This window comes from Oceanithermus profundus DSM 14977 (genome assembly GCF_000183745.1).
Taxonomy (GTDB): domain Bacteria; phylum Deinococcota; class Deinococci; order Deinococcales; family Marinithermaceae; genus Oceanithermus; species Oceanithermus profundus.
Genome location: NC_014761.1, coordinates 1,336,954 through 1,392,661, shown reverse-complemented (window position 1 = coordinate 1,392,661; position 55,708 = coordinate 1,336,954). Strand labels below are relative to the sequence as shown.

Annotated in this window: 53 protein-coding genes and 2 tRNA genes (2 of these 55 running past the window's edge); 33 read left to right on the top strand and 22 right to left on the bottom strand. The window is 69.6% G+C overall.

Translation table 11 applies throughout. The features are described from left to right. The 10 genes from infB to OCEPR_RS06795 form a co-directional block, all read left to right on the top strand. Positions 1-977: the 3' portion of a translation initiation factor IF-2 gene (gene infB, locus OCEPR_RS06840; RefSeq protein WP_013457979.1), read on the top strand. Its footprint begins 751 nt before the window's first position; 977 of the gene's 1,728 nt are visible here — the last part of the coding sequence; its start codon lies beyond the left edge, outside the window; its stop codon occupies positions 975-977. Between the two features lie 13 nt (positions 978-990). Continuing rightward, positions 991-1,287: a hypothetical protein gene (locus OCEPR_RS06835; protein WP_013457978.1), complete on the top strand. Its 297-nt coding sequence runs from the start codon at positions 991-993 to the stop codon at positions 1,285-1,287. A 69-nt stretch (positions 1,288-1,356) separates the two neighbouring features. Continuing rightward, positions 1,357-3,516, top strand: coding sequence for a protein translocase subunit SecD (gene secD / locus OCEPR_RS06830; protein WP_013457977.1), 2,160 nt, complete (start codon positions 1,357-1,359; stop codon positions 3,514-3,516). A gap of 74 nt (positions 3,517-3,590) precedes the next feature. Further along, entirely contained in the window at positions 3,591-3,929 is a 339-nt protein-coding gene (locus tag OCEPR_RS06825; protein ID WP_013457976.1) for a LapA family protein, read from the top strand. Then, entirely contained in the window at positions 3,926-6,034 is a 2,109-nt protein-coding gene (gene recJ, locus OCEPR_RS06820; protein WP_013457975.1) for a single-stranded-DNA-specific exonuclease RecJ, read from the top strand. The genes OCEPR_RS06825 and recJ overlap by 4 nt, the downstream gene beginning before the upstream one ends. Before the next feature lie 110 nt (positions 6,035-6,144). After that, positions 6,145-7,089, top strand: a complete 945-nt coding sequence (locus OCEPR_RS06815) for a sugar ABC transporter substrate-binding protein (RefSeq protein WP_148229277.1) — start codon at positions 6,145-6,147, stop codon at positions 7,087-7,089. A gap of 76 nt (positions 7,090-7,165) precedes the next feature. Then, the gene (locus tag OCEPR_RS06810) at positions 7,166-8,683 is read left to right on the top strand and encodes a sugar ABC transporter ATP-binding protein (protein WP_013457973.1); all 1,518 of its coding nucleotides are present in this window, start codon (positions 7,166-7,168) and stop codon (positions 8,681-8,683) included. Beyond that, positions 8,680-9,627, top strand: a complete 948-nt coding sequence (locus OCEPR_RS06805) for an ABC transporter permease (RefSeq protein WP_013457972.1) — start codon at positions 8,680-8,682, stop codon at positions 9,625-9,627. Before OCEPR_RS06810 ends, OCEPR_RS06805 begins: the two co-directional genes overlap by 4 nt. Before the next feature lie 11 nt (positions 9,628-9,638). Continuing rightward, on the top strand, positions 9,639-10,070 hold the full coding sequence (locus tag OCEPR_RS06800) for an RbsD/FucU family protein (protein WP_013457971.1): 432 nt from the start codon (positions 9,639-9,641) through the stop codon (positions 10,068-10,070). Positions 10,071-10,099: 29 nt separating this feature from the next. After that, positions 10,100-10,669 (top strand): DUF6812 domain-containing protein, encoded by a 570-nt coding sequence (locus OCEPR_RS06795; RefSeq protein ID WP_013457970.1) that lies wholly within the window; start codon positions 10,100-10,102, stop codon positions 10,667-10,669. A gap of 40 nt (positions 10,670-10,709) precedes the next feature. Here OCEPR_RS06795 and OCEPR_RS06790 read toward each other — a convergent pair whose 3' ends face one another. Next, positions 10,710-13,310 carry a valine--tRNA ligase gene (locus tag OCEPR_RS06790; RefSeq protein WP_013457969.1) on the bottom strand — a complete coding sequence of 867 codons (2,601 nt, stop codon included), beginning with the start codon at positions 13,308-13,310 and terminating at the stop codon, positions 10,710-10,712. 427 nt (positions 13,311-13,737) lie between these two features. On the opposite strand from OCEPR_RS06790, the gene OCEPR_RS06785 reads away from it, so the two are divergent. Next, positions 13,738-15,399, top strand: a complete 1,662-nt coding sequence (locus OCEPR_RS06785; RefSeq protein ID WP_013457968.1) for an acyl-CoA carboxylase subunit beta — start codon at positions 13,738-13,740, stop codon at positions 15,397-15,399. 10 nt (positions 15,400-15,409) lie between these two features. Beyond that, the gene (locus tag OCEPR_RS06780) at positions 15,410-16,279 is read left to right on the top strand and encodes a hydroxymethylglutaryl-CoA lyase (protein WP_013457967.1); all 870 of its coding nucleotides are present in this window, start codon (positions 15,410-15,412) and stop codon (positions 16,277-16,279) included. Between the two features lies 1 nt (position 16,280). On the opposite strand, the gene OCEPR_RS06775 is transcribed toward OCEPR_RS06780, so the two are convergent. Together OCEPR_RS06775 and mgtE are read right to left on the bottom strand one after the other, a co-directional pair. Continuing rightward, positions 16,281-16,670, bottom strand: coding sequence for an inorganic diphosphatase (locus OCEPR_RS06775; RefSeq protein WP_013457966.1), 390 nt, complete (start codon positions 16,668-16,670; stop codon positions 16,281-16,283). Then, complete coding sequence (gene mgtE, locus OCEPR_RS06770) at positions 16,667-18,019, bottom strand: magnesium transporter (protein WP_425357643.1); 1,353 nt, start codon at positions 18,017-18,019, stop codon at positions 16,667-16,669. The genes OCEPR_RS06775 and mgtE overlap by 4 nt, the downstream gene beginning before the upstream one ends. A gap of 223 nt (positions 18,020-18,242) precedes the next feature. Here mgtE and ffh point away from each other — a divergent pair, with 223 nt between their 5' ends. The 7 genes from ffh to OCEPR_RS06735 all read left to right on the top strand — a co-directional run bounded on the left by ffh (position 18,243) and on the right by OCEPR_RS06735 (position 23,236). Beyond that, positions 18,243-19,547: a signal recognition particle protein gene (gene ffh, locus OCEPR_RS06765; RefSeq protein ID WP_013457964.1), complete on the top strand. Its 1,305-nt coding sequence runs from the start codon at positions 18,243-18,245 to the stop codon at positions 19,545-19,547. Positions 19,548-19,554: 7 nt separating this feature from the next. Next, positions 19,555-19,857, top strand: coding sequence for a 30S ribosomal protein S16 (rpsP, locus tag OCEPR_RS06760; RefSeq protein ID WP_013457963.1), 303 nt, complete (start codon positions 19,555-19,557; stop codon positions 19,855-19,857). Further along, positions 19,857-20,075 (top strand): KH domain-containing protein, encoded by a 219-nt coding sequence (locus OCEPR_RS06755; RefSeq protein WP_013457962.1) that lies wholly within the window; start codon positions 19,857-19,859, stop codon positions 20,073-20,075. Before rpsP ends, OCEPR_RS06755 begins: the two co-directional genes overlap by 1 nt. Beyond that, a complete protein-coding gene (gene rimM / locus OCEPR_RS06750) occupies positions 20,072-20,548 on the top strand; it encodes a ribosome maturation factor RimM (protein ID WP_013457961.1) in 477 nt (158 codons plus the stop codon). The genes OCEPR_RS06755 and rimM overlap by 4 nt, the downstream gene beginning before the upstream one ends. 2 nt (positions 20,549-20,550) lie before the next feature. Beyond that, complete coding sequence (gene trmD, locus OCEPR_RS06745) at positions 20,551-21,276, top strand: tRNA (guanosine(37)-N1)-methyltransferase TrmD (protein ID WP_013457960.1); 726 nt, start codon at positions 20,551-20,553, stop codon at positions 21,274-21,276. A gap of 1,021 nt (positions 21,277-22,297) precedes the next feature. Continuing rightward, positions 22,298-22,756 carry a 50S ribosomal protein L19 gene (gene rplS, locus OCEPR_RS06740; RefSeq protein ID WP_041554737.1) on the top strand — a complete coding sequence of 153 codons (459 nt, stop codon included), beginning with the start codon at positions 22,298-22,300 and terminating at the stop codon, positions 22,754-22,756. Between the two features lie 72 nt (positions 22,757-22,828). Next, a complete protein-coding gene (locus tag OCEPR_RS06735) occupies positions 22,829-23,236 on the top strand; it encodes a universal stress protein (RefSeq protein ID WP_013457958.1) in 408 nt (135 codons plus the stop codon). Between the two features lie 64 nt (positions 23,237-23,300). On the opposite strand, the gene carB is transcribed toward OCEPR_RS06735, so the two are convergent. Together carB and dnaJ are read right to left on the bottom strand one after the other, a co-directional pair. After that, positions 23,301-26,375: a carbamoyl-phosphate synthase large subunit gene (carB, locus tag OCEPR_RS06730; protein ID WP_013457957.1), complete on the bottom strand. Its 3,075-nt coding sequence runs from the start codon at positions 26,373-26,375 to the stop codon at positions 23,301-23,303. Between the two features lie 127 nt (positions 26,376-26,502). Further along, positions 26,503-27,582: a molecular chaperone DnaJ gene (dnaJ, locus tag OCEPR_RS06725; protein ID WP_013457956.1), complete on the bottom strand. Its 1,080-nt coding sequence runs from the start codon at positions 27,580-27,582 to the stop codon at positions 26,503-26,505. A gap of 1,140 nt (positions 27,583-28,722) precedes the next feature. On the opposite strand from dnaJ, the gene thrS reads away from it, so the two are divergent. The 3 genes from thrS to OCEPR_RS12305 are packed head-to-tail and all read left to right on the top strand — an operon-like array spanning position 28,723 to position 32,040. Beyond that, positions 28,723-30,672, top strand: a complete 1,950-nt coding sequence (gene thrS, locus OCEPR_RS06720) for a threonine--tRNA ligase (protein ID WP_013457955.1) — start codon at positions 28,723-28,725, stop codon at positions 30,670-30,672. Positions 30,673-30,682: 10 nt separating this feature from the next. Next, positions 30,683-31,465 carry a PaaX family transcriptional regulator gene (locus OCEPR_RS06715; protein ID WP_013457954.1) on the top strand — a complete coding sequence of 261 codons (783 nt, stop codon included), beginning with the start codon at positions 30,683-30,685 and terminating at the stop codon, positions 31,463-31,465. Between the two features lie 26 nt (positions 31,466-31,491). Continuing rightward, a complete protein-coding gene (locus OCEPR_RS12305) occupies positions 31,492-32,040 on the top strand; it encodes a hypothetical protein (protein ID WP_013457953.1) in 549 nt (182 codons plus the stop codon). Positions 32,041-32,044: 4 nt separating this feature from the next. On the opposite strand, the gene OCEPR_RS06705 is transcribed toward OCEPR_RS12305, so the two are convergent. Further along, on the bottom strand, positions 32,045-33,352 hold the full coding sequence (locus OCEPR_RS06705) for a replication-associated recombination protein A (protein ID WP_013457952.1): 1,308 nt from the start codon (positions 33,350-33,352) through the stop codon (positions 32,045-32,047). An 83-nt stretch (positions 33,353-33,435) separates the two neighbouring features. Between OCEPR_RS06705 and OCEPR_RS06700 the strand changes: the two genes are divergently transcribed. After that, on the top strand, positions 33,436-33,840 hold the full coding sequence (locus OCEPR_RS06700) for a hypothetical protein (RefSeq protein ID WP_013457951.1): 405 nt from the start codon (positions 33,436-33,438) through the stop codon (positions 33,838-33,840). Positions 33,841-33,874: 34 nt separating this feature from the next. Here OCEPR_RS06700 and OCEPR_RS06695 read toward each other — a convergent pair. Beyond that, positions 33,875-33,951: transfer RNA gene (locus OCEPR_RS06695), tRNA-Val, on the bottom strand. A 6-nt stretch (positions 33,952-33,957) separates the two neighbouring features. Beyond that, positions 33,958-34,032 (bottom strand) — tRNA-Cys (locus OCEPR_RS06690). Positions 34,033-34,131: 99 nt separating this feature from the next. Here OCEPR_RS06690 and OCEPR_RS06685 point away from each other — a divergent pair. Continuing rightward, positions 34,132-35,580 carry an ATP cone domain-containing protein gene (locus OCEPR_RS06685; RefSeq protein ID WP_013457950.1) on the top strand — a complete coding sequence of 483 codons (1,449 nt, stop codon included), beginning with the start codon at positions 34,132-34,134 and terminating at the stop codon, positions 35,578-35,580. Continuing rightward, positions 35,577-36,587 carry a S41 family peptidase gene (locus OCEPR_RS06680; protein ID WP_013457949.1) on the top strand — a complete coding sequence of 337 codons (1,011 nt, stop codon included), beginning with the start codon at positions 35,577-35,579 and terminating at the stop codon, positions 36,585-36,587. Before OCEPR_RS06685 ends, OCEPR_RS06680 begins: the two co-directional genes overlap by 4 nt. Here the strand turns inward: OCEPR_RS06680 and OCEPR_RS06675 are convergent. Genes OCEPR_RS06675 through OCEPR_RS06655 form a run of 5 tightly spaced genes read right to left on the bottom strand, consistent with a single transcriptional unit; the run spans position 36,584 to position 39,583 of the window. Then, complete coding sequence (locus OCEPR_RS06675; RefSeq protein ID WP_013457948.1) at positions 36,584-36,871, bottom strand: hypothetical protein; 288 nt, start codon at positions 36,869-36,871, stop codon at positions 36,584-36,586. The genes OCEPR_RS06680 and OCEPR_RS06675 overlap by 4 nt on opposite strands. Further along, the gene (locus OCEPR_RS06670; RefSeq protein ID WP_013457947.1) at positions 36,858-37,166 is read right to left on the bottom strand and encodes a hypothetical protein; all 309 of its coding nucleotides are present in this window, start codon (positions 37,164-37,166) and stop codon (positions 36,858-36,860) included. Before OCEPR_RS06670 ends, OCEPR_RS06675 begins: the two co-directional genes overlap by 14 nt. Beyond that, positions 37,163-37,468, bottom strand: a complete 306-nt coding sequence (locus OCEPR_RS06665) for a hypothetical protein (protein ID WP_013457946.1) — start codon at positions 37,466-37,468, stop codon at positions 37,163-37,165. The genes OCEPR_RS06670 and OCEPR_RS06665 overlap by 4 nt, the downstream gene beginning before the upstream one ends. Before the next feature lie 38 nt (positions 37,469-37,506). Then, the gene (gene thrC, locus OCEPR_RS06660; protein ID WP_013457945.1) at positions 37,507-38,559 is read right to left on the bottom strand and encodes a threonine synthase; all 1,053 of its coding nucleotides are present in this window, start codon (positions 38,557-38,559) and stop codon (positions 37,507-37,509) included. Position 38,560: 1 nt separating this feature from the next. Then, positions 38,561-39,583: a homoserine dehydrogenase gene (locus OCEPR_RS06655; RefSeq protein WP_013457944.1), complete on the bottom strand. Its 1,023-nt coding sequence runs from the start codon at positions 39,581-39,583 to the stop codon at positions 38,561-38,563. A gap of 51 nt (positions 39,584-39,634) precedes the next feature. Here OCEPR_RS06655 and OCEPR_RS06650 point away from each other — a divergent pair, with 51 nt between their 5' ends. From OCEPR_RS06650 to OCEPR_RS06640, 3 genes are read left to right on the top strand one after another with little or no spacing between them, the layout of a single operon-like run. Further along, complete coding sequence (locus OCEPR_RS06650) at positions 39,635-40,870, top strand: aspartate kinase (RefSeq protein WP_013457943.1); 1,236 nt, start codon at positions 39,635-39,637, stop codon at positions 40,868-40,870. After that, positions 40,867-41,343, top strand: coding sequence for a phosphoribosyltransferase (locus OCEPR_RS06645; RefSeq protein ID WP_013457942.1), 477 nt, complete (start codon positions 40,867-40,869; stop codon positions 41,341-41,343). The genes OCEPR_RS06650 and OCEPR_RS06645 overlap by 4 nt, the downstream gene beginning before the upstream one ends. A gap of 22 nt (positions 41,344-41,365) precedes the next feature. Beyond that, a complete protein-coding gene (locus OCEPR_RS06640; RefSeq protein ID WP_013457941.1) occupies positions 41,366-41,893 on the top strand; it encodes a 2'-5' RNA ligase family protein in 528 nt (175 codons plus the stop codon). A gap of 28 nt (positions 41,894-41,921) precedes the next feature. Here OCEPR_RS06640 and OCEPR_RS06635 read toward each other — a convergent pair whose 3' ends face one another. From OCEPR_RS06635 to OCEPR_RS06615, 5 genes are all read right to left on the bottom strand, one after another. After that, on the bottom strand, positions 41,922-42,611 hold the full coding sequence (locus OCEPR_RS06635; protein WP_013457940.1) for a c-type cytochrome: 690 nt from the start codon (positions 42,609-42,611) through the stop codon (positions 41,922-41,924). 103 nt (positions 42,612-42,714) lie between these two features. Further along, positions 42,715-43,998, bottom strand: coding sequence for a sulfite oxidase (locus OCEPR_RS06630; protein ID WP_013457939.1), 1,284 nt, complete (start codon positions 43,996-43,998; stop codon positions 42,715-42,717). Positions 43,999-44,132: 134 nt separating this feature from the next. Beyond that, positions 44,133-44,756 (bottom strand): c-type cytochrome, encoded by a 624-nt coding sequence (locus tag OCEPR_RS12300; protein WP_013457938.1) that lies wholly within the window; start codon positions 44,754-44,756, stop codon positions 44,133-44,135. Beyond that, on the bottom strand, positions 44,743-45,711 hold the full coding sequence (locus OCEPR_RS06620; protein WP_013457937.1) for a bifunctional enoyl-CoA hydratase/phosphate acetyltransferase: 969 nt from the start codon (positions 45,709-45,711) through the stop codon (positions 44,743-44,745). Before OCEPR_RS06620 ends, OCEPR_RS12300 begins: the two co-directional genes overlap by 14 nt. Next, a complete protein-coding gene (locus tag OCEPR_RS06615) occupies positions 45,692-46,750 on the bottom strand; it encodes a butyrate kinase (RefSeq protein WP_245544450.1) in 1,059 nt (352 codons plus the stop codon). Before OCEPR_RS06615 ends, OCEPR_RS06620 begins: the two co-directional genes overlap by 20 nt. A 92-nt stretch (positions 46,751-46,842) precedes the next feature. Between OCEPR_RS06615 and OCEPR_RS06610 the strand changes: the two genes are divergently transcribed. Further along, on the top strand, positions 46,843-48,057 hold the full coding sequence (locus OCEPR_RS06610) for a S1C family serine protease (protein ID WP_013457935.1): 1,215 nt from the start codon (positions 46,843-46,845) through the stop codon (positions 48,055-48,057). 42 nt (positions 48,058-48,099) lie between these two features. Here OCEPR_RS06610 and OCEPR_RS06605 read toward each other — a convergent pair whose 3' ends face one another. After that, complete coding sequence (locus OCEPR_RS06605) at positions 48,100-48,915, bottom strand: menaquinone biosynthetic enzyme MqnA/MqnD family protein (RefSeq protein ID WP_013457934.1); 816 nt, start codon at positions 48,913-48,915, stop codon at positions 48,100-48,102. 4 nt (positions 48,916-48,919) lie between these two features. Then, positions 48,920-50,044, bottom strand: coding sequence for an aminofutalosine synthase MqnE (gene mqnE, locus OCEPR_RS06600; RefSeq protein WP_013457933.1), 1,125 nt, complete (start codon positions 50,042-50,044; stop codon positions 48,920-48,922). A gap of 57 nt (positions 50,045-50,101) precedes the next feature. On the opposite strand from mqnE, the gene OCEPR_RS06595 reads away from it, so the two are divergent. From OCEPR_RS06595 to malQ, 4 genes are read left to right on the top strand one after another with little or no spacing between them, the layout of a single operon-like run. After that, on the top strand, positions 50,102-50,722 hold the full coding sequence (locus OCEPR_RS06595) for a MotA/TolQ/ExbB proton channel family protein (RefSeq protein ID WP_013457932.1): 621 nt from the start codon (positions 50,102-50,104) through the stop codon (positions 50,720-50,722). After that, a complete protein-coding gene (locus OCEPR_RS06590) occupies positions 50,703-51,098 on the top strand; it encodes an ExbD/TolR family protein (RefSeq protein ID WP_013457931.1) in 396 nt (131 codons plus the stop codon). The genes OCEPR_RS06595 and OCEPR_RS06590 overlap by 20 nt, the downstream gene beginning before the upstream one ends. 10 nt (positions 51,099-51,108) lie before the next feature. Further along, the gene (locus OCEPR_RS12295) at positions 51,109-52,881 is read left to right on the top strand and encodes a DUF3048 domain-containing protein (protein ID WP_013457930.1); all 1,773 of its coding nucleotides are present in this window, start codon (positions 51,109-51,111) and stop codon (positions 52,879-52,881) included. A 26-nt stretch (positions 52,882-52,907) separates the two neighbouring features. Further along, a complete protein-coding gene (gene malQ / locus OCEPR_RS06580; protein ID WP_013457929.1) occupies positions 52,908-54,419 on the top strand; it encodes a 4-alpha-glucanotransferase in 1,512 nt (503 codons plus the stop codon). On the opposite strand, the gene glpX is transcribed toward malQ, so the two are convergent. Both glpX and hisIE read right to left on the bottom strand, forming a co-directional pair. Further along, entirely contained in the window at positions 54,406-55,374 is a 969-nt protein-coding gene (gene glpX, locus OCEPR_RS06575) for a class II fructose-bisphosphatase (protein ID WP_013457928.1), read from the bottom strand. The two genes, malQ and glpX, sit on opposite strands and share 14 nt — an antisense overlap. 41 nt (positions 55,375-55,415) lie before the next feature. Continuing rightward, positions 55,416-55,708: the 3' portion of a bifunctional phosphoribosyl-AMP cyclohydrolase/phosphoribosyl-ATP diphosphatase HisIE gene (hisIE, locus tag OCEPR_RS06570; protein WP_013457927.1), read on the bottom strand. The gene runs 337 nt beyond the window's last position; 293 of the gene's 630 nt are visible here — the last part of the coding sequence; its start codon lies off the right edge, out of view; its stop codon occupies positions 55,416-55,418.

Below are 55,708 nucleotides of genomic sequence, written 5' to 3'. Positions count from 1 at the left end.
TCCTCGAGTCCAAGCGCGACAAGCAGGCGGGCGTGCTGGTGACGCTCCTGGTACAGGAGGGCACCTTCCGCGTCGGCGACTACCTGGTCGCGGGCGACGTCTGGGGCAAGATCCGCGCGATGATCGACCCCGACGGCAAGCAGGTGAAGGAGGCGCCTCCGGGCACCGCGGTGCAGGTGCTGGGCTTCCGCGACCTGCCGGAGGCGGGCACCGCCGTGGAGTGGGTGCCCGACGAGGTGGCCGCCAAGCACATCGCCGAGGAGCGCCAGGAAGAGCGCAAGGCGCGCGAGCAGGAGGAGGCCGAGCGCCGCAAGGTGAAGAGCATGGCCGACCTGCTGCGGCAGATGCAGGAGGGCCAGAAGGCCGAGATCAACCTGATCCTGCGCGCCGACACCCAGGGCTCGCTCGAGGCCATCAAGGGCATCCTCGCCAAGGAGGAGACCGAGGACGTCAAGATCAACGTCCTCCTCGAGGCCGTGGGCGCGCCCACCGAGGGCGACATCCTGCTGGCCAGCACCACCGAGAACGCCGCGATCCTCTCGTTCGGGGTCAACCCCCCGGGTTCGGTCAAGAAGAAGGCCGAGCAGAAGGGGGTGCTCCTCAAGAGCTTCCGCATCATCTACGACCTGATCGACGAGGTGCGCGAGATGGTGCGCGCCCAGACCGAACCCGAGATGAAGGAGGAGGTCGTGGGCCACGCCGAGGTGCGCGCCGTCTTCAAGCTGCCCAAGGGCGGCAAGGTGGCGGGCTGCATGGTGACCGACGGCAAGATCGTGCGCAACGCCGAGATCCGCGTGCTCAGGGGCGGCGAGGAGATCTGGAGCGGCCGCATCGACAGCCTCAAGCGCTTCAAGGACGACGTGCGCGAGGTCGCCGCCGGCTACGAGTGCGGCATCCGCCTGGCGGGCTTCGACGACTTCCAGGAGGGCGACGTGCTCGAGGCCGTCCGCCAGGTCGAGGTCAGCGAAGCCCAGTAGACTGCGGAGAGCCATGCGCCGCCTCGCCCTTGCCTTCCTCTTCGTCCTCGGCCTCTCCTGGGGGCTGGCGCCGCATTCCCCGGCGGCCCCCGGCCCGGGGTCGGGGCCGGGGTTGGGTTCGGAGCGGGCCTACCTGGACGCCGCCGGCGCCGGGCCGCTGCTCGCGGCCCAGGCGCTGCCCGTCGTGGGGCCGCTCCGGCAGCGGGCCTGGCGGCGTCCGACCTCCGAGCGCCTCTACGCGGCCGCGCCGGTGTGGCCGGTCCGACGCCGCTTCCTGCAGTTGATGCGCTTGCAGCTCGAGGGCGGCTAGCCGCGGCGGTTCGCGGAAAGGCCCCTCGACCCCAAGTCCGTTCGACCCTACGATTTCGCAGGAGTACCTATGAAGAAGATCGACACCACAGCCATCTTGTTGTTCGTCCTTTTCGTGGCCGCGATCGCGGCGATGTGGAAGCCCTGGGCGCCGAACGAGCCCATGATCAACCTGGGCCTCGACCTCAAGGGCGGCCTGCGCGTCGTGTTGCAGACCGACAACCCCAATCCCGACCCCGACGACCTGGAGAAGGCGCGCCTGGTCATCGAGAACCGCATCAACGGCCTGGGCGTGGCCGAGCCGCTGATTCAGATCGCCCAGCCCAACCGCATCGTCGTCGAGCTGCCCGGCCTCTCGCCCGAGGAGCAGGACAAGGCGCTCAAGCTGATCGGCCAGCAGGCGGTGCTGGAGTTCCGCATCGTCAAGCAGGACGCCCAGGGCAAGGCGACGTCCGAGCTGACCCTGGACGACCTGGGTCCGGTAGAGCTCAAGGGCTCCGACCTCGTCGACGCCCGGGTGCAGTTCGACCGCTTCAACCGGCCCGAGGTGGCGCTCGAGTTCACCCCCGAGGGCGCGAAGAAGTTCGCCGACCTGACCCGCAACAACATCGGCCGCCGCCTCGCCATCGTCCTCGACGGCACGATCTACTCGGCCCCCAACATCCAGACCGCGATCACCGACGGCCGCGCGGTCATCACCGGCATCAACGACCTCGACGAGGCCACCCAGATCGCCCTGGTGCTGCGCTCGGGCTCGCTGCCGGTGCCGCTGCACGTCGAGGAGGTGCGCGCGATCGGCCCCACCCTGGGTAAGGACGCGATCCGCGCCGGCATCGTCGCCTCCGTCGTGGGGGCGCTCTTGATCTTCGTGCTCCTCTACCTCTACTACGGGTTCTGGTTCGGCAGCGTGGCCGCCATCGGCCTGCTCTACATCGCCCTGCTGATCATGGGCGTGCTCTCGGGCCTCGGCGCGGTGCTCACCCTTCCCGGCATCGCCGGTTTCATCCTCACCCTGGGCGCGGCCGTGGACGGCAACGTCCTCTCCTTCGAGCGCATCAAGGAGGAGCTCAAGCTGGGCAAGAAGCTGCGCCAGGCCATCCCCGACGGCTTCGTGCACTCGACGGTCACGATCCTCGACGCCAACATCTCGACGCTGCTGGCCGCCGCGGCCCTCTACCAGTACTCCACCGGCCCGGTGCGCGGCTTCGCGGTGATGCTGGCCATCGGCATCGTTGTCGCGGTCTTCTCGAACCTGGTCTTCAGCCGCTGGATGCTCGAGCGGATCGCCGCGGCGCGCGAGGTCATTCCGCCCTACTGGATCTGGGGCACCAAGATTCCCTTCCTCAAGGAGGCGCGCATCTTCACCCCCGCGACCCTGACCTTCGCGGCGTTGATGGGCGCGGTCGTCTTCTTCAACGGCTTCAACTTCGGCATCGACTTCACCGGCGGCACCGCCTACCTGGTCCGGACCGGGCCCGAAGTGACCGTCGACCGCATCCGCAGCTTCCTCGACGAGGTACAGATCCAGGGCGTCAGCGCCAAGGAGGCGATCATCACCGAGGTGGAGAGCCCGCTCGCCGACTACAAGGAGTTCTCGGTGCGCGTGGGCCTGCTTTCCAATGACGGGGTGATCGCGCTGCGCAAGGCCTTCGAGGAGAAGCTGAACGCCGAGGTGCTGCAGTCGGAGGTGGTCGGCCCCGCCGTCGGCGCCGAGCTGCGGCGCAACACCGTCCTGGCCGTGCTCGTGGGTCTGGGCCTGATCCTGATCTACATGGCCTTCCGCTTCGACTGGATCTTCGGCGTGGCCTCGGTGATCGCCGTGGGGCACGACGTGGCCATCACCGCGGGCGCCTTCAGCCTCATGGGGCTCGAGTTCACCATCCCCATCGTGGCGGCGCTGCTCACCATCATCGGTTACTCGATCAACGACTCGATCATCGTCTCCGACCGCATCCGCGAGAACCAGAAGGTGGTGCGCGGCATCCCCTACAACGAGCTGGTCGACCTCTCCATCAACCAGACGCTCTCGCGCACGGTGATGACCTCGTTCACCACCATGCTGCCGCTCTTCGCCCTGCTCTTCATCGGCGGCCCGGTGCTGCGCGACTTCTCGATCGCACTGCTTATCGGCATCCTGGTGGGAACGTTCTCCTCGATCTACGTGGTGGGCTCGCTCGTCACCTGGTGGAAGATGCGCCAGCCGGCGCCGCGCAAGAAGGCGCGCACCTGAGCGCTTCTCCGCCGACGCCGCCCCCTCGGGGGCGGCGCCTTGCTGCCGTATACTCAGGGCAGCAAGGAGGGGGTATGCGACTCGTACACTGGCTTTCGTTCCTGCTGGCGCTGCTGGCCCTGATCACCGTCGTGACGGTGCAGGCGGTCCAGCCCGCGGCCCGGCTGGCCGTCCCCGGTCTGGGAACGGTGCCGCTCTTGTGGGTGCTGGGGCTCGTCTTCGCCCTGGGCTTCCTCGCTGGCTGGGTCTACCTGCCGGGTTACGCCTGGGCGCTCGCGCGCGAGCGGCGCGCCTGGAAACGCGAACGCGCCCGTTTGGAAGCGGAACTGGCCGAGCTGCGGCCCCGCCAGGTGGAGGAGGTGCCGCGCATCCCCGACCGGCCCGTGCCCGACCCCGACGAAGCCGGCGCGTGAGCGGCCCCGAACGCTGGACCCTGAGGCCCTGGCCCGCGGTGGGCGAGGTGGCGCGCCTGATGGCGCGCCTCGCGGTGCCGCCCGAGGTGGCGGCGGTGCTGCTCGACCGCGGCTTTCGCGATCTCGAAGACCTGGACCCGCCACTCGAGCCCCCGCCGCTCCCGGGCCTCCACGAGGCGGCGGCGCGCATCGTGCGCGCCATCGAACGCGGCGAGCGGATCCGCATCCACGGCGACTACGACGCCGACGGCGTGACCGCCGCGGCGATCCTGACGCTGGGTTTGGGGGAGCTGGGCGCCGACGTGCACGCCTTCATTCCCCACCGCCTGCATGACGGCTACGGCCTCAACATGGCCCGGGTGCCCGAGCACCGCGCCGCCGCCGACCTGCTCGTCACCGTCGACTGCGGCGTCAGCAACGCCGCCGAGCTGGCCGCGCTCACCGAGGGCGGCGTTTCGGTGATCGTCACCGACCACCACGCGGTCCCCGACGAGCCCCCGGAGGGTCTGATCGTCCACCCCGCCTACAGCCCCGCCCTCGAGGGCCGGCCCTGGCCCACGGGCGCGGGGGTGGCCTTCTTTGTGCTCTGGGCGGTGCGCGAGGCGCTGGGCAAGCCGCCGCCGCTCGAGTTCACCGACCTGGCCGCGATCGGCACCGTGGCCGACGTGGTGCCGCTTTTGGGCGTGAACCGCGCCCTGGTCAAGGAGGGGCTGCGGCGGCTGCGGGAAAGTCGCCACGTGGGCCTGCGCACGCTGGCCCAGCGCCACTGCACGAACTACGACGCCGTCGAGGTAGCCTTCCGCATCGCCCCGCGCATCAACGCCGCGGGGCGGCTGGGCGAGGCCGAGACGGCCTTTCGGGCGCTTACCACCGACGACCCCCTGGAGGCGGCCCGGCTCGCCGACCGGCTCGACGCGCTCAACCGCGAACGCCAGCAGGTGGAGGAGGAGATGCTCGAGCGCGTCCTCCCCACCGTGAACCCCGAAGATCCCGCGATCGTGATCCACGACCCCGAGGGCCACCCCGGCGTCATGGGCATCGTCGCCAGCCGGGTGCTCGAGCGCTTCTACAAGCCGGTCTTCATCGTCGCCCGGGGCAAGGGCTCGGTGCGCAGCACCCCCGGCATCAGCGCCGTGGGGGCCCTGGCCGCCGCCGCCGAGCACTTGAAGGGCTACGGCGGGCACGCCGGGGCGGCGGGGTTCTCGATCGACCCCGAGCGCGTGCCCGGCTTCGCGGCCGCCATCCACGCCTACGCCCGGCGCCACCCCGCGCCCCGGCCCGAGGTGCGCCTCGACGGCCCCCTCGACGCCGACGTAATGGACGAGGTCTACCGCAGCCTGCTCTTGCTCGAGCCCTTTGGCGAGGGCAACCCCGAGCCCGTCTTCTACACGAGCGGTCCCGTCACCCGGGTGCGGCCGCTCTCGGAGGGGCGACACATCTCCTTCAGCCTCGGGGGCGTGCGGGTGATCAAGTGGAAGGACGAGGGGAACGGGGTCGAGGAGGGGCGCGAGCTCGAGGTAGCCGCCCAGCTCGTCGAGAACGCCTGGCGGGGCGTGCGCAACCTGGAGCTCAGGGCCGTGGCCTACCGTGCGCCCGCAGGGTTTTCTTGCGAGGGCGGGGGCCTTGCCGTGGAGGCGCTCGATCCGCGGGCCGCGCTGGAGCGGGCCCGCCGCGAGGGTTGGGGCGTCTGGGGAGCGGGGGAGGGGCGGGCCTACCTGGAGGCCCAGGGCTACCGCCTGGTCGCCCCCGAGGCCGCCGACGTCTGGTTCGCGGTCCCGCCGGAGCCGGTGGCGCGCCCGCAGGCGCGGCTGGCGGTGAGCGAACGGGCGTTCGAGCGGCTGCTCGTTCCCGCGAGCCGCAGGGAGCTGCTCGAGGCCGTCCGCAAGGGTGCGGCCGCCGATTCGGCGCTCGCGCTCCTGCTCGCCGAGATCCAGGGCCACGAACCCCACCGCTGGCTCGAGGTCTCGCCCGCCTACCGCCGCTGGCGGCTGGCGCGGGCCGCACTCGAGCGGCTGCGCACGGCCTTCCATCGCGGCGATCCCCAATGCCTGGGCCGCGCCCTCGAAGACTGGTGGGCCGCCTGGGCCCAGCTCTCCCACGAATAATTATCACCACAGGTAAAGGTTTATTGACTTCTTTTTCGCGCTGCGCTACACTTCGGATGGCCCAATCATGTGGTAAAAAAACTATAAGGAGGTAGGAAATGAAAAAATACATGAGAGTCGTATTAGCCGCCCTTTTCGCTCTCGCCCTCGGGGCCTTCGCCCAGGGCGACAAGGTGGTGATCGGGTACTCGATCAGCACCCTGAACAACGCCTTCTTCGTCGGCATGACGAAGGGCGTCGAGAACGGCGCGAAGAAGTTCGGGGTCGAGCTGATCACCGTCAACGCCAACGGCGATTCGGCCAAGCAGGTGGCCGACGTGGAGGACCTGATCACCAAGGGCGTGGACGCGATCATCATCAACCCGCGCGACGCCGAAGCCATCGCCCCCGCGGTCAAGAAGGCCCTCGACGCCGGCATTCCCGTCTTCGCGCTCGACCGCGGCGTGACCGGCGTCGAGGTGACCTCGTTCCTCGAGACCGACAACGTCGCCATGGGTCGGCTCGCCGCCGACCTGATCGCCGAGGCCATGAAGGCCAAGTACGGCGAGGTGAAGGGCAACGTCATCGAGCTCGTCGGTCTGGTCGGCACCACCGCCGCCCGCGACCGCGGCAAGGGCTTCCACGAGCAGCTCAAGAAGTACCCGGGCCTCAAGCTGGTCGCCTCGCAGCCCGCCGACTTCAACCAGGAAAAGGCCTTCAACGTGACCAGCAACCTGGTGCTGGCCCACCCCGACGTGGACGCCATCTACGGCCACAACGACGACAACACCGTGGGCGCCGCCCGCGCGCTCAAGGCCATGGGCCGCCTCAAGAAGGTGGGCGATCCCGGCCACATCTACATCGTGGGCATCGACGGCATCAAGCAGGCGCTCGACCTGATCCGCCAGGGCTACATCGACTGCACGATCTCGCAGGAGCCGGTGCTCATGGGCGAGAAGGCCGTCGAGTTCGCGGTCAAGTACCTGAAGGGCGAAGAGGTGCCCAAGCACTTCTACACCCCCTTCACCCCGGTGACCAAGGACAACGTCGACAAGCGCCAGAACTGGGCCGAATAACCGAAAACCGGACCGGACCGGGCGCGCGCCCGGTCCGGTCCTCCCACCTCCGTTTCCAGAGGCACCGCACCCCACGATGAAACCCACCCCCGTACTGGAAACCCTCAACCTGACCAAGGTCTTTCCCGGCGTCGTCGCCCTCGACGACGTCTCGCTCACCCTCTACCCCGGCGAGGTCCTGGGGCTGGTGGGCGAGAACGGCGCGGGCAAGTCCACGCTGATGAAGCTGATCGGCGGGGTCTTTCCGCCGACGCGCGGCCGCATCCGTTACCGCGGGGAGGAGGTGCGGTTCCGCACCCCCAAGGACGCGCTCGACGCCGGCATCTCGATCGTCTATCAGGAACTCAACCTGATCCCGCACCTGAGCGTCGCCGAGAACATCTTCATCAACCGGCTGCCGCGCCGGCGCGGTTTCGTGGACTGGGGGCGGCTGTACCGCGACGCCGCCCGCATCCTCGAGGCGAGCGGCATGGGGGAGATCGATCCGCGCGCGGTCGTGGGCGGCCTGCCCATCGGCGTGAAGCAGTCGGTGGAGATCGCCAAGGCGCTTTCCTACGACGCCCGGGTGCTGCTCCTCGACGAGCCCACCTCCTCGCTCACCGGGCCCGAGATCGAGAACCTCTTCAGGGTGATCCGCCGGCTGCAGGAGCAGGGCATCGGCATCGTCTACGTCTCGCACCACCTCGACGAGATCTTCGAGATCACCGACCGGGTGCACGTGTTGCGCGACGGCCGCACGGTCGTCGAGACGCCCACGTCCGAGACGGACGAGGAGACGATCGTCGCCCGCATGGTGGGCCGCGACCTTCAGGACATCTACTACAAAGGGGACCACCGCCCCGGCGAGGTGGCGCTCGAGGCGCGCGGCCTCAGCGACGCGGTGCTCGACGGCGTCGACTTTCACGTGCGCCGTTCCGAGGTGGTGGGCATCTACGGCCTGCTCGGATCGGGCCGTACCGAGCTGCTCAAGGCGATCGTCGGGGCGCGGACGCTGCGCTCGGGCGAGGTGCATCTGCGCGGCCGGCCGGTGCGTTTCCGCCACCCCCAGGAGGCCGCCCGCGCCGGGGTGATCTACTCCTCGGAGGACCGCAAGGGCGAGAACCTCTTCTTCGGTCAGCCCATCTGGAAGAACGAGACCTACCTGGCGCTGCAGATTGGCCGCTTCGTGCGCATGGGCTTCGCCCAGGTGGCCGAGGAGCGCAGGGCCGCGGACGCCTACAGCCGCAAGCTGGGCGTCAAGGCGCCCTCGATCGACGTGGACGTCTACCACCTCTCGGGCGGGAACCAGCAGAAGGTCTGCCTGGCCAAGGCGCTGATCAACGATCCCGAGGTGGTGCTGCTCGACGAGCCGACGCGCGGCATCGACGTAGGGGCGAAGCTCGAGATCTACAAGCTCATCGCCGAACTGGCCGACCAGGGCAAGGCCGTGGTCTTCGTGAGCTCCGAGCTTCCGGAGGTCATCGGCTGCGCCGACCGCGTCTACACGATGGCCGGCGGGCGCATCACCGCCGAGCTGGTGGGCGACGCGATCACCGAAGAGAACGTGCTCCGGTACTGCCTGCAAACCGCTTCGCCGGGGGAGGCTGCGTCATGAAGTTGAACAAATCCCTTTTGTCCAGCAGCGAGTTCATCGTCTTCCTGGGGCTCCTGGCCGTGGGGGCCTTCTTCGCCTTCACCTCGCCCGTCTTCCTGACCAAGTTCAACCTGCTCAACATCCTGCTGCAGTCTTCGATCCAGGGCATCATCGCCATCGGCATGACCTTCGTCATCCTCACCGCCGGCATCGACCTCTCGGTGGGTTCGGTGGTCGCGCTCTCGGGGGTGCTCATGGCGCTGATGCTGCACGGCGGCGTGCCGGTCTGGGCGGTGATCCTCATCAACCTGGCCTTCGGCGTCGCGGTCGGGGCCTTCCACGGGTTTTCCATCACCAAGATCGGCATGGCCCCCTTCATCGTCACCCTGGCGACGATGGCCATGGCCCGCGGCCTCACCATGGTCTTCTCTGACGGCAAGACGATCTTCGACTTCCCGCCCGCCTTCGAGTTCTTCGGCGCCGGACAGATCGGTCCGATCTCGGTCGCCGTCGTGATCTTCCTGCTCTACGCGCTGGTGGCCGAGGTGGTGCTGCGCAGCACCGTGCTGGGGCGCAACATCTACGCCGTCGGCTCCAACATCAAGGCCGCCGCGCTCTCGGGGATCCGCACCCACGGGGTGCTCTACTTCGTCTACATCGTCTCGGGGGTCTCCTGCGCCATCGCCGGTCTGGTGCTCACGGGGCGCCTGGGCGCGGCGATGCCCACCGCGGCCATGGGCTACGAACTCGACGCCATCGCCGCGGTGATCATCGGCGGCGCTTCGCTGATGGGCGGCAAGGGGACGATCGTGGGCACGATCATCGGCGTGCTGCTGATCGGCGTGATCAACAACGGCATGAACCTGCTCAACGTGCCGCCCTTCTGGCAGAGCTTCCTCAAGGGCGCGGTCATCTTCCTGGCGGTGATGATCGACAGCCTCAAGAACCGCCCCAGCGAGGTCTAAGGAGGAGTGCCATGGCCATGCTCAAAGGAATCCCCCCACTGCTTTCGCCCGAGCTGCTCGCCGCGCTGGCCGAGATGGGCCATGGCGACGAGATCGCCATTGTGGACGGCAACTACCCGGCCCACTCCTCGGGCCCGCCGGTGATCCGCGCCGACGGGTTGGGCACGCCCGAGCTCGTGCAGGCGATTCTCGAGCTGATGCCGCTCGACACCTTCACGGACGCCAACGTCTGGTACATGGACAACGGCGAGGCGGCGAAGCCCGAGATCTGGAAGGCCTTCGACGCGGTGCTCGCCGACTCGGGCGAGGACGCCCGGGTGGCGGCCATCGACCGTTTCGCCTACTACGAACGCGCCCGCGAGGCCTACGCCATCGTGGCGACCAGCGAGACCCGGCTCTACGCCTGCATCATCCTCAAGAAAGGGGTCATCTTCCCGGTTTAACCCGGTACACTGACCCCAGAGGTGATGCCTTGTACGCCCGATCCACCGAGCCCTCCGAGGTCCGGGTCCACACCGCCGAGTTTCGCATCTACGGAACCATGCACCTGCCCAAGGGCGGGGGCACGGCCACCTTCCTGAACAAGGACAAGCGCCCGCTCGTTCCCATGACGGGCGTGCTCGTCTACGCCCCCGGGTACGACCACCCGCCGCGGGCCGAGGAGATGCGCGCCACCGCCGACTTCCTGGCGGTCCAGAAGCGCGAGATCCTCTGGGTCGTCGGCGGCCGCCCCGACCGGATGGAGCTCCCCGGCGTGCCGGTGAAGAAGCAGCGGATGGCGCTGCTCTTCGGCTGCTGCGTGCTCGTGGGCGTCCTCGTCACACCCGGAGGGGTGAGGCTGTCCGACTTCCTGGCGAGCGCCAAGCCCTTTCAGACGCTTTTCGACGTCAAGCTCTACGCCCTCGCCGGCGACACCCCGGCGCGCGAACTCGAGGTGCGGCAGGCCTTCGAGTTCGTGACCGTCAACGTGCAGCGAATCCTGGGCATCATGGAGGCCCCCAGGCTCGACGACGAGGACACCCGGCTCACGCTCTTCGGCTGAACGAAAGGGGCCCGGCCGGGCCCCTTTCGAAGCGCAGCCGCTAGAAGCGGGCCAGCACCGCGCGGATGCGCTCGAGCTGGCTCTTCGCCTCCTCCAGGTTGCGCCGTTCGCGCTCGACCACCTCGGCCGGGGCGCGCTCGGTGAAGCCGGGGTTGGCAAGTTTCTTCTCCAGCCCGGCGATGCGGCGCTCCAGTTCGGAGGCCTTCTTCTGCTGCTTCTGCTTCCAGGCCTCAACGTCCACCAGCCCCTCGAGCTCGAGCCAGACGGTGACCTGGGGCGTGACCGCGCTGACGGCCTTCTCCGGCCGGCCCTCCTGCACCTCGGCGCGGGCGAGGAAGCGGAAGAAGTCGGCGTTCTCGAGCAGCACCGCCGCCCCCGGCCCCTCGGCGTGGACGGTGAGCTCCTGCTGGGGCGGCAGGCCCAGCTCGGCCCGGAGGCTGCGGGTGGCGGTGACCGCGTCCTGGAGCACCTTGAAGGCGGCCAGGGCCTCCTCGTCGGCGGCGAAGGCCTCCGCCTCGGGCCACCCGGCCAGCGCCAGCTCGGCTTCGGGGTCCTGCTTGAGGGCGGTGTAGATCTCGCTGGTGACGAAGGGCATGAAGGGGTGGAGGAGCTTCAAAAGCGCTTCGAGCGCCGTCTCCAGCCCCCGCAGCGTCGCGGCGTTGCCCGCGCGCAGCGCTGGCTTGGCGGCCTCGATGTACCAGTCGCAGAACTCGCTCCAGACCAGCTGGTAGACCTCGCGGCTGGCGAGCGCGAGCTCGTAGGCGTCGTAGAGCTGGGTGATGTTGCGGATGCCCTCGCGCAGCCGCGCTGCCATCCAGCGGTCGGCCAGGGTGGGCTCGTCGGTCTTCGCCTCGAAGCCCTCACGGTTCATGAAGACGAAGCGGGCGGCGTTCCAGAGCTTGTTGGCGAAGTTGCGGCCCATCTCCACCCAGCGGCGGTCGAAGCGGATGTCCTGCCCGCCGGTGGCCAGGTGGATGAGGGCGAAGCGCAGCGCATCGGCGCCGTACTGTTCCACCAGCTCGAGCGGGTCCACCACGTTGCCCTTCGACTTGGACATCTTCTTGCCCTTCTCGTCGAGGACGAGGCCGTGGAGCATCACCGCTTCGAAGGGGCGGCGGCCGTCGAAGTGGTAGCCCGAGACCTCCATGCGGCTGACCCAGAGGAAGAGGATGTCGTAGCCGGTCACCAGCACGCTGGTGGGGTAGAAGGCGCGGTAGTCCTCGGTGTCCTCGGGCCAGCCCAGCGTCGAGAGCGGCCACAGCGCCGAGGAGAACCAGGTGTCGAGGACGTCGGGGTCGCGCTCGAGCTCGGTGCTGCCGCAGACGGCGCACTCCTTGGGATCCTCGTCGAAGCGCTCCGGTTCGGGCACGGTCACGTGCCCCTCGGGGCAGTACCAGGCGGGGATCTGGTGGCCCCACCAGAGTTGGCGGCTGATGTTCCAGTCGCGGATGTTCTCGAACCAGTCGATGTTGACCTTGCGCCAGCGCTCCGGGTAGAACTTGATGTCGCCTTCCTTCAGCTTGGGCAGCACCTCGTCTGCGAGCGGCTTCATCTTGAGCCACCACTGCGGGAAGAGGGCGTACTCGACCGCGGTGCCGCAGCGGTCGCAGGTGGCCAGCGCGATCTGGTAGGGCTCGGCCGCGCGCAGGTAGCCCTCTTCTTCCAGCGCCTTCGCCACGGCCTTCCTCGCCTCGAAGCGGTCCAGGCCGCGGAAGCGCTCGGGCACCCGCCCTGAAACCAGCTTTCCTTCCAGGTCGATCACGCTCGGCTCGGGCAGCCCGTGGCGCCGGCCCACCTCGTAGTCGGTCGGGTCGTGCGCCGGGGTGATCTTGAGCGCGCCGGTGCCGAACTCGCGCTCCACCGCCTCGTCGGCGATCACCGGAATCCAGATCTCGGTCAGCGGGATGCGCGCCTTCTTGCCGATCAGGTCCTTGTAGCGCTCGTCTTCCGGATGCACCGCGATGGCCACGTCGGCAAAGATCGTCTCCGGCCGCACCGTGGCGATCCGGATCTCGCCGCCGCCCTCGAGCGGGTAGGCGAGGGTGTAGAGCGTGCCCTGGGTGGGGGTGTTGGCCACCTCCAGGTCCGAAAGCGTCGTCTCGCAGCGGGGGCACCAGTTGAGCAGGCGCTCGCCGCGGTAGATCAGGCCCTCGTGGTGGTAGCGGACGAAGGCGTAGCGCACCGCCCGGCTGCGCGCCTCGTCCATGGTGAAGGCCAGGCGGCTCCAGTCGGCGCTGGCGCCGAGGCGCTTCAGCTGCTCCAGGATCTGGCCGCCCGACTCCTCGCGCCACTGCCAGACGCGCTCCAAAAACTTCTCGCGCCCCAGGTCGTGACGGGTCTTGCCTTCCTTCGCCAGCAGCCGCTCGACGACCACCTGGGTGGCGATGCCGGCGTGGTCGGTGCCGGGCAGCCACAGCGCCTCGTAGCCGCGCAGCCGCTTGTAACGCGTCAGCGCGTCCTGCAGGGCGTTGTCAAGGGCGTGGCCCATGTGCAGCACGCCGGTCACGTTGGGCGGCGGCATGACGATGACGAAGGGGGGCTTGCCGCTGTGCGGATCGGCGACGAAGGGCCGCTCGGCCCAGCGTTCGGCCCAGCGGGGCTCGACCTGGTGGGGATCGTAGGCTTTGGACAGTTCCTTCATGCGTACCTCCGGTGGGGGGCCAAGAAAAAGCCCCGCGTCCGTGCGCGGACGAGGAGGATTCCCCGCGGTACCACCGCGCTTCGTGGGGCTTCGCCGGATGCGGGAGGTGGGTCGTGGGAAGTGGGGAAGACCCTGCTTCCTACCTCCTACCTCCGGTCGGCGCAGCCGACCACGCACTCTTTCGCGCTGTCTCGGGCGCACCCGGCGGGGTCTACTGAGCCTTGCGGCCGTTCTTCCCGCGGCGCCTCGGGCGACGTTCGGCGGTGCGGCGGCGGGCCCCTTCCAGCCGTGGGGGCCCTCTCTGGAGCCGCGCGGGCCGCCTACTCCTCCCGAGCAGGCCTTGTTCCGAGTATAGCAGCGCTTCGCGGCGGGCCCCAACGTATAACGAAAAATCGACCGAGCGCTTCAAAACCGATATACTGAAGCCATGCTCCCGACCGCGCTCGACGACGAAGGCAGGGCTTCGGAGACCTTCCGCGCCAACGCCAGCGCCTGGGTGGACCGCATCACCGCCTACCGCGAGACCCTGGCCGAACTGCGCCAGGGCGGCGGGGAGCGCGCGATCCGGCGCCAGCACGAAAAGGGCCGCCTCACCGCCCGCGAACGCATCGCCCGGCTGGTGGACGAGGGCAGCTCCTTCGACGAGCTGATGACCTTCGCCGGCTGGGGCATGTACGAGGAGTGGGGCGGGGCCCCCGGCGGCGGCACCGTGACCGGCATCGGCCGCATCCACGGCCGCGAGTGGATGATCATCGCCAACGACGCCACCGTCAAGGCCGGGGCCTTCTTCCCGATTACCGCCAAGAAGGTCATCCGGGCGCAGACGATCGCCTTCGAGAACAAGATTCCCACCGTCTACCTGGTGGACTCGGCCGGCGTCTTCCTGCCGTTGCAGGACGAGGTCTTTCCCGACCAGGACGACTTCGGCCGCATCTTCTACCTCAACGCCCGCATGAGCGCCGCGGGCATTCCCCAGATCAGCGCCATCATGGGCAACTGCGTGGCCGGCGGGGCCTACCTGCCGGTGATGACCGACGCCCTGGTGATGACCGAGGGCTCGGGCCTCTACCTGGCGGGGCCGGCGCTCGTCAAGGCGGCCATCGGTCAGGAGGTGAGCTCCGAGGAGCTGGGCGGGGCGCGGATGCACGCCGAGGTCTCGGGCACGGTCGACTTCTACGAGCCAAACGACGAGGCGGCGCTCGAACGGGTGCGCACCCTCGCCGGCCTCTACGCCGAGCCGCGGCGCGCCCGCTGGGCGCAGGACCGCAAGGAGGCCGCGCCGCCGGCCTACGACGCCCGCGACCTCTACGGCCTGGTGCACCCGGAAGGGGAGAGCCCCTACGACGTGCGCGAGGTGATCGCGCGGCTGGTGGACGCCTCCGAGTTCCACGAATACAAGGCGCAGTGGGGCGAGACGCTGGTGACCGGATTCGCACGGCTGGGCGGGTTCCCGGTGGGCATCGTCGCCAATCAGCGGCTCGTCATCAAGAAGAAGGGCCGCATCGAGGTGGGCGGGGTCATCTACGCCGAGGCGGCCGACAAGGCGGCCCGCTTCATCCTCGACGTCAACCAGATGCGCATTCCGCTGTTGTTCCTGCAGGACGTCAGCGGCTTCATGGTGGGCAAGGCCTCGGAGGAGGCGGGGATCATCCGCCGCGGGGCCAAGCTGGTGAACGCGGTTTCCAACTCGGTGGTGCCCAAGATCACGGTCATCCTGGGCGGCTCGTTCGGCGCGGGCAACTACGCGCTGGCGGGCAAGGCCTACGCCCCGCGGCTGCTCTTCGCCTGGCCCAGCGCCAAGTATGCGGTGATGGGCGGCACCCAGGCGGCGAATACCCTCCTGCAGCTCGAGGTGGCGCAGCTGAAGCGCAAGGGGCAGGAGCCGAGCGCCGAGGAGCTGGAGCGGCTCTACGAGGAGATCAAGAGCCGCTACGACGCCACCCTCGACCCCCGCTACGCCGCGGCGCGGCTGTGGGTGGACGAGATTATCTTCCCCCACGAGACCCGCGAGCGCCTGATCCGGGCGCTCGAGGCGGTGAGCCTGGACGACTCGGAAGCGCCCTTCAAGACGGGCGTCTTCCAGGTGTAGGGGACGGGTTGTGGCCGAACGCGTGATCTACGTCGAGTGCCCCCGGGACGCCTGGCAGGGGTTCGCCCGCACCATCCCGACCGAAGAGAAAGCCGCCTTCCTGCGCCAGCTGCTGGACGCCGGCTTCGACCACCTGGACCTGGCCAGCTTCGTCTCGCCCAAATGGGTGCCGCAGATGGCCGACTCCGAAGCGGTGCTGAAGCTGCTGCCGCCGCCCGACGGGCGCGACTATCTGGCCATCGTCGCCAACGAGCGGGGAATGGAGCGGGCGCTGGCGGCGGAGAACCTGACCTCGGTGGGCTACCCCTTCTCGATCAGCGAGACCTTTCAGCAGAAGAACACCCGCCGTTCGGTCAAGGACTCGTGGCCGCTGGTGGAGCGGATGCTCGAGCGGGCGCGAAGCGGCGGGCTCGAGCTGGTGGTCTACGTCTCCATGGGCTTCGGCAACCCCTACGGCGACCCCTGGAGCCCCGAGGCGGTGGTGGACTTCGTCGGCCGTCTGCGTGCGCTGGGCGTCCGCCGCATCGCCGTCGCCGACACCTACGGGGTGGCCGGGCCCGAGCGCATCCACGAGGTGCTGGCGGCCGTCGCCGCCGCGTACGGTGCGGCCGACCTGGGGGCCCACCTGCACAGCCGCCCCGATCCGGACGAAGTGCGGGCCAAGGTGGACGCGGTGCTGGACGCGGGCGTGCGCTGGCTCGAGGGGGCGCTGGGCGGCGTGGGCGGCTGCCCCTTCGCCGGCGACGATCTGGTGGGCAACCTGCCGACCGAGGTCGTGGTGCCGCACCTGGAAGCGCGCGGTCTGCGAACCGCCGTCGAAATCGAGGCGCTGGCTATGTTGGTGGAGGCGGCGACCCTGCTGAAGGCCCGCTACGCTTGAGCTAGCTTTGGTAACCCAGTTTTTCCAGCCACTCCCGCGCTGCGGATTCACACTCCAGCCGGGCGCGGCGCTCGGGTTCGAACCAGGCCAGGAGGGCGGCCTCGTCTTCCAGGTACGGGCCGCCGCCCGGGGCGAGCACGAGCTTGTGGTCGCCGTCGGCGAGCCACAGAAGCCCCACCAACGGGGCGCGCGTTCGCGATTTCGGCGGGAGCGGCGGCCCCAGCACCACCGCGTCCACCTCCTCGCCGTCGGCGGGATTCAAGACATCGGGGAGAAAGCCGTAGTTGACCGGGGCGGCGACGCCTTCGCGCCTGTAGGTGAAGGCGCCGTCCCGCCACTCCCAGCGCTCCCGGCGGCCCTTGGACCACTCGACGACGACCTCCGGCTTCACCCCACCCCCAGGAGCACGCGCGCCACGCTCAGGTAGATGACGAGGCCGGAGACGTCGGAGATGGTGGCGATGAGCGGGTTCGAGATGAGGGCCGGGTCCAGCCCCAGCTTTTCCAGCACGATCGGCAGCAGCGCGCCCGCCAGGTTGGCGACGATGACGAGCAGGAAGAGCGCCAGCGCCACCACCGGCGTGACGCCCAGGTAGCCGTCGAGGGCCACCTTGAGGGCGATCAGCGCCGAGAGGGTGAGGCCCAGGAGGACGCCGACGCCCAGCTCCTTGAAGAGCACGCGCGGCCAGTCGCTCAGGTCGATGTCGCGGGTGGCCAGGGCGCGCACGATCAGCGTGGACGACTGGTTTCCGGTGTTGCCGCCGGTGCCGAGGAGCACCGGGATGTAGAAGGCCAGCGCCGTCGTGGCCTCGAGCACCGACGAGAAGCCCGCCAGGATCGTGGAGGTGAACATGCCGGTGACGATCAGGATGACCAGCCAGCGGGCGCGGGCGCTCCACAGTTCCCAGGCGTTCGAGCGGCTGTAGACGAGCTCGGGGGCGTCGACCGCGCCCAGGCGGTGGATGTCCTCGGTGGCCTCTTCCTCGAGCACGTCGATGACGTCGTCGATGGTCACGATGCCCACGAGCCGGCCTGCATCGTCGGTGACGGGAACGACGGTGAGGTCGTAGTCGGCCATCACCCGCGCCACCTCTTCCTGGTCGGTTCCCGTGGTCACGTGGATGACGTCGGGGTTCATGATCTCGGCCACCCGCATCGAAGGGTCGGCCACGATCAGGTCCCGCAGGCTGAGCACCCCGACGAGGTGCCCTTCGTCGTCGAGGACGTAGAGGTAGTAGACCGTCTCGGCGTCGGGGGCGGCGCGCCGGAGAAACTGCAGCACCTCGTCGACGGTCATCCCCGCACGCACGGCCACGTACTCCGGCGTCATCAGCCCGCCGGCGTCGTCCTCGTCGTAGGCGGAGAGCGCCTCGACCTCGGCCCGCGTCTTGGGGTCGAGCCACTCCTTCAGCTGGCGCGCCAGGGCCGGGTCTTCCTCCTCGACCGCCTGGAGGGCGTCGGTCAGGTCGTCGGGGTCGAGCTCTTCGAGGATCTGGCGCACCCGCCAGGGCGGCAGGGTTTCCAGGAACTCCGCCTGGTCCTCGGGGTCGAGCTCGCTGAAGACCTGGGCGGCGGCTTCGGCGTCCAGGTAGGTGAGGAGGACGTACTGGTGTTCGCCCGGAAGGTCGTCCCAGTGCTCCAGGATCTCCTGCGGGTGGATCTTGTCGCCCAGCGACTGCACGAGGGCCACGTCCCCCTTTTGCAGGGCGCGGGTCAGGGAGTCGAACAAGTTTTCGCGCACCTGGGTCCGCATGGAGCCTCCTGCAGCGGGGATTCGGCTTAGAGAAAGCCAAAGCTCAGTCTAACACGTGCCGCGAAATCCTCCGTTTGCACGACGCTGGATAACCGCGTGGGCAAGGGCGCATACCGCGTTGGGCGCATCGCTTAAAACCTCAGATAAATTGCGGTTGACACGCTCAAGGTCGTGGGGCTATGCTTAGCGCTGGCCTGGAGCCTGGAGGGTCATGTTCGAGAACCTGAGTCGCAGACTACAACAAACGCTCGACGGCCTGCGCGGCCGCGGGCGCATCGGCGAGGCCGACCTCAAGAAGGTCATGCGCGAGATCCGCATGAGCCTGCTCGAGGCCGACGTCAACTTCGAGGTGGCCAAGGCCTTCACCAAACGCGTTCAGGAAAAGGCCCTGGGGCAGAAGGTCTACGAGTCGCTGACCCCCGCGGAGCAGATCTACACCATCGTCTACGACGAGCTCAAGGAGCTTTTGGGCTCGGAGCCCAAGCAGCCCGAGCTTAAGCACGAGGGCAACGTATGGTTCCTGGTCGGCCTCCAGGGCACCGGTAAGACGACCGCCGCCGGCAAGCTGGCCCGGCTCTACAAGAGCAAGGGCCGCCGGCCGCTACTGGTGGCCGCCGACACCCAGCGCCCCGCCGCCCGCGACCAGCTGCGCATCCTCGCCGAACAGGTGGGGGTGCCGGTGCTGGAGGTGCAAAACGGCGAGAAGCCGGCCGAGACCGCGCGCCGCCTGCGCGAGCACCTGGCGAAGGACTACCGCGACCTGGTCATCGTCGACACCGCGGGCCGCTTGCAGATCGACGAGGCCCTGATGGACGAGCTGGCCCAGCTCAAGGACGAGCTCGAGCCTACCGAGACCCTGCTCGTCGTCGACGCCATGATGGGGCAGGAGGCGCTGGGCGTCTCCCGCACCTTCGACGAGCGCATCGGCGTGTCCGGCCTCATCCTCACCAAGCTCGACGGCGACGCCCGCGGCGGCGCGGCGCTCAGCGCCCGCTACGTCACCGGCAAGCCCATCTACTTCGGCGGCACCTCCGAGAAGCTCGACGGCCTCGAGCCCTTCTACCCCGACCGCCTGGCCCAGCGCATCCTCGGCATGGGCGACATCCAGACGCTGATGGAGCGCGCCCAGGCCGCCGAGCTGGAAGAGCCCGACAAGGCCCCGCACGAGTTCGACCTCAACGACCTGCTCGCCCAGATGAAGCAGATCCAGAAGATGGGCTCGATGACGGAGCTGATCAAGATGATCCCGGGCCTCAGCCGCGCCCTGCCCCAGAACTTCCAGCTCGACCCCAAGGCCACCAAACACCTGGAGGCCATCATCCAGTCCATGACCCCCGCGGAGCGCAGGAACCCGCGGATCCTCAACGCCTCGCGCCGGCGCCGCATCGCCAGAGGCAGCGGCACCAGCGTGCAGGAGATCAACCGGCTCATCAAGACCTTCGAGGAGACGAAGGGCATGATGAAAACGCTCGCCAAGAGCCCGCGCAAGCGCCGCGGTTTCTTTGGCAGGAGGTAGAACGCCCATGGTAAAGATTCGTTTGGCTCGTTTCGGTTCGAAGTTCAACCCCCACTACCGCATCGTCGTGACCGACGTGCGCCGGAAGCGCGACGGCAAGTACATCGAGAAGATCGGGTACTACGATCCCCGCAAGACCACCCCGAACTGGTACAAGGTCGACGTCGAGCGCGCCCGTTACTGGCTTTCCGTCGGCGCCCAGCCCACGAACACCGCGCGCCGCATCCTCAAGCTCGCAGGTGTCTACCGCAAGGGCGAACCCGCCCCCGCCGAGGGAGCCGCTGCCGAGGAAGCCGCCGCCGAATCCTGATGCGCGAGGTCGTTGAATACCTGGCCAAGGCCGTGGTGGACCACCCGGAGGGCGTGCGGGTGGAGGAACGCCGCGCCAAGGGCGGGGTCGTCTACTACATCGAGGTGCCGGCCGAGGAGAAGGGCCGCATCATCGGACGCCGCGGCCGGGTGATCGAGAGCATCCGCACGGTGGTGCGCGCTTTCGCTCGCGGTAAGGTTTCCGTCGAGGTGCGGTGAACCTGGTTCGCATCGGTCGCCTGGGCAGGCCGCACGCCCTGCGGGGCGGCCTGAAGTTCCGCAGCGAGGCCCCCGAAGCGTTGCTCGACCAGCCCCGGGTCTACCTCGAGGGTCTGGGATGGCGCGCCGTGGCGCGCGTGGAGCCCCTGGGGGAAGACCTGGTCGTTTACTTCGTCGGCGTGGAGTCGCGCGAAGCGGCCGAGGAGCTTGCGGGCCTCGACGTCCTGCTCGAGCCAGAGAACCTGCCCGAACCCGAAGGGGGCTGGTACTACTTCCAGCTCGTTGGCCTGCCGGTCTTTCTGGGGGAGGAACCCCTGGGCGAGGTCGTGGACGTGATGGACACCGGGGCCCAGGACGTGCTCGTCGTGCGCAGGGGCGCGCGCCGGCTGCTCGTCCCCCTGCAGGCCCCCTACGTCGAGGTCGCCGAGGGGGCGGTGCGCCTCGTCGAGCCCCCCGAGGGGCTGTTGGAGTAGCGGTGCTCCGGTACACCGTCCTCACCCTGTTCCCCCGCCTCATCCAGCCCTGGACCGAAGAGGCGCTCCTGGCCAAGGCCATCCAGCGCGGCCTGATCCAGATCGATATCCGCGACATCCGCGACTACGCCCCAGGCAAGCACCGCCAGGTGGACGACTACCCCTACGGCGGCGGCGCGGGCATGGTGCTGCGCCCCGACGTGGTGCTAGGGGCGATCGAAGATCAGCTCCCCGCCGACGAGGTGATCCTGCTCACCCCGGCCGGCGAGCCCTTCCGCCAGCCCCTGGCCGAGGAGCTGGCCGCCAAGGAGCACCTCGTTCTCGTCAGCGGCCGTTACGAGGGCATCGACGCCCGGGTCGAGAACTTCGTGACCCGTGAGGTTTCGATCGGCGACTTCGTGCTCATGGGCGGCGAGGTGGCGGCGCTGGCCGTTATCGAGGCCACCGCGCGGCTGGTGCCCGGGGTCCTGGGCGACCCCGAGAGCCACCGGCTCGACTCGTTTTCGTGGGGCCTGCTTGACTACCCCCAGTACACCCGGCCGCCCGAGTTCCGCGGGCTCAAGGTACCCGAGGTGCTCACGAGCGGCCACCACGGCAAGGTGGCCGAGTGGCGCCGTCGCGAGGCGCTGCGCCGCACCCTCGAGCGCCGCCCCGAGCTTCTGAAGTCCGCCCCCCTCACCGAAGAGGACCTGCGTTGGCTGGCCGAGCTGGACGAAGAAGCAGAATAAAGCGGCTTATGATCCGTGGCTTGTGGTTCGCGGTAGGTCGGTCAACGAGAAAAACGAGATGTGAAGCGAAGCGGTTGGGCAGCAGGATTTGGGCCGCCTGGCGAATGAATATTCTCGTGTTCCAGCCAAGCGGGTCGTAGGCCTGCAAGAGCTGGACCCGCCCCGCGAAAGCGGGGGGATCCAGAGCTTAGAGCATGCTGACCGCTTCGTTCTTGTTTAGTGGCAGTTTTGAGACGTCATTCTTAGAGCAGGCGGCCTCTGTCGGCATGTCCTTGCTGTCTACCCGATGCCACGAACGGCTTTTCTACCTCCCCCTTGGGGGAGGTGGCCGCAGGCCGGAGGGGGGTTGTTTGCCGAAATGCCGGATGTGGGATGTAGGGGGTGGGACGTAGGGTGTGGGGCGGTCACGTATCGGCAACCGGCATCTGGCTTCTGCAGAGCCCACAACCCCCACCCCAACCCTCCCCCAGGGGAGGGAGGTTCGTTTTCGCGACAACCAAACCGTGGATTCTGAGCGCGGCATGGGCCCGATGGGTCGGCTTCGCCGGGAAGTGGGTTGTAGGGGGTGGGAGGTGGGAAAATCAAGCTTCGTATCCGGCCTGCTGCCCACGACCCCGTCGGCAGGCTTCTTCGAAGAAAAACCTGCACCCCTACCGCCACCGGACGTTCGATCGAGGACGGCGCGCCTTCGCCGTCGCCGACCATCGTCACCGGCCCGCGTTACGACGCCGCAGGCGGGCAGGCAGGTCCGCCCCTACGATGCGCCAGGTATCTCGAACTGATCGGGCGGGCCCGCGGGCCCGCCCCTACGGCGTGCTGCGCCCCACGTACTGCGCACCGACTGGGCTGCCCCTTCTGCGCCGCGCACGCGTTTCCAGGCCGGGAAGAGGCCGACCCCGCAAAGTTTGACGCCGGTGCAAAATGGCCTGTATACTGACCGGTGTTGCCCCCACAGGGGCGCGATTCCCATGACTTGTCCATGAACCCACGGGGTTCCGCTGGAAAGGAGAAACCCATGAAGCTGAACCGTGGTGCCCTGCTCAAGGCCGTCGAACAACCCCACTACCGCGAAGGGATCCCCGAGTTTCGCTCGGGCGACACCGTGCGCGTGACCTACCGCGTCGTCGAGGGCAAGCGCGAGCGCCTGCAGGCCTTCGAGGGCGTGGTCATCAAGATCCACCGCAACGGCCTCAACTCCACCTTCACCGTGCGCAAGGTTTCCTACGGCGAGGGCGTGGAGCGCATCTTCCCCTTCCATTCGCCGCTGATCGACAAGGTCGAGGTCGTCAGCTACGGCAAGGTGCGGCAGGCCCGCCCCTACTACCTGCGCGAGCTGCGCGGCAAGGCGGCCCGCATCAAGCCCGACCGCAAGCGCACCCAGAAGGCCGCCGAGGCCTACGCTGCAGCCAAGGCCGCGGGCGGCAAGAAGAAAAAGAAGGCCAAGAAGAAGGCCGAGGCGCCGGCCTCCGAAGAGGCCTGACCCCCGTTCGCAGACGTTCGCCCCGCGCTTCGGCGCGGGGTTTTTCCTACAATGAGGACAGAGGAGGGCACCATGGGCAAGATGATCCTGGTACCGACGGACGGCAGCCCCTGCGCGGAGAAGGCCGTCGAGTTCGCGATTCGCGAGGCCGCCGCGCTGGGCGCGGGCCTGGCGTTTCTGCACGTGCTCTACAGCCCCAGCACCCTCGTTCCCACGCCCGAGCTTTCCGAAGAGGAGGACGAGGTGTTGAAGGAGGCCGTGAAGAAGGCCGAGGCGGCGGGCCTGTTCGCCAAGGGGTTGCTGGTGCGGGGCGAGCACCCCGTCGAGGCGATCGTTTCGGAAGCGGAGACCGGGTACGACCGCATCGTCATGGGGCGCCAGGGCGGCGGCATGCTGCGGCGGCTGCTGTTGGGCTCCACCACCGCCGGCGTGGTGCAGCTCGCCAAGGTGCCGGTGCTCGTCGTGCCCTGCGGCGACTGAGGCCCGTGCGGGCTCATGAATCAAGGAGGGCCGCGGCCCTCCCTTTCTTTCTCGAGCGTCCGAACTAAGCGTGCCAGGCCTGCAGCGGCCGCGGCTCCAGCTCGGCCTCGCGGGCGCGGCGGATGGCCTCGAGCCCCCACAGCGCCGCCTCGCGGGTGGTGAAGTAGGGCCGGCCCAGCTCGACCGCCCGTCGCAGCTCCGGGTCCGGCGACAGGCTCACCAGCAGGTCGTAGTCGCCGCCTTCGGCCACCTCGAAGCCGGCCTCGCGGTAGGCGTCTACCAGGTCGTCGTCGGCTGCGATGAAGCGCACCCGGCCCGCAGGCGGCAGAACGTGGCCCGCACCCAGCTGGGCGCGGTAGTAGGCCAGGTAAGGGTCGCGGTCGAGGCCCATGCTCTCGCCGGTCGAGCGCATCTCCGGCCCCAGCCAGGGGACGACCCCGGGGAACTTGAGCCAGGGAACGGTGACCTCCTTGACCGAGTAGAAGCCGGGTTCGGGGTCTTCGACGAACCCCAGCTCCTCGAGCGTCTTGCCGGCGCTGATCAGCGCGGCGTACTTGGCCAGGGGGTGGCCGACCGCCTTGGAGACGAAGGGCACGGTGCGGCTGGCGCGGGGGTTGGCCTCGAGCACGTAGACCTGCCCGTCCTTGTAGGCGTACTGGACGTTCAAGAGGCCCTTCACCTCCAGCGCCCGGGCCAGCTTGCGGGTGTAGTCGCGCACCGTCTCCACCGCCTCGGCCGGCAGCGTCACCGGCGGCAGCACCGTGGCCGAGTCGCCCGAGTGGACCCCGGCCCGCTCGACGTGCTCCATCACCCCGGCCACCACCACCCGCTCGCCGTCGGCCAGCGCGTCGACGTCGATCTCGATCGCGCCGTCCAGGTAGGCGTCGAGCAGGATCGTCGGCCTCGCGGCCAGCTCGGCGTAGACCTGGCTCAAGTAGGCCTTGAGCTCGTCTTCGTTCTTCACCACCTGCATGGCCCGCCCGCCCAGGACGTAGCTCGGCCGCACCATCAGCGGGTAGCCGAGCCGGCGGGCGTGTTCCAGCGCCTCGGGCTCGTCGGCGGCCACCGCCCCCGCCGGCTGGGGAATGCCCAGCTCGGCGGCCAGGCGGTTGAAGGCCTCGCGGTCCTCGGCGGCGTGGATGCTGGCCGGCGAGGTGCCCCAGATGGGCTGGCCCGCCTCCTCCAGCGCCCGCGCCAGCTTGAGCGGCGTCTGCCCGCCCAGCTGGACGATCACCCCGTCGGGCCGCTCGCGCTCGAGGATCTCGAGCACGTCCTCGGCAGTCAGCGGCTCGAAGTAAAGCTTGTCGGCGGTGTCGTAGTCGGTCGAGACGGTCTCCGGGTTCGAGTTGACCATCAGGGTGGTGTAGCCGGCCTCCTGCAGCGCCCAGACGGCGTGGACCGCCGAGTAGTCGAACTCGACGCCCTGGCCGATGCGGATGGGGCCGGAGCCCAGAATGGCCACCGAAGGACCCTGTTTGTCGCTGACCTCGTCTTCGGTCTCGTAGGCCGAGTAGTGGTAGGGGGTGTAGGCCTCGAACTCGGCGGCGCAGGTGTCCACGGTCTTGTAAACCGGCCTAATACCGGCGGCGTGGCGTTTTTGGCGAACCTCGCCCTCTTCCAGGCTGACGCCAGCCGCGATCTGGGCGTCGGAGAGCCCCTTGCGTTTGAGCGCGTAGAGCTCGGCGGGGCTCAGTTCGGAAGGGCTGGTCGCCTCGAGCCGCGCCATCTCGGCGGCGATCTCCTTGAAGTGGTGCAAAAACCAGCGGTCGATGCCGGTGGCGGCGGCGATCTCCTCGGCCGGGGTGCCGCGCTTCAGCAGCTCCAGCACCGCGAAGATTCGCTTGGGGTTGGGCGCGAGCAGCTTCTCCAGCTCGGGCACCGAGAGCTCCGCCACGCCTTCGGAGACGTCGAACTCGAGGCTGCGCAGCGCCTTCATGAAGCTTTCCTTGAAGGTGCGGCCGATGGCCATCACCTCGCCGACGCTCTTCATCTGGGTGCCCAGCTCGTCCGAAAAACCGCCGGCGGTGTTGGGCAGGGTGCGGAACTTCTCGAAGGCGAAGCGGGGAATCTTGGTGACCACGTAATCGATCGTCGGTTCGAAGGAGGCCGGGGTCTTCTTGGTGATGTCGTTGGGCAGCTCGTCGAGCCGGTAACCAACGGCCAGCAGGGCGGCGATCTTGGCGATCGGGTAGCCGGTGGCCTTCGAGGCCAGGGCCGAGGAGCGGGAGACGCGCGGGTTCATCTCGATGACGACCAGCCGGCCGGTTTTAGGGTCGACGGCGAACTGGATGTTGGAGCCGCCGGTGTCGACGCCGATCTCGCGGATGATGTCCTTGGCGGCGTCGCGCATCTTCTGGTACTCGACGTCGGTCAGGGTCTGCGCCGGGGCGACGGTGATCGAGTCGCCGGTGTGAACCCCCATCGGGTCCACGTTCTCGATCGAGGTGATGATGACCACGGTGTCGGCGTGGTCGCGCATCACCTCGAGCTCGTACTCCTTCCAGCCGACGATCGACTCCTCGACCAGGGCGGTGTGCGCCGGGCTGAGGCGCAGACCGCGGCCCAGCAGCTCGCGGAGCGCGGCTTCGTCCGCGGCCACGCCGCCGCCGGTGCCGCCCAGGGTGAAGCTGGGGCGGACGATGACCGGGTAACCGACCTCGCGGGCGAAGGCGAGCCCGTCCTCCAGGCTCGAGACCATCCGGCCGCGGGGCACGTCGAGGCCGATCTTCTTCATGGCCGCCTGGAACTGCTCGCGGTCCTCGCCCTTCTTGATGGCGGCGTAGTTGGCGCCGATCAGCTCCACGCCGTAGCGCTCGAGCACCCCCGCCTCGTAGAGCTCCATGGCCAGGTTGAGCGCCGTCTGCCCGCCCAGCGTGGGCAGGAGGGCGTCGGGGCGTTCGCGGGCGATGATCTTCTCCAGAAAATCGAGCCGCAACGGCTCGATGTAGGTCGCGTCGGCCAGGCGGGGGTCGGTCATGATCGTCGCCGGGTTCGAGTTCACCAGCACCACCCGGTAGCCCTCGCGCCTGAGCGCCTTGACCGCCTGGGTGCCCGAATAGTCAAACTCAGCCGCTTGGCCGATGGTGATGGGTCCGGAGCCGATGATGAGGATCGTCTTCAGGTCTTTGCGTGCCGGCATAGTAAACCGCGCCTCCCGGCGCTTCCAACATCGTAATGGATATTTATGCGACCGACAAGCGGCCAGCCTGTCTCAACAATGCTTATGTGCAGGTCCTACACCCCACCTCCTACAACCCACACCCCGCTTACTTGAATATCTTCTTCCGCACCTTCTCCCACCAGCCTTCGGCGGGCACCTCCTCGCCCACCTCTTCGGCGTAGGCGCGCAGCAGTTCACGGGCGCGGGGAGAAAGCTTCTTGGGCACTTCGAGTTCGACGACCACGCGCAGATGGCCGGGGCGGCCGCCGCGGGGGTCGGGCAGGCCCTTGCCCTCCAGCTCGAAGACGGCGCCCTGTTCGGTGCCCGGGGGCACGTCGAGCGGAACCGCGCCGTCGAGCGTGGGCACGTGCACCTGGCTGCCCAGCGCCGCCTGGGCCAGGCCCAGCTTGAGCGTGTAGATCAGGTGCTTGCCCTCGCGCCGGAGCTCGGGGTGCGGCCGGATGCGCACCCGCACGTAGAGGTCGCCCGCGCCGCCGGCGGCCTGGTTGCCGCCGCCGGGAACGCGCAGCAGGTCGTCTTCGTCCATCCCTGCGGGAAGGGTGACCTTGATCCGCTCCTGCTTTTCCAGCCGCCCGCGCCCGCCGCAGGTGGGGCAGGTCTCGCGCAGCAGGTAGCCGCGGCCGCGGCAGTGGGGGCAAGCCGACTCGGTGACGAACTGGCCGAAGAGGCTCTGCTGCACCTGGCGCACCCGCCCGGCGCCGCCGCAGGTGGGGCAGGGCTGCTGCTCGCCGCCGGCGCCGCCGCAGGCCTCGCAAAGGACCAGCCGGCGGTAGCGGACCTCCACCTCGCCGCCTTTGGCCGCCTGCTCCAGGCTGACCTCGACCACCGCCTCCAGGTCCTCGCCCCGCCGGGGTCCGCTGCTCCTGGACCCGCCCACGTTGAAACCGAACATCTGCCCCAGCAGGTCGAAAAGGTCGCCCACCCCCGGGTCGGCCGGGTGGGCCTGGCGCGGGTCGGCGGTGCCGAAGCGGTCGTAGCGGGCCCGTTGCTCGGGGTCGGAGAGCACCGCGTAGGCCTCGTTGATCTCCTTGAAGCGCTCTTCGGCGCCGGGGTCGCCCGGGTTCTTGTCGGGGTGGTACTTGAGCGCCAGCTTGCGGTAGGCCTTCTTGATCTCCTCCTGGCTGGCGTCTCGGGATACGCCCAGAACGGCGTAGTAGTCCTTCATCCTATTTACGTTAACGAGGCGGCTGGGAAAAGGCAAGGAAGGGTGCATCGGGCGCGGTGCAGGCAGCGTAGGCGGGCCCGTGCCCCCGCCCGATCGGTTCGTGGTGCGCAGTTCGTGGTAGGGGCGGGCCTGCATGCCCGCCTGGCTCGTGTGAGGGCCTGTAGCTCGTAGCTTGTAGCCTGTGGTGGTCCCGTCAACGGCAACGAAACCTCGGCTGTTCGTACAGCATGGACCCCGGATCTCCCTCGGCTAGTTGCCTCGGTCGTCCGGGGAACGGGAAAACGGGAGGTAGGAGGTGGGGTGTGGGATGTAGGTTTTGTTCAAAATAAGTCTGCTGACGAGGTCGTGGGCGGAAGCTCGGATACGAAGCTTGATTTTCCCACCTCCCACCCCCTACAGCCCACTTCCCGGCGAAGCCGACCCATCGGCCCCATGCCGCGCCCAAAATCCACGGCTAGGTCGCCGCGAAAACGAACCTCCCTCCCCTGGGGGAGGGCCGGGGTGGGGGTTGTTGGCGCAGCAGAAGCCAAACGTAAATCGCCGATGCATGACCGGCCCACACCCCACCCCCTGCACCCCACATCCGGCATTCCAGCAAACAACCCCCCTCCGGCCTGCGGCCACCTCCCCCAAGGGGGAGGTTTTCAAGAGTCGTCATCAGACAAAAACGAAGCGCTCACCGTGCTTTACGCTCTGGATTCCAGCTCGCGCACGCCAAGGGCCTGCTTGGCTGGAATGACGAAAATGAACGAACCGGCGAGGTTGTTTAGTTGCGTTTTGGGCAGGGTATTTACAAGCCCCCAACAATAGCACTCACGACAAAACTTCGTCACCCCAGCGGAAGCCGGGGTCCAGACCGGGTCGCCAAGCCGTGGCCGGTGTTATGTTGTCCGGCTGTTTTCTCGCCCTCCGGCCGGGACGGGGGTTGTTGGCGCGATGTGATACAAACGTCTATCGCCGATGCATGACCGGCCCACACCCCGCCCCCTGCACCCCACATCCCCATTACGTTGACGCCGCCCCTGCGGCGGCGGTAGCATGAGCCCAACATGGCGCCACGTGCGACCACTACGCGCTGAGGGAGCGGTGAGCCACCGCTCCCGGGCCCGCATGGATGCGGGCCGTTCTTTTGGAGGAGTCATGAAGATTCGCCTGCCGGACGGAAAAGAGCTCGAGCTCCCCGAGGGAAGCACGGCCAGGGACGTGGCCGCGAAGATCAGCCGCAGCCTGGCCAAGGAGGCCGTGGGCGCGATCGTCGACGGTGAACTCTACGACCTCTTCAAACCCCTGCCCGAAGGGGCCACCGTCCAGATCCTCACCCGCAAGGACCCCGAGTACCAACAGCTCTTCCGCCACACCCTGGCCCACGTGATGGCCCAGGCGGTCAAGGAGTTCTTCGCGAAGAAGGGCTACGACCCCGAAGAGGTCAAGCTGGGCATCGGGCCGGTGATCGAAAACGGCTTCTACTACGACATCGACGCCCCCGAGCCCATCTCGGACGCCGACCTGCCCGAGATCGAAAAACTGATGCACCGGATCATCAAGCGGAACCTGCCGCTGCGCCGCTACGTGCTCGAGCGCGAGGAGGCCCTGGCCCGCTACCGCGGCAAGGACCCCTACAAGACCGAGCTGATCGAGGACCTGCCCGAGGGCGAGGAGATCAGCTTTTACGAGCAGGAGGGCTTCACCGACCTCTGCCGCGGGCCGCACGTGCCCAGCACCGGCAAGATCCCGCCCCACTTCAAGCTGACCCACGTGGCGGGGGCCTACTGGCGCGGAGACGAATCGCGGCCGATGCTGCAGCGAATCTACGGCGTGGCCTTCCGCACCAAGGAAGAGCTGGAGCACTACCTCTGGCAGCTGGAGGAGGCCAAGAAGCGCGACCACCGCCGGCTCGGCCGTCAGCTCGAGCTCTTCCACATCGACCCGATGGTGGGCAAGGGGCTGGTTCTCTGGCTGCCCAAAGGGAACGTGCTGCGCGAGGAGCTCGTCGCCTTCATGCGCGACGAGCAGATAAAGCGCGGCTACCAGCTCGTGACCACCCCCCACATCGGCAGCCTCGAGCTCTACAAGACGAGCGGCCACTACCCCTACTACGCCGAGAGCCAGTTCCCGCCGATGGAGCTCGAAGACGGCGAGGCCTACCTGCTCAAGCCCATGAACTGCCCCCACCACGTGCGCATCTACGCCATGCGCCCGCGCAGCTACCGCGAGCTGCCGCTGCGCCTCGCCGAGTTCGGCACCGTTTACCGCTTCGAGCAGTCGGGCGAGCTGCACGGCCTCACCCGCGTGCGCGGCTTCACCCAGGACGACGCCCACATCTTCTGCACCCCCGAGCAGGTGAAGGAGGAGTTTTTGGGCGTGCTCGACCTGACGCTCAAGGTCTTCCGCACTCTGGGGTTGAGCGACTTCCGCGCGCGCATCGGGGTGCGCGACCCCGGCTCGGACAAGTACGTGGGCGACGCCGAACACTGGGCCGTCGCCGAGCGGCAGATTCAAGAAGCCTGCGACGAAGCGGGGCTGGACTACACGATCGAAGAGGGCGACGCCGCCTTCTACGGCCCCAAGCTCGACTTCGTGGTCAAGGACGTGCTGAGCCGCGAGTGGCAGCTGGGCACGATCCAGGTGGACTACAACCTGCCCGAACGCTTCGACATCGGCTACAAGGGCGCCGACGGCGAGGAGCACCGGCCGGTGATGATCCACCGCGCCCCCTTCGGCAGCCTCGAGCGGTTCATCGGCATCCTGATCGAGCACTTCGCCGGCGAGTTCCCGCTGTGGCTGGCGCCGGTGCAGGTCGTCGTCGTGCCCATCACCGACCGCCACCACGACTACGCGCGCAAGGTGCGGGCGGAGCTCGAGGCGGCGGGGCTGCGCGTGGAGGTGGACGACCGGCCCGAACGCATGAACGCCAAGATCCGCGACGCCGAGACCCAGAAGGTGCCGGTGATCCTGGTCGTGGGCGACAAGGAGACGGAAGAGGGCACCGTCGCCGTGCGCGACCGCCGCACGGGCGAGCGGACGACCCGGGCGCTTTCCGAGGTGGTGCGGGACCTGGCCGAACGGGTGCGCACCCGCGCGCGGGAGTAAACTGGGTCCCATGCGGGCCAGGTCCACCCTCTTCACGCTGTACACCGAACTGGTCTACCCCGACGACACCGTCTGGATCGGTCAGCTGGTCCACTGGATGGAGCGGCTCGGTTTCAGCGAGCCCGCGGTGCGCGCGGCCGTTTCCCGATCCGCGGCGCGCGGCTGGGTGATCCCGGAACGCAAGGGGCGGCGCGCCTACTACCGGCTCAGCCCGCGCGTCTACTGGCAGGTCCGGCAGGTGCGCCGGCGTCTGTGCGAGATGCACGACGCCGTCTGGGACGGTTACTGGCGTATCCTCGTCTACGCCGTTCCCGAAGGGCTGCGCAGCCAGCGCGACAAGTTCCGCAACGAGCTGGTCCTCCTGGGCTACGGCACCCCCGCCGCGGGCGTCTGGGTGAGCCCCACGGCCGACCTGGAGGCGACCCGCGAGCTCGTGGGCTACTACGGGCTCGAGCCCTACGTCGAGTTCTTCCGCGCCGAGCGCGTCGGCGCGCAGCCCGAGTCACGGCTGGTGGAGCGGGCCTTCCACCTGGAGGAGGCCGCCGAGCGCTACCGCGCCCTGAACGCGCGCATGGACGCCCTCCCCCCCGATCCGGCGCCCGAGGACGCCTTCGTAAACCTGGTGCGGTTGGTGCACGAGGCGCGCAAGGTGCTCTTCTTCGATCCCGGCCTGCCCCCCGAGCTCGCGCCCGCGGGCTTCGACGGCCGGCGCACGCTGCAGCGCTTCGCGCGCGTGCGCAAGCGGTTGCGGGAGGCGGCGGAGCCCATCCTTGCGGAGGCCGCGATCACCTGAGCGCGGGGTTGCGCTATCCTGGTGGTATGAAAACACTCGGAAGGCTCGTGGTGGGGGCGGCCCTGCTCGCGTTGCTGAACGCCTGCCTGCCGGTGGCGACCTTCGAAACCGCCGAGCCGGCCGACGGGCAGCAGGTCGTCGTCGGCCTGACCGGCGTGGTGGCCGTGAGTTCCGACGCCCCCGTGGGCGGTCTCCCGTACCTGGCCTACCGCTGGGGGAACGGCGAGACCGAGTTCAGCGTCTCGACCCAGATTGGCCTGCGCGGCGGGGTCAAGCAGAAGGTAGCGGACCGCTTCAGCGTCGCCGCCGGGCTCACCGTTCCTTGGGCCGTCTTCAGTTCGTCGGGCGGGCCGAGCCTGCCCTTCACGGTCGACGCCGAGGCCCTCTTCCAGGCGACCGACGAGCTCACCGTGATCGGCCGGGGGATGTACGCCGCGGTGAGCGACTTCGGCGGCGCCTGGCTGGGCGGGGCGAGCGTCGTCTACCGTCAGGACCGCTGGCTCTTCGAGGGCGGATTCCTGATGTCCAGCGAGGGGAACCCGATCCTCAGCGTTTCGGCGGGCTACCGCTTCTGAGTTTTCAGCGGGCGGGGTCCGGCGGCTCCTTGCGCCGGGCGGCGCTAAAGCGCTGGCGCAGCTCGCGGTAGCGCTCGGCCACCTTGCGTTCCCAGCCCTCGCCGCGGGGGTCGAAGAAACGCATGGGCTCGAGGGGTTCGGGCAGGTAGGCCTGGGCGAAGCTGCCCTCGGGGTCGTCGTGGTAGTAGGCGTACCCCCGGCTGTAGCCCAGCTCCTTCATCAGTTTGGTGGGGGCGTTGCGCAGGTGCAGCGGCACCTCGGCGTCGGGGTGGGTCTCCACCGCGCGCCGCGCGGCCGCAAAGGCGCGGTAGACCGAGTTCGACTTGGGCGCCAGCGCCAGGTAGACCGTGGCCTGGGCCAGCGCCAGCTCGCCCTCGGGGCTGCCGAGGAGCTGGTAAGCCTCGACCGCCGCCAGCGCCTGCCGGAGCGCTCCCGGGTCGGCCAGGCCCACGTCCTCGCTGGCCATCCGCACCAGCCGGCGGCCCACGTAGAGCGGGTCCACGCCGCCGGCGAGCATGCGCGCCAGGTAGTAGAGCGCGGCGTCCACGTGCGAGCCGCGCACGCTCTTGTGCAGGGCGCTGATCAGGTCGTAGAAGGCCTCGCCGCCCTTGTCGAAGACGGGCTGGCCCGCCCCCAGGGCCTCGCGGGCGGCATCGAGGGTGACGCGCCCGCCGCCCAGCTCGGCGGCCAGTTCGAGCGCGTTCAGGGCCCGGCGCGCGTCGCCCATGGCCGCGGCGGCGATGAGGCGCAGCGCCTCCTCCTCGGCCTCGGCCTCGGGCAGGCCCTCGGAGCTGATCAGGGCGCGCTCGAGCACCCGCATCAGGTCGTCCTCGCCCAGCGCCTTCAGCACGTAGACCCGCGCCCGCGAGCGCAGCGCCGGGTTCACCTCGAACGAGGGGTTCTCGGTCGTCGCCCCGATCAGGGTCAGCAACCCCGACTCCACGTGGGGCAGCAGGGCGTCCTGCTGGGCCTTGTTGAAGCGGTGCACCTCGTCGAGGAAGAGGACGGTCGGCCGCCCTGCGCTCACGGCCTCCTGCGCTTGCTTGACGGCCTCGCGCACCTCCTTCACCCCGGCGCTCACCGCGCTCATGGCGACGAAGCGGGCGTCGACCCCGTTCGCGAGGATGCGCGCCAGCGTCGTCTTGCCGGTGCCCGGCGGTCCCCAGAAGATCATCGAGGCGAGGCGGCCGTTCTCGAGCATGACCCGCAGGGGTTTGCCCGGGCCCGTCAGGTGTTCCTGCCCCACCACCTCGTCGAGCGTCCGGGGGCGCAGGCGTTCGGCCAGGGGGGCGCGGGGGGTGAAGAGGCTCATCGGTTCCAGTCTACCACGGATTACGTAAATAACATAATCCCATTGGGTACATTCGCCACCGCTGGACCTGTTAGGCTGGCCCCGTGAAACGCTGGAGCTTCGCGGCGGCGGGGCTACTGGCCCTCGCCCTCGCAACCGCGCCAAGGCTGGACTACGATCCCGCGGTCGTCCTGCCCGACGGGTCCGAAGCGCTCGCGATGGAGGCCTGCCCGGTTCCGCGCGGCTTCTGGGAGCCGCTCGAGGCGAAAGGCTGGGAGAACGCCTGCTTCCTGGTCCACGGCGACGCCTACGTCCTGGAAAAGGCGCTGGCCCTGGCGCTGGAAAAGGCGGATTACGTTCGCACCGCCCGCGAAGCCCGGCCGCTTTCGGGCGAGGACCGCTTCGTCCTCGAGCGCTGGCGGGCCGGGGAGCGCGAGCTCTTCGTCGAATACTTCCTGTTTCCGGGGAAGAACGCCGCCGTCTACCTGATCGCCCACCCGCCCCGCTAACAAGGCGAACCCCCGGCCGTGGCCGGGGGTGTTCTGGTGGGCGCGAGAGGACTTGAACCTCCGACCTCTACCGTGTCAAGGTAGCGCTCTAGCCACCTGAGCTACGCGCCCGCGTAGTGGAGGCGCCGGCCGGATTCGAACCGGCGAATGGAGGTTTTGCAGACCTCTGCCTTACCACTTGGCTACGGCGCCCCGTAGCAGGGTTCATGCTAGCACGCGCGCATGGGGCTGTCAACGAATGCGCGTCCAGGGGCGCACAAACCTTTAATCCGCACGGGCTATAATGCAGCGATGCCGGAGATCTACGTGACCACCTCGCGCGGGATGCGCTGGCCTTTTTCCAAGGGGCTGGTCATCGAGTCGCTCGTCAACGCCGGCGTCGAGTTGAGCGTCGCCGACGAGATCGCCCACGCGATCGAGCGCTCGCTGCGCGCGAGCGGGGCGACGCAGATCGCCAGCGAGGAGCTGAAGCGGCGCATGACCGAGGCCGTCGCCGAGCGCCTCGGCCCCGAAGCCGCCGCGCGGGTGGCGCGGCAGACGCAGAGTTTCGAAGAAATCCTCGTCGAGGACGAGCACGGCGAGCGCCCCTTCTCGAAGGGGTTGTTGGTGCGCAGCCTCGAGGAGGCCGGCTTTTCGCTGCGCGAGGCGCACGCGCTGGCCAAGCAGGTGGAGCAGCGCCTGCGCCAGGCGGGGAAGGTGCGCATCGAGGCCGACGAACTCGAGGATTTCGTCGCCCAGATCATCAAGGAGCAGTACGGCAAGGACGCCCGCAAGCGCTACCAGAAGCGGCTCGAGTACGGGGGCGGCATCTTCGTGGTCGAGCCCGGCGGGGAGCCCCGGGTGCCCTTTTCCAAAGGAATCCTTTCCCAGTCGCTGATGGCCGCTGGGCTCACGCCCGACCGCGCCTACCGTCTGGCGCGCGAGGTCGAGCGCGAACTGATCCGCGACGGGCGCCGGGTCGTGGGGCGCGACGAACTGCGCGAGCGGGTGGCCCGCCTGCTGGAGCGCCGCATCGGTGAGGAGGTCGCCGAGCGCTACCGGGTGCTGCGCGCGGTGCGCCGGCTCGAGCGCCCCATGCACATCCTCATCGGCGGCGTGAGCGGCGTGGGCAAGAGCACCCTCGCCGCCTCGCTGGCCTACCGGCTGGGCATCACCCGCATGACCTCGAGCGACTCGGTGCGCGAGATCTTGCGCGCCACCACGACCCGCGACCTGGTGCCCACCCTGCACACCTCTTCGTTCGACGCCTGGAAGGCGCTGGCCGAGGTGCTGGGGCTCGAGGGCGAACCCGGGGACGAGGTGGTCCTCCAGGGGTTCCGCGACCAGGTGGCCCGGGTGAGCGTGGGCATCCGCGCCATTCAGGAGCGCAACGCCCGCGAGCGCACCTCGGTGGTCATCGAGGGGGTGCACGTCGTTCCGGGCTTCCTCAGCCACCCGCTGCAGTCGGAGGTGGTGCAGATCCCCATGCTCGTGGTGGTGCGCGACGAAAAGCTCCACCGCGACCGTTTCCGCCTGCGCGAGCGCGAGACCTCGGGCCGGCGGCCGGTGGACAAGTACCTGGCCAACTTCGGGGCGCTGCGGATGATCCAGGACCACCTCGAGGCCCTCGCCCGGGCGATGGGCGTGCCGGTGATTCCCGGCGACAACCTCGACAAGGCCGTGGACAAGGGGCTCGAGGTCATCACCGAACGCTTCCACGACCTGTTCCGCGCCCAAGAGCGCGACGGTGCGCGCGCATGATGCGAAGCCTGCTCCTGACCCTCGTGCTGGCGTCGGGGCTGGCCGCCGCGGCGGCCCCCGACTACCTGACCCGGTTCGATCAGGCCTGGCGGCTCGTCGACGAGTTCTACTGGGACGAAGACCACCTGGGGGTCGACTGGCGGGCCATCGGCGAGCGCTACCGGCCGCAGGTGGCCGCGGCCGCCTCCTGGGACGAGGTCTACCGCCTGCTCGACCGCATGTACGGCGAGCTGGGGGACGACCACTCGCGCGTGCTCGCCCCCGACGAGGCCCGCGCCGCGTTGCGGGGGGCGCTGTGCCTGCCGCTGCCCTTTCCGGTCGAGCGGCCGCAGCCTCCGGCGCCCGGACCCGCGGCGCCCGCACCCGAAGGCGACGGCCCGGGCTCCGCGGCGCCCGACGCGCCGGGAGGGGGCGCGGAGGCGGGTTGGGATCCCTTCAGCTACCGCCGCCTCGAGGACGGCATCGCCTACCTGCGCGTTCCCCAGCTCGTGGAACCGGACGTCGCGCGGCGGCTGGCCGAGGCCGTGCGCGGCCTGGAGTCCGAAGGGGTCCAAGGCTACATCCTCGACCTGCGCGACAACCCGGGCGGCTTGGCCTACGTGATGGCCGAGGTGGCCGGCGTCTTCATGCGCGGCCTGCCCTGGCGCATCGTGACCCGCACCAAGGGGGTGACGCCGCAGCCCACGCTGCCCTTCTGGGGCCGGCCGCTGACCGACAAGCCCCTTGTGGTGCTGATCAACCGCAACGTCAACTCGGCGGCCGAGGGGTTGGCCGGAGCGTTGAAACGCGCCGGCCGCGCGCGGCTGGTGGGGGAGACGACGGCCGGCAACACCGAGGTGGTGCTGCCTTACTGCTTCCCCGACGGCGGCGTGGCCATGCTGGCCAGCGGGGTGCTGGCCCCTGTGGGGGCGCCCACCTGGGAGGGTCGGGGCGTCGAGCCCGACGTGGCGGTGGCCGACGAGGGGGCCCAGCTCGAAGCCGCCGTGAAGCTTTTGCGCACCCGCTAGCGGAGCCAGCGCGCCGCACCCAGGGGGGCGAAAAGGCCCACCAGGAAACCCAGCAGGTACGGCGCCAGCCGGCCGTTCTGCACCTCCAGAACCCCCACCGCCAGCGCCAGCAGCGCCACCGGCACGACCAGCTCCACCCCGGTTCGGTAGATCAGGCTGCCCGCGCCCAGGAGCAGGCCCAGCGCCAGCGCCAGCCCCTGGGGATCGGGTTCGACCAGGCTCCAGTAGAGCGAGAGCAAGAGCGCCGCCCAGACGAGCAGGCCCTTGAGCTTAGTCGGCGTCATGACGGGGGGCGAAGCGGTGGATCAGCCAGGGCAGCCCCGCGCCGACGGCGTAGCCTTCGGCGAAGAGGAGGGGCGCCCCCCTGAGCAGGTGGACGACGAACAGCACCGCGGCGAACCCCAGCACGAACGGGATCGGCCGAGGGCGGGGCGCGTAGCTGAACGAGCCCCCGCCGAAGAGCGTGCCCACCGCCAGCGCCTGGCCCGCGGCGCTGGGTTCGACGAAGGTCCAGTAGACGTAGAAGACCGCGCCGGCGATCATCATCGCCCGGGTGGTGCGTTCGGCGCTCAGCCTCATGACCCTTTGCGGTGCCAAAGGTAGACGAGCGCCTGCGAAACCACGAGGGCGGCACCCCCCCAGGCGACCATCGGTTCGTCCCCCGCAAAGCCGAGCACCGCACCCAGCAGCCCGACCAGGGCGAACCAGGGCGCGTACTTGGGGTTGACGGTCAACCCAAGCACGAAGGCGAAAAACGCGCCGGCCGGCCCCGGCGGCAGGGCGCTGGCGATGACGATCATCAGGAGCAGCAGGGCCAGGGTGATGAAGAGGCCCGCGTAGTAGGCTCCGGGAAAGGGCTCTTTCCTCGCGCTCTTGTCCATGGTCCACAGTTTACCCGTGTGCGTGGGGGCGGCGTGAGCTAGAGTCCCGCGGCCCGGGCCACCGCGTCCAGGGTGGGGGGGACGGGGTCGGGCAGGCGCACCTCGCGCTCGGCGGTGCCCGGATCCTTGAGCCCATGGCCGGTCAGGGTGAGGACCACGGTGGCGCCATCTTCGATCCGCCCTTCACGCAGCCAGCGCCAGACCCCGGCCAAGCCGGCGGCCGAAGCTGGTTCCACGAACAGCCCCTCGCCGTGCGCCAGGTAGTGGTAGGCGCGCAGGATCTCCTCGTCGGTCACCGCCTCGATGGCCCCGCCCGACTCGTCCCGGGCGCGGGTGGCGCCCTCCCAGCTGGCGGGGCGGCCGATGCGGATGGCCGTGGCCACGGTCTTGGGTTCGGCCACCGGTTCGCCGCGCACGATCGGGGCGGCGCCGGCCGCCTGGAAGCCGAGCATGCGGGGGCGGGTTTCCAGGGTGCCGTCCTCATAGAGCTCGGAGTAGCCCATCCAGTGGGCGGTGATGTTGCCGGCGTTGCCGACGGGGAGCGCGTGGTAGTCGGGGGCGCGGCCGAGCTCGTCGGCCACCTCGAAGGCGAGCGTCTTCTGCCCCTGGATGCGGAAGGGGTTGACCGAGTTGACCAGGGTGACCGGATAGCGTTCGGTCAGCTCGCGCACCAGGCGCAGGGCGTCGTCGAAGTTGCCGCTCACCTGGACGATGCGCGCGCCGTGCACCAGGCTTTGGGCCACCTTGCCGGCGGCCACGTAGCCGGCGGGGAGGACGACGATCGCCTTCATTCCCGCGCGCGCGGCGTAAGCGGCGGCCGAGGCGGCGGTGTTGCCGGTGCTGGCCGCGGCGACGGCCGCGGCGCCGTGCTCGGCGGCCTTGCTAACGGCCATCGTCATGCCGCGGTCCTTGAAGCTGCCCGTGGGGTTCGCGCCCTCGTACTTGGCGAAGAGGCGCACGCCGCGTTCGCGGGCCTCGGGGGGTCCCTTGAGCGGAACCAGCGGGGTGTCGCCCTCGAGCAGGCTCACGATCGGGGTGTCGGGACCGACGGGGAGGCGGTCGCGGTAGCGTTCGAGCAGGGGGCGGCGCACGTCAGGCTTCCTCCAGGATCTCGGGCTCGTAGTCGGGCACGGGTACGGGCTCGGGCAGCGGCGGGTGGCCCGGGTAACCCTCGAGCATGCGCAGCAGGTCGCCCACGACCGCGCTGGCCGTTACCGCGCTGCCGGCTCCCCCGCCGCTGATCAGGACCTCGCCGACGGCGTCGCCCCGGTAGAGCAGGGCGTTGCGCGCCTGCGCCGCCTGGGCCAGCGGGTGGTCCGCCAGCAGCTTGACCGGGCGCACCGAAGCCTTCCAGCGGCCGCCGTTGGGAACCAGGCTCGCCACCAGGCGGATGCGTTTGCCCTCGGCCTCGGCCTCGAAGATCTGCTCGCGGGTCAGCTCCTGGATGCCGCGGGTGGCGGCGCGCACCTCTTCCCAGGAAAAGTCGGGGTCGACGGCGAGGCGGGCGAGCACGGTGAGTTTGTGGGCGGCGTCGATGCCGCCGACGTCGAGGAACGGGTCCTCCTCGACGAAGCCCTTGGCCTGCGCCTCGGCGAGGGCCTCGGCAAAGCCCAGGCCGTCTTCCATGCGGCCGATGACGTAGTTGGTGCTGCCGTTCAGGATTCCGTGCAGCTCGAGCGTGCGGTTGCCGCGGAGCACGCCGGAGAGCGGTTCGATCACGGGCGTCCCCGCCATGACGCTGGCCTCGTAGTAGAGGAGGCCCTCCATGGCGTGGGGTTTGAGCTCCTCCCAGCGTTCCGCCAGGAGCGCCTTGTTGGCGGTGATCACCGGCAGCCCCTGGCCCAGGGCGTCGAGGACCAGCCGCCCCGCACGCTCGGTGCCTCCCATGAGTTCGACGACGACGTCGACCTCCTCGAAGACCCGCCCGACGTCGGTGGTCAGCAGCCCTTCCGGAACCCAGCCGGGCCGCGGTTTGCGGGGGTCGCGCACGAGGATGCCGGTCAGGGCGGGCTCGAGGCCCAGCGCCCGGAAGCGCCCGCGGTGTTCGTCGAGGAGCTTGACGAACCCGCTGCCAACCGTGCCCGCCCCAAGGAGTGCGATGCGCAGCGTTTCCATGGGGCGATTATACGTTCACCGCGGTGCTTGTGATACGATACACACTCAAGTATGGCGCTCATCGTCCAGAAATACGGCGGCACCTCCGTGGGCGACCTGGACCGGATCCACAAGGTCGCCCAACGCATCCAGCACTACCGCGAAAAGGGGCACGACCTGATCGTCGTCGTCTCGGCCATGGGGCGCAGCACCGACGAGCTGATCGCCCTGGCCCGTCGGGTCAACCCCAGACCCGAGCCGCGCGAACTCGACCTGCTGACCACCACCGGCGAGCAGCAGTCGGCCGCGCTCCTGGCCTTGCAGCTCCAGGCGCTGGGCCTGCCGGCGCGCGCCTTCGTGCAGCACCAGATCGGGATCACCACCGACGGCCGCTACACCAACGCCCGCATCGTCGAGGTGCGCCCCGGCAAGATCCTGGAGGCCGTGCGCGACGGGTACGTCGCCGTCGTGGGCGGGTTCATGGGCACGACCCCCGAAGGCGAACTCAACACCCTGGGCCGCGGGGGGTCCGATACCACCGCGGTGGCGCTGGCCGCAGCGGTGGGCGCGCACGAAGCCGAGATCTTCACCGACACCGACGGCGTCTTCACCACCGATCCGCACCGTATTCCCGCGGCCAGCAAGATCGACCACATCGCCTACGACCCCATGATCGAGATGGCCGCGCTGGGCGCCAAGGTGCTGCACCCGCGCGCGGTCTGGTACGCCAAGCGCTACGGCGTGCGCCTGCACGTGCGCAGCGCCTTCAACTTCAGCAAGGGCACCATCGTATCGGAGGAAGCCATGAAACTCGACCGTCCCGTGACCGGAGTGGCCATCGACGAAGGTCAGGCCCAGATCGGCCTGGTGGGGATCCCCGACCGTCCCGGGATCGCCAGCCGCGTCTTCGAGAAGCTGGCCGAGCGCGGCATCGCCGTGGACATGATCATCCAGGGGGTGCCGGGGCACGACGCCAGCCGCACCCAGATGGCCTTCACCGTGCCCAAGGACTACGCCGAGGACGCGCTCGAGGCGTTGCGTGAACTCACCGCCGAGATGGGGGGCGAGGTGACCTACAACCCCGCGATCGCCAAGGTCTCGATCGTCGGGGTGGCGCTGGCCTCGACCCCGGGCATCCCCTCGCGCATGTTCGACGCGGTCGCGCGCGTGGGGGCGAACATCGAGATGATCGCGACCAGCGAGGTGCGCATCTCGGTCATCATCCCCGCCGAGTTCGCGGAGGCGGCCGCCCGCGAGATCCACCGCACCTTCGGTCTGGACCGCACCGAGGAAGGGAACGGCGAATGAACAAGGTCATCCTCGATTGGAACGACATCACCCGGCTCGCGGGCAAGCTGATCGCCCAGCTGAACCCCGAAGACTACGACGTGGTGCTCGCCATCACCCGCGGCGGCATGATCCCCGGGGCGCTCGTCAGCGAAGCGATGGACCTGCGCAATGTCATGACCGCGGCGGTTATGTTCTACCAGGGCGAGCAGCAGGCCCTCGAAGAACCCCATTTCCTGCAGTTCCCGGGCGACGCGCTGCTGATCGGAAAGCGCGTCCTCATCGTGGACGACGTCTGGGACTCCGGAAAGACGGCGCTGGCGGTGCGGGAGCGGGTCGCTCAGGCGGGCGGGGCGCCGACGGTGGCCGTGCTGCACTACAAGCCCAAGTTCAGCCACTTTCCCGAAGACGCCCCCGACTTCTATGGCGAGGAGACCGACGCCTGGATCGTCTACCCCTGGGATCCGGAAAGGTCCCGGGAATGGGGTCCCTGAGCGGCGGAGTATACTGGCACACGTGTACGGCATCCTGGCGTGGCCTCCCGACGACCTGAGCGAATGGATGCAGCAACTCTCCGAAGCGCACGGCGTTTCCGGCTACGGCCCGCCCCACCTCAACCTGCGCCAGCCCTTCAAGTGGCGCTGGAGCCAGGAGGCGCTGCGACGGGGCGTCGAGGGCATCCTGCGCGGCCACGAGCCCTTTCGGGTGCGCCTGGGCGACTGGCGCACCTTCGGCGGCGGCGTCGTCTACCTGCGCGCCTACGGGGGCGGCCCCTTCCAGCGCCTGTACCATGCGCTCGAGCCCCTGGCCGAGCCCGAGCAGGAGATCGAGGGCCCCAGCTACATCCCCCACCTGACGCTGGCCCTGGGCCTCAGCGACGAGGAGGCCCGGGAGCTGGCGGCGAAGCTGCCGCCGCCGCCGCGCAAGTCGTTCACCGTCCGTGAGGTCGCCCTCGTGACCGACGACGACGGGGGCGACCTCATCGAGATCGCCCGGCTGCCGCTGGGCGGCCTCGAAAACCAAGAAACGAGCCGCCCGGCCTGAACCGGGCGGCGAAGCCTGCGGCTCGGAGCTACTCGCCGTTCAACAGCTTCTGCCGGAACGCCTGCACCTGTTTCGGCGTCAGCGCCTTCTTGCGCAGCTCGGCGACCGTTGCGGCGTCCAGCGGCTTGAAGTCCTTGGGCAGCAGCTCTTCGTTGAATTCCTGCAGCAGGTAGTTGACCAGCGCCGCCACCGTCGCGTCGTCCAGGTGGCCGAGAGGAGGCATCGCCCCGTTGTAGGCGGCCCCGTTCACCTCGATCTTGCCCTGCAGCCCGAAGAGCACCACCAGCGCCGGGTAGGTGGCGTCCTTCACCAGCACCGGGTTCCCCTTGAGCGGCGGGAAGGCGCCCGGCACCCCCTGCCCCTCGGCCTGGTGGCAGCCCGCGCAGTTGGCCGCGTAGGCGGCCTTGCCGTCGACACCGGCGGGGGCCTCAGACGCGGCGGCCTCCTCGGCCGGGGGCGGGTTGGGGCCGAGGTAGGTGGCCAGGTACTTGATGATGGCGGCCCGCTCCTCCTCGTTGATGGGGGCCCCGTAGTCGATCATGTCGTCGACGATGCCTTCCCAGTCGGCTTCGCTGAGGCCCGCGTTCTGCAGGGGGTAGGTGAGGTCGTGGCAGATCTGGCACTTGGCGTAGACCAGATCGACGCCGGGTCCCTTGGGGAGCTCCTCGGCCACGGCCAGGCCGGCGAGCAGGAGTGCGATCAAGATCCCTTTTTTCATTCGTCCTCCATCGCTAGGGCGGCACCGGATGCGGTGCGGCGGTACGCGCGTAGTTTACATGGAAAAGGCCGCCCCGCGGAGGCGAGGCGGCGCGTGTCGGGGGTTAGCTTACCTTCACCTTGATCTTGTCGGCGCCGTTCCACTCGTAACCCGAGGGGTTCCAGTCCACCACACCGTCGAGCGGCTGGGCGCGGCCCCAGCGATCGATGGCGCGGACCCAGACCTCGTGCTCGCCGGCGCTCATGGGCAGGTAGATCTCCCACTTGTACCAGGCGTAAGGGCTGTCGGGCGCGGTGATCTTGGCCGAGACCCAGGTCTTTCCCTGATCCTTGGAGACGAGGACCTGCTCGATCGGCTGCACGCCGTCGTTCCAGGCCACGCCCCAGAACTTGACCGTGCCGGCCTTCACCTGCTCGCCGTCGAGGGGGGCGAAGACCACGGCCTTCACCTTCTGGTGCCAGTTGGGGCGCGAGTTCTCGAAGCCCTGCTTCTTCTTGTCGTACTGGCCGGGTTCGACCGGGTAGAGGGGAACCCGGTAGCGGAAGACCTGGTTGTAGTTGTAGCTCTCGCGGGCTTCGAAGCGGATCTGGCCGACCCACTTGACGTTCATCGTGCCGTAGTAGCCGGGCACGATCAGGCGCACCGGGCCGCCGTGCACCGCGGGAATGGGCTCGCCGTTCATCTCGATGGCGAGGATGGCGTTCTCCATCACGTCGCGGCCGATCCAGTCGGTCTCGGGGTCGTTCGACCAGGGAAGGCTGTGCTCGAAGTCGGGGCGGCCCCCGGTCTTGGGCGGCAGGTCGCGGCCGTTGACCGTGAGGAACTGCGCCGCCTCGTGGGGCTCCACCTTGAAGTGCGCGAGCACGTCAACGAGCTTGGGCCCCTTCCAGACGGTCTGGCCCATGCCGCCGTGCCCCCACTGGGTGCCCTTGGCCTTGGCGCCATACTTGGCGAAGAAGCTGCGGCCGTTGCCCGAGCACTGGAGCACCATCTTCACCTCGTGCTGGGGCAGGTCCTTGAGGACGCTGGCGTCGAAGTGGGCGGGGCGCAGCACCATGCCCACGATCTCCACGGGCCAGCCCTCGAGGGGGATGGGCTCGTTGGTCTTGCCGCCTTCGAGCACCTGGTTGTTGCGGATGTAGAGGAACTGCTTCGGGGTGACCTCGTACTCGCGCAGGATGTCGAGCGGGGTCTCCAGCACGCCGGTCTTGGAGTTGTGCACGATCAGGCGCGGGTCCTTGCCGATCACCACCTCGTTGGCCTTGGGCGCGGCCTGGGCGCGGGCGAACCGCGTGACGACCGGAAAGAAGCCGAGCGCCGCCGAAGCCGCACCGGCGCGCTTGAAAAGGTCCCTGCGGGTCATACCGGTTGCTTGCTGCTCCTTCATAATCCCTCCTCCTGTAGGCGCGGCCATACGCCGCCGCACACCTTGGGGTGTGGGGGTAATATACTACTTTTTCTTAGGACATTCAAGGCAAACGGTATAAAATTACACGTTCCCGTCGGCCTTGCTCCGGTGCCTCAGGGGAGCGGGCGAAAGAGCCGCACCAGGGAGGGGGTCCACCCCCGCGCGCGCTCCCGGGCGACGTCCTCCGCCGTGAAGGGCACGCCTGAGAGGTAACCCACGATGCGGGCCACCGCGGCGTCGTCGAGGTAGGGGAGCGGCTCCATGGCGCCGGCGTAGGGGGTTCCGGGCAGCGGCCCCGACACCCCGAAGACGACGACCTGCGCCAGGTAGTCGGGGTGATCGCCCCATTCGGGGCGCCCCACGAGCGGCGGCGCGCGGTCGGGGTCTTCGTGGCAGGCGGCGCAGTGTTCCCGGTAGAGCGCCTCCCCGCCGGCGGCGGGGACGGGCGCAGCGGTGGCCGCGGGGCGGTCGCCGAGCCGGGCGGTCAGGTAGTCGAGCAGGCGCGCGCGCTCCTCCTTGGGAAGCGCGAGGCCGTAACCCTCCATGCGCGCGAGGACGGCCGACCACCCGGGTCGGTCGAGGCCGCGCGCCGCGAGCACCGTCGTGATTGCGTGGCAGCTCGTGCAGTGCCGGTAGACCAGCTCCGCACCGGGCGCCGGCGGCAGCGGCGCCCCCGCCGCCGCGAGCGACAGCAGCACCCCGAGCCGGGCCAGCGTCGCCGGGTTAAACCGCCTCATGCACGTAGGGCAGGCGCTCCGCGGCGATGACCGCGGTGGCCAGCGAGAGGAACTTCACCTCTTCGGGGTCGGCGCGGCTGGTGAGCACCATCGGCGCGCGCGCTCCCATGATCAGGCCGGCCCCGCGCACCCGCGCGAAGTAGATCAGGCTCTTGTAGAAGACGTTGCCCACGTCGATGTTGTCGACGATCAGGATGTCGGCCTTGCCGGCGACGGGGCTCTTGATGCCCTTGATGCGGGCCGCCTCCTCGCTGACGGCGTTGTCGAGCGCGAGGGGTCCGTCGATGACCGCTCCCTTGATCTGCCCGCGGTCGGCCATCTTGGCGATGATGGCGTCTTCGACGGCGGTGTCCATCTCGGGGTTGACCACCTCCACCGCGGCGAGGAGCGCCACCTTGGGCGGGTTCACGCCCAGCACGTGGGCCAGCGTGACCGCGTTCTCGACGATCTGGATCTTGGCCTTGAGGTCGGGGTTGATGTTCATGGCCCCGTCGGACATGAAGAAGAGGCGGTCGTAGCCCTTGGCCTCGTAGATGAGGACGTGGGAGAGGAGCCGGCCGGTGCGCAGGCCCCACTCGCGGTTGAGCGCGGCGCGCAGGAAGTCGGACGACTGCACCATCCCCTTCATGAGGATGTCGGCCTCGCCGCTGGAGACGGCCTGGGTGGCCAATTCCGCCGCCTCGGCGGGGTTCTTGGCGTGGCGGATCTCGAGGTTCTGGGTGCGGATGCCCAGCTCGCTGGCGATGCGGCGGATGCGCTCGGGGTTGCCGAAGAGGATGGGGTGCACCAGCCCTTCGATGCGCGCCTCGTTGACGGCCTCGATGACGTGGGCTTCTTCGGCGGCGGCGACGGCCACCTTCTTGGGGCCGCCCACTTGGGCGATCAGGCGGGCGAGCTCGAGCAGGCCCGTCATGTCCCGCAGGGGTTGGATTTCTTTAAAGTCCAGCGCTTCCATGGCGTACCTCGTCCATCCGCTTGGGATTTTCCTGGCCGGAGAGCGCGCGCCACGCCCCCGTGGCCAAAGCCTGCATCTCGAACTCGCCCGGGTGCACGTGCACCGGCGCGGCCCAGCTCAGGCGCGCTTCGATCTGCCGGACGACGTAGCCAAAGCGCGCCCCGGCCCCGGTGAGGAAGAAGGCTTGCGGACGTTCGCCCGCCGCCAGGCCCAACATGTATTTTACCACCTGGAGCGCGTAGGCGTCCGTGGTCAAACGTACCTGGGGCTCGTCGAGCCGCGCCTCGACCCGGCGCAGGTCGTCGGTGCCCAGGAGCCCTTTGAACCCCGACGCACGGCCGAAGAAGTTGCGGGCCGCCTGCCGCCCGTCGCGGGCGGTCTTTTCGATGACGCCGTAGACGGGAACGGTGCCCGCGCGGTTGGGGCTGAAAGGCCCCTCGCCCAAAAGGGCGTCGTTGGTGTCGACCATGCGCCCGCGGGCGAAGCGCACCACCGAGGTGCCGCCCCCCAGGTGCGCCCCCACGAGCGGGACCTCCTCGAACCGCGCCCCCAGTTCGGCGGCCACCTTGCGTGCGGTGTAGCGCAGGTTGAGGGCGTGCACCCGGCTGCGCCGGGGAACGCCCGGGGCCCCGCTGATGCGGTTCACCTCCTCCAGTTCGTCGACGGTGGGCGGGTCCACCACGAAGGCGGGCACGCCGTAGCGCCGGGCCAGCTCGAGCGCCAGCGGGGCGGCCAGGTTGGCGGGGTGGGCGCCGTGCGGGGCCTCCAGGCAGACGCGCACCATGGCTTCGTCCACCACGTAGACGCCGGCGGGCAGCGGGCCCAGGAGCCCTCCGCGAGCGGCCAAGGCGTCGAAGGGGGCCCAGGCCTGCGCCTGGGTAAGGACCTGCTCGCGCCGGCGTTCGAGGTCGGCCGCCAGGCTGGGGGCCGGCGCGTGGCGCACGACCTCCTCTTCCAGGAGCCGCGCTTCGGACGCGTCGACCTCCAGGAGGGCCAGTTTGGTGCTCGTCGAACCGGGGTTGATCGCGAATACCCTCACGACCCCAGGATACATGCGCGCCGACGCGCAGCCGCTTCCTCACGCGTACTTAATACGAGGAGACTAAGATTAGATGCGGAGGTGCATATAAGATGTCGATGAGAAAGTCGCTGATCGGTTTCGCGGGCATCGTCCTGGTGGCCGCCGTCGCGTTGTCCTGGAACCTCCCCGGCGCCCGCGCCACCGGGGAGGTCAAACCTTTCAACCAACCCGAGGCCTACCTGCAGAACGAGCGCAACACGATCGGAATCGTCGAAACCTACGGCGACGGCGTGGTCTTCGTCTCGGTGGCAACGGCGCCCAAGGTGGTGCGCCCGAACCTGCCGCCGGGCTTCGAGGACTTCGCCCCCTTCTTCGCGCCTTACGTGCAGCCGCCCCGTCAGGGTACGGGGTCGGGCTTCGTCCTCGACAAGGAGGGGTACATCCTGACGAACTACCACGTGGTCGAGGGCGCGGACGAGATTACCGTGAAGTTCCACGAGGATCCCACGGCCTACCCGGCCAAGCTGATCGGCTCGGCGCCGCCCTTGGACCTGGCGCTCCTCAAGGTCGACGTGCCCGACAAGGGCATGCTGCACCCCATCCCGCTGGGCGACTCGGACCGGCTGAAGGTGGGGCAGAAGGCGATCGCCATCGGCAACCCCTTCGGGCTCGAGTTCACCGTGACCGAGGGCATCATCTCCGCGATCCGCACCAACCCCGGCGCGGAGAGCTCGCTGATCCCGCGCCTGATCCAGACCGACGCCGCGATCAACCCCGGCAACTCCGGCGGGCCGCTGCTCGACTCGCGCGGGGAGGTCATCGGCATCAACGCCGCGATCATCAACCCCAACGGCGTGCCCCAGTTCGCGGGCATCGGCTTCGCCATTCCCATCAACCTGGCCAAGAAGTACCTGCCGGAGATGCGCGCGGGCAAGAAAGTCACCGCCGAGGAGGTCGTCAAGAACAACCCGCGCCTGGGCGTCACGGTGATGCCGGTGCAGTTCTATCCCGACCAGGTGCGCCAGCGCTACGACCTGCCCGATCACGGCCTCGTCGTGCAGAGCGTCGACAAGAACAGCCCGGCGGCCGAGGCGGGCCTCAAGGGGGCGACGGACTACATCTACCTGCAGCTGCCCAACGGCAAGACGCTCGAACTCGGGGTCGGCGGCGACGTGATCGTGGAGGCGAACGGCCGCCCCATCTACGACATCACCGACCTGCGCGCCGTCCTGTACGGGCTCAAGCCCGGCCAGAAGGTGAAGCTCAAGCTGGTGCGCGGCGGCAAGGAACGCGTCGTCGAGCTCGTACCCCGCGTCGTCAAGTAGCCGGAGCGGACGTACCGGAAACCCCCGCCGCGGCGGGGGTTTTCATACCGACCAGTACTCTTCGGGGCCGAGGAGCCCCACCGCTTCGGCGAACGCCGCGAGGCCGAGCCGGTCGGGCGGTTCCAGGTGGTAGCGGAAGTTCCAGAGGTAGTGCTGCAAAAGGGGCGCGGGGATCCCCAGCCGCGCGGACTCGGCCGCGGCCACCTCGCCCAGGCGCCCCAGGCCCTCGCGCCGTGCGTGGCGCAGCAGGGCCACCACTTCGGGCGGGGGCTGTTCGCCTGAGCGCGTGGCCCAGAGGGCGAAGACGAAGGGGAGCCGCGTCGCCCGGAACCAGCGCATGGCCAGATCCGTGACGTAGTACCCGCCGGGGCGCCGCGGAAGGTCGTGCACCGAGGCGGGGGTGTGCTCCAGGAGGCCCGCGTAAGCGGCGAGGGCGCGGTCGCCGATGAGCAGCACGCCGTCGTAGGTCGCTAAACCCTCCAGACCCACGGGGGCGGGCTCGAGCTCGGCCTCGACCCCGCTGCGCTCGAGCAGGTGGCCGAGCAGCCGCACGCTCGTGGCCGACTCCGAGGTGATGGCGATGCGGCGCAGCTCTTCCCAGGGCCGCTTGTGAAAGAGGTTGACCGAGTAGACCGCGCCCAGAACGGCCACCGAGAAGTCGGGAAGCGCCCGCAGGGCTCCGCGCGCCTCCAGGTAGAACTGGCTGGAGACCAGCGAGAGGTCGACCTCGCCCTCGGCCAGCCAGCGGTTGAGCTCGGTGGGGACGCCGAAGCGCAGCTCGACCCCTCGCGGGGCCTCGAGGAAGTGGACCAGGGGTGCGGTGTTCGCGTAGTGGGGGAGACCGATGCGGTAGGCCATGGCGTCAGGCGACGGCGTCGTAGACGCGGACGACGTTGTAAAGCGCGTCGCGCTCGACCGGCAGACGGCCGGCGCGGCGCACGATGCGCGCCAGCTCCTCCTTGGTCATGGCGCGGCCCGAGGTGGCGCCCGCGGCGTTGACGATGGACTCGGCGATCAGGGTGCCGTCGATGTCGGAGACGCCCCAGTCGAGCGAGACCTGCGCGAGCGGGGCGGTAAGCGTGGCCCAGTACCCCTTGATGTGGGGGAAGTTGTCCAGGTAGATGCGGGCGATCGCCAGGTTCCTGAGGTCGTCGAGGCCGGTGGTGAACTCGGTCTTGCCCAGGTTCTGGGCCAGGTTGTTGCCCAGCGGCTGGAAGGCCAGCGGGATGAAGCTCATGAAGCCTCCGGTTTCGTCCTGCAGCCGGCGCAGCCGGTCCATGTGGTCGAGGCGCTCTTCCAGGGTCTCGATGTGGCCGTAGAGCATGGTGGCGTTGGTGGGCAGCCCCAGCGCGTGCGCCGTGCGGTGCACTTCGAGCCAGCCCTCGGCGTTCACCTTGTTCTTCGCGATCTGGCGGCGCACCCGCTCGGCGAAGATCTCAGCCCCGCCCCCCGGCATGGCGTCGAGGCCCGCGGCCTTCAGCTCGCTCAGGACGGTGCGGTAGTCGGACCGGGCGATCTTGGCGAAGTGGTGGATCTCCGCGGCGGTCCAGGCCTTGACCTGGACCCCCGGGAAGTTTTCCTTGAGCGCGGCCACGAGTTCGAGGTAGTAGCCGAAGGGTTTCCTGGGGTGGTGGCCGCTCGCGATGTGGATCTCGGTCAGGCCCGGTTCGTAGCGCTCCTGCACCCAGGCCACCGACTCCTCCACGCTCCAGTCCCAGGCGCCCTCCTCGCCGAAGCGTTTGGCGAAGGCGCAGAAGGGGCAGCCCACGTAACAGATGTTGGTCTGCGAGAAGCGCAGCGAGTGCACGAAGTAGGTGCGGTCGCCGTGCTTCTTGCGGCGAACGTGGTCGGCGAGCCGCATCAGGGTGTTCAGGTCGCGGGTCTTGTACAGCGCCAGCCCTTCGTCGAAGCTCAGGCGCTCGCCGGCCGCGACCTTGGCGGCGATGGGCTCGAGCGCGGGGTCGAGAACCTTGCTCACGTCCCCCATCCTACCGCGCGGCGGCGGGGTAAAGCACTTCTCATGGCTTGGCGGTAGGATTGCATTATGTTGCAGCTTCAGCAAGGGGGTTGGATCCTCGTCTTCCTGCTCCTGCTCACCCTCTACGCCGCCTACGTCTTCTTCGAGCGCTACCTGGCGCTCCGCCGCGAGAAGATCGGCGGCGAACGGTTGATGCGCGAGGTCGACGCCTCGGTGCGGCGCGGCCAGATCGACGTGGCGCTCGAGGCCGCGCGCGCCCACGGCGGCACCCTCGGACGCTTCATGCTCGCGGGCCTGGCGCGGGTCCCCTTCGGGGTCACCGCGGTGGACGCCGCGCTCAAGGCGGCGCTCCTCGAGGAGGAGTCGCGGCTCGCGCGCGGCCTCGGTGTGCTCAGCGTGACCGCGCAGGTGGCGCCGCTTCTGGGCCTTTTGGGCACCGTGAGCGGCATGATCCGCGCCTTCAACGTGCTCGCCAGCCAGGGGCAGACGACGGCCAAGCTGCTTGCCGGCGGCATCGGCGAGGCGCTTTTCACCACCGCCGCCGGCCTGATCGTCGCCATCCCGGCGCTGATCGCCTACCACTACCTGGCCGGGCGCGTGGACGACATCCTCAGCGAGCTCGAGCAACGTCGGGAAGAGCTCTTGGGCATCCTGGCCGAGGTGAGGAATGGCGAACCGCAGGCGTAGGCGCGAGCCCAGCATCAACCTGGCGCCGCTGGTAGACATCGTCTTCCTGCTGGTGATCTTCTTCATGGTCAGCAGCACCTTCATCACCCCCGAGACCGGCCTGCCCATCGACCTGCCCCAGGCGACGAGCGGCGAGGCCCGCCCCGAGGGCGCGCCCACCGTCGTCGTCCAGGCCGACGGCCAGGCCTTCTGGAAGGGCGAGCCCGTGGACGACGCGGCGCTCTTGGCCTCGCTGCGCGCCGAGCTGGCCCAGGATCCGGTGGGCACGGTGATCCTGCGGGCCGACCGCAAGACCCCCCACGGCCGGGTGGTCCAGGTAATGGACGTCATCCGCCGCGCCGGGGCCAAGCGGGTGGCCGTGGCCGCGGTGCCCTAGCGGAGGCGCGATGACGGGCCGCGTGCGCCACCTCACCCCCGAACAGAAGCGCAAGCGCCGGGCCGCGCTGCTGGCCCTGACGGCGACGGCGTTCCTGACCCTCGTCTTCGTCCTTCTGGTGTGGACGCCGACGCCACCCCCGCCCGAGGCCACCGGGTACCTGCTCCTCGAGCTCGGCGAAGGCGCGCAAGTGGCCGGCGAAGAGGCGCCCCCCGCCACTCCGGAACCCGCCCCCGAGGCCCCACCGCTGGCCCAACCGCCGGTCGAAACCGAAACGCCCTCCGAGCCCAGCCCTCCGCCCGAGCCCCAGGCCGCCGCCCCCGAAGAGGCGCCGGCCCCCGAGCCCGAGACCGCCGCGCCGGAGACCCCGCCACCGGCCGAAACGGCCGTCCAGCCCCCTGCCGAAGAGGCGCCGCTGCCGCTGCCGCCGGCCGCGTCCCCCACCGAGCCGCCGGCTCCGGCGGAGGCCGTGGAGCCGGCATCGGCCTCCGCGGCGCCCGCCCCCGGCGAGGCCCCGGCCGAGCCCGCGCCCGCTCCCGAACCGGTGCCGGAGACCGCTCCGGAAGCGGCCGCAGCGCCCGCCGTGGCCACGGAGACCCCGCCCGCACCGGCGCCCGAAGCGGCGGCGCCCGGCCTCGAGCCCGTCCCCACAGAGCCCACCCCCGCGGCCGCACCGGAGACGGCCGTGCCCAGCGAGGTTCCCCCGGCCCCCGAAGCCGCCTCGGCCCCGCCGGCAGGCCCGGCGCCCGCGCCCGTGGCGTCGCCCGCCGCCCCCGTTGGGGCGCCTCCCGTTTCGACGGCGCCCGGCGCTCTTGCTCCCCCGCCACCGGCCCCCGCCCCTCCCGCCTTCGCGCCCGCGCCCCCGGCCCCCGCACTGCCGCTGGCGGGAGGCGAGCCCGCGCCGGCCCCCGTTCCCGCGACGAGCCCGCAACCGGGGCCCAAGCAGGGCGGCGCCATCGGACCCGGCGAGAAGCCCTACAAGCTCGAGCGCCTCCGGCCCATTCTGGTCGCCGTCGACAACAGCGCCGCCGCCTACCCCCAGTGGGGGCTCGACTGGGCGGTGCAGGTGCACGAGGTCCCCGTCGAGGGCGGGGTGACCCGCCTGCTCGTCCGCTACGAGGGCGGCGAGAAGGGCAAGCTGGGCCCGGTACGATCGGCGCGGCCGTACATCCTGCGCCTCGCCCAGGCGATGGGCGCGGTCCTGCTTCACGTGGGCGGCAGCCCCGAGGCGCTGGCGATGATCGAGCGGGAAAAGATGATCACCTTCGACGGCCTCTACGATCCGCTGTTTCGCCGCGACCCCCAGCGGCGCCCGCCCCACAACACCTACGTGGAGGGCGGGCAGGTGCGTCAGCAACTCGCCCGCCTCCGCCTCGAGCGCAAGCGCACGCTCAGCGGCAAGGCCTACCGGCCCCCCGAGGACGCCCCGGACGGGGAGCGGGTCGAGGTGCGCTACGCCCCCGACTACGTCAGCGCGTTTCGCTACGACGGCCAGGGGTACGTCTGGTACCGCAACGGCCGGATCGTGCGCGGCAGCGCGCCCTTCCGGGTCACGGCGGTGGCCGTGCTGCGCGTCGACGCGCGCGTGATCGACGACGTGGGCCGCCTCGCGCTCGACCTCTCCAAGGGGCACGGCGCGCTCTACCTCGACGGCAGGCGGGTGCCCGTCACCTGGAGGATCCAGGGCGGGCTCGTCATCGAAGACGCCTCCGGCCGCGCGCTCGACCTCACCCCCTACCGGACCTGGTTCCTCTGGGTGCCTCCCTGGGCGACGCTGCGCTAGTCGGCGCGGAAGCGTTACCATGAGGCATGGAGCTCCCGCGCAGCTTCGGCATCCTGCTGCACCCCACATCGTTCCCCGGACCCTACCCCATCGGCAACCTCGGCGACGAGGCCCGCTCCTTCCTGGACTGGCTCGCGGCTACCGGCGCCCGCTGGTGGCAGGTGCTGCCCCTGGGGCCGACCGGATTCGGCGACTCGCCCTACCAGGCGTTCTCGGCCTTCGCCGGCAACCCCTACCTGATCGACCCGCGGCGGCTCGTCGCGCGGGGTTGGCTCGAGGCCGCCGACCCCCCGGAGTCGCCGCCCGACCGGGTGGACTACGGCCTCGTCTACCGCTGGATCTGGCCTTTGCTGCGCCGCGCTTACGCCGGGTTCCGGGCCCGTGCAACGCGCGAGGACACGCACGCGCTCGCGGTCTTCGAGCGTGAGCACGCCGACTGGCTCGAGGACTACGCGCTCTTCATGGCGCTCAAGGGCGAGCATGGCGGCGCCCCCTGGTGGTCCTGGCCCGAGCCCCTGAAGCGCCGGGACCCCGGCGCACTGGCCGCGGCGCGCGAGCGCCTGGCCGAGGAGGCCGCCTTCCAACGCTGGACCCAGTGGGTCTTCTTTTCGCAGTGGCGTGCGCTCGCGAATGCCGCCCACGACCTGGGCCTCGGCATCGTCGGCGACATGCCCATCTTCGTGGCGCACGACTCGGCCGACGTTTGGGCCCATCCCGAACTCTTCCAACTCGACGAGGATCTCAACCCCGTTGCCGTGGCCGGGGTGCCGCCCGACTACTTCAGCCCCACCGGCCAGCTCTGGGGCAACCCGCTCTACGACTGGGACGCCCTCGAGCGCAGCGGCTTCGACTGGTGGCTGCGGCGCATTCGCCGGGCGCTCGAGACCGCCGACCTCGTTCGCATCGACCACTTCCGGGGCTTCGAGGCCTACTGGGCCGTACCGGCGGGCGCCCCCACGGCGGAACACGGCCGCTGGGAGAAGGCCCCCGGCGAGGCGTTCTTTCGCAAGGTCGAGGCGACCTTTGGTTCGGTTCCCATCCTCGCCGAAGACCTGGGGCTGATCACCCCCGAGGTGGAGGCCCTGCGCGACCGCTTCGGACTGCCGGGCATGAAGGTCTTGCAGTTCGCCTTCACCGGCGAGGACAACCCCTTCCTGCCCCACAACTACCCGGAGTCGGGCAACTGCGTGGTCTACACCGGGACCCACGACAACGACACCACCCGCGGCTGGTGCGAGCACGCCCCGGATGCGGAGCTCGACTTCATGCGCCGTTACCTGGAGGGACGGGGCATCGCCTGCCGCGGTTGCCAGGACGCTCCCTGGGCCCTGATCGAGCTGGCGCTGCAAAGCCGCTGCCGCATGGCCGTCTTTCCGCTGCAGGATCCGCTGGAACTGGGATCGGAGGCGCGGATGAACTTCCCCTCACGGCCCGAGGGGAACTGGGCCTGGCGCTACTCCACCCGGGACCTGACGCACGGGCTGGCCGAGCGGCTGAGGGGGTTGGCGGAACGCTACGCCCGCCTCAGACGCGGATGACCACCCGGGCGTCGGCCTCCATGAGGTGGATGGTGTCGATGAAGCGCACCACCCGGGTCTTGTGACCCATCGCGATCGTGTGGGTGCGGGCCCCGCCGCCGAAGAAGCGCACGCCCTCGAGGATGTCGCCGTCGGTGATGCCGGTGGCGGCGAAGACGATCTCGTCCCCCGGGGCGAGGTCGGCGGTCTTGTAGATCTTGTTTTCGTCGCCGCCCATCGCGTGCAGGCGTTCGCGCTGTTCGTCGTCTTCAGGCAGGAAGCGGGCCTGGATCTCGCCCCCCAGGCATTTGAGCGCGGCGGCGGCGAGCACGCCTTCGGGCGCGCCCCCCGAGCCCATGACCGCGTGCACGCCGGTGCCGCGGATGGCCGCGGCGAGCGCGGCGATCACGTCGCCGTCGCCGATCAGCTTGACGCGGGCGCCGGCCTCGCGAATCTCGCGGATCAGCCGCTCGTGACGCGGGCGGTCGAGGACGACGATGACCAGGTCCTCGACGTTGCGGTTCATCGAGAGTGCGATCGCCTTCAGATTGGCCCCCACCGGCCAGCTGAGGTCCACCTTGCCGGCGGCGGGGGGGCCGACGATCAGTTTGTCCATGTACATGTCGGGGGCGTGGAAGAGCCCGCCCTTTTCGCTGATGGCGATCACCGTGACCGAGTTGGGTAGGCCCTTGGCGGTGATGTTCGTGCCCTCGACCGGGTCCACCGCGATGTCCACCTCGACGCCGCCCTTGCCCAGCTGCTCGCCGATGTAGAGCATGGGGGCCTCGTCCATCTCGCCCTCGCCGATCACCACCGTGCCGCTGATCTCCATCTCGTTCAGCTGCTTGCGCATGGCTTCGGTGCCGGCTTCGTCCACGGCGTGCTTGTCGCCCTTACCCGAAAAACGACTGGCCGCCAAGGCGGCCTGTTCGGTGACGCGGACGACCTCGAGGACCAGCTTGTTCTCGATGCTCATGCCCTCAGCCTAACAAAGGTCCGCAAGGACCGGCGGGGTTTTCAGCCTTCGGAGCCTGGTTGGTGCCGTTCGCTCAGCACCCGGGCCAGGTCGGCCGGCCCGAGGCCGCGCTCGGCCAGGGTGAGCAGCAGGTGGAAGAGCAGGTCGCTGGCCTCCCAGGCAAGCTCGGCCGCGTCCGGGTTCTTGGCGGCGATGATCACCTCGCCCGCCTCCTCGCCGATCTTCTTGAGGATGCGGTCGAGGCCGGCGGCGTGCATCTTGGCGACGTAGGAGCCCTCGGGCATCGTTTCGAGGCGGTCCTGGATCGTGCGCCAGACCTGCTCGAGCACCCAGC

Coding starts and splice junctions, on each gene's coding strand:
- OCEPR_RS06835 (WP_013457978.1), top strand. CDS start 991: ATGCGCCGCCTCGCCCTTGCCTTCCTCTTCGTCCTCGGCCTCTCCTGG.
- secD (WP_013457977.1), top strand. CDS start 1,357: ATGAAGAAGATCGACACCACAGCCATCTTGTTGTTCGTCCTTTTCGTG.
- OCEPR_RS06825 (WP_013457976.1), top strand. CDS start 3,591: ATGCGACTCGTACACTGGCTTTCGTTCCTGCTGGCGCTGCTGGCCCTG.
- OCEPR_RS06815 (WP_148229277.1), top strand. CDS start 6,145: ATGAGAGTCGTATTAGCCGCCCTTTTCGCTCTCGCCCTCGGGGCCTTC.
- OCEPR_RS06810 (WP_013457973.1), top strand. CDS start 7,166: ATGAAACCCACCCCCGTACTGGAAACCCTCAACCTGACCAAGGTCTTT.
- OCEPR_RS06805 (WP_013457972.1), top strand. CDS start 8,680: ATGAAGTTGAACAAATCCCTTTTGTCCAGCAGCGAGTTCATCGTCTTC.
- OCEPR_RS06800 (WP_013457971.1), top strand. CDS start 9,639: ATGGCCATGCTCAAAGGAATCCCCCCACTGCTTTCGCCCGAGCTGCTC.
- OCEPR_RS06790 (WP_013457969.1), bottom strand. CDS start 13,310: ATGAAGGAACTGTCCAAAGCCTACGATCCCCACCAGGTCGAGCCCCGC.
- OCEPR_RS06785 (WP_013457968.1), top strand. CDS start 13,738: ATGCTCCCGACCGCGCTCGACGACGAAGGCAGGGCTTCGGAGACCTTC.
- ffh (WP_013457964.1), top strand. CDS start 18,243: ATGTTCGAGAACCTGAGTCGCAGACTACAACAAACGCTCGACGGCCTG.
- rpsP (WP_013457963.1), top strand. CDS start 19,555: ATGGTAAAGATTCGTTTGGCTCGTTTCGGTTCGAAGTTCAACCCCCAC.
- OCEPR_RS06755 (WP_013457962.1), top strand. CDS start 19,857: ATGCGCGAGGTCGTTGAATACCTGGCCAAGGCCGTGGTGGACCACCCG.
- OCEPR_RS06735 (WP_013457958.1), top strand. CDS start 22,829: ATGGGCAAGATGATCCTGGTACCGACGGACGGCAGCCCCTGCGCGGAG.
- carB (WP_013457957.1), bottom strand. CDS start 26,375: ATGCCGGCACGCAAAGACCTGAAGACGATCCTCATCATCGGCTCCGGA.
- dnaJ (WP_013457956.1), bottom strand. CDS start 27,582: ATGAAGGACTACTACGCCGTTCTGGGCGTATCCCGAGACGCCAGCCAG.
- thrS (WP_013457955.1), top strand. CDS start 28,723: ATGAAGATTCGCCTGCCGGACGGAAAAGAGCTCGAGCTCCCCGAGGGA.
- OCEPR_RS06715 (WP_013457954.1), top strand. CDS start 30,683: ATGCGGGCCAGGTCCACCCTCTTCACGCTGTACACCGAACTGGTCTAC.
- OCEPR_RS12305 (WP_013457953.1), top strand. CDS start 31,492: ATGAAAACACTCGGAAGGCTCGTGGTGGGGGCGGCCCTGCTCGCGTTG.
- OCEPR_RS06705 (WP_013457952.1), bottom strand. CDS start 33,352: ATGAGCCTCTTCACCCCCCGCGCCCCCCTGGCCGAACGCCTGCGCCCC.
- OCEPR_RS06685 (WP_013457950.1), top strand. CDS start 34,132: ATGCCGGAGATCTACGTGACCACCTCGCGCGGGATGCGCTGGCCTTTT.
- OCEPR_RS06680 (WP_013457949.1), top strand. CDS start 35,577: ATGATGCGAAGCCTGCTCCTGACCCTCGTGCTGGCGTCGGGGCTGGCC.
- OCEPR_RS06675 (WP_013457948.1), bottom strand. CDS start 36,871: ATGACGCCGACTAAGCTCAAGGGCCTGCTCGTCTGGGCGGCGCTCTTG.
- OCEPR_RS06670 (WP_013457947.1), bottom strand. CDS start 37,166: ATGAGGCTGAGCGCCGAACGCACCACCCGGGCGATGATGATCGCCGGC.
- OCEPR_RS06665 (WP_013457946.1), bottom strand. CDS start 37,468: ATGGACAAGAGCGCGAGGAAAGAGCCCTTTCCCGGAGCCTACTACGCG.
- OCEPR_RS06655 (WP_013457944.1), bottom strand. CDS start 39,583: ATGGAAACGCTGCGCATCGCACTCCTTGGGGCGGGCACGGTTGGCAGC.
- OCEPR_RS06650 (WP_013457943.1), top strand. CDS start 39,635: ATGGCGCTCATCGTCCAGAAATACGGCGGCACCTCCGTGGGCGACCTG.
- OCEPR_RS06645 (WP_013457942.1), top strand. CDS start 40,867: ATGAACAAGGTCATCCTCGATTGGAACGACATCACCCGGCTCGCGGGC.
- OCEPR_RS06635 (WP_013457940.1), bottom strand. CDS start 42,611: ATGAAAAAAGGGATCTTGATCGCACTCCTGCTCGCCGGCCTGGCCGTG.
- OCEPR_RS06630 (WP_013457939.1), bottom strand. CDS start 43,998: ATGAAGGAGCAGCAAGCAACCGGTATGACCCGCAGGGACCTTTTCAAG.
- OCEPR_RS12300 (WP_013457938.1), bottom strand. CDS start 44,756: ATGAGGCGGTTTAACCCGGCGACGCTGGCCCGGCTCGGGGTGCTGCTG.
- OCEPR_RS06620 (WP_013457937.1), bottom strand. CDS start 45,711: ATGGAAGCGCTGGACTTTAAAGAAATCCAACCCCTGCGGGACATGACG.
- OCEPR_RS06610 (WP_013457935.1), top strand. CDS start 46,843: ATGTCGATGAGAAAGTCGCTGATCGGTTTCGCGGGCATCGTCCTGGTG.
- OCEPR_RS06605 (WP_013457934.1), bottom strand. CDS start 48,915: ATGGCCTACCGCATCGGTCTCCCCCACTACGCGAACACCGCACCCCTG.
- mqnE (WP_013457933.1), bottom strand. CDS start 50,044: ATGGGGGACGTGAGCAAGGTTCTCGACCCCGCGCTCGAGCCCATCGCC.
- OCEPR_RS06595 (WP_013457932.1), top strand. CDS start 50,102: ATGTTGCAGCTTCAGCAAGGGGGTTGGATCCTCGTCTTCCTGCTCCTG.
- OCEPR_RS06590 (WP_013457931.1), top strand. CDS start 50,703: ATGGCGAACCGCAGGCGTAGGCGCGAGCCCAGCATCAACCTGGCGCCG.
- OCEPR_RS12295 (WP_013457930.1), top strand. CDS start 51,109: ATGACGGGCCGCGTGCGCCACCTCACCCCCGAACAGAAGCGCAAGCGC.
- malQ (WP_013457929.1), top strand. CDS start 52,908: ATGGAGCTCCCGCGCAGCTTCGGCATCCTGCTGCACCCCACATCGTTC.
- glpX (WP_013457928.1), bottom strand. CDS start 55,374: ATGAGCATCGAGAACAAGCTGGTCCTCGAGGTCGTCCGCGTCACCGAA.